Source organism: Fusibacter sp. JL298sf-3, from assembly GCF_053842995.1.
On the sequence record NZ_CM132608.1, the window covers coordinates 3,454,401 to 3,512,071 of the forward strand.

The 57,671-nt window shown below is 37.1% G+C and carries 51 protein-coding genes and 1 pseudogene (2 of these 52 cut by a window edge); 44 read left to right on the forward strand and 8 right to left on the reverse strand.

All coding sequences use genetic code 11. The features are described 5' to 3' along the window. The 16 genes from ACR6HW_RS16445 to ACR6HW_RS16520 form a co-directional block, all read left to right on the forward strand. Positions 1 to 663, forward strand: partial view of an ATPase, T2SS/T4P/T4SS family gene (locus tag ACR6HW_RS16445; RefSeq protein ID WP_455728774.1) — the final stretch only. Its footprint begins 681 nt before the window's first position; only the last 663 of its 1,344 coding nucleotides appear in the window; its start codon lies off the left edge, out of view; it ends in the stop codon at positions 661 to 663. After that, complete coding sequence (locus ACR6HW_RS16450; protein ID WP_455728775.1) at positions 656 to 1,585, forward strand: type II secretion system F family protein; 930 nt, start codon at positions 656 to 658, stop codon at positions 1,583 to 1,585. The genes ACR6HW_RS16445 and ACR6HW_RS16450 overlap by 8 nt, the downstream gene beginning before the upstream one ends. 14 nt (positions 1,586 to 1,599) lie before the next feature. Next, positions 1,600 to 2,472, forward strand: coding sequence for a type II secretion system F family protein (locus ACR6HW_RS16455; RefSeq protein ID WP_455728776.1), 873 nt, complete (start codon positions 1,600 to 1,602; stop codon positions 2,470 to 2,472). A 12-nt stretch (positions 2,473 to 2,484) separates the two neighbouring features. Beyond that, a complete protein-coding gene (locus ACR6HW_RS16460) occupies positions 2,485 to 2,877 on the forward strand; it encodes a DUF4320 family protein (RefSeq protein WP_455728777.1) in 393 nt (130 codons plus the stop codon). Between the two features lie 8 nt (positions 2,878 to 2,885). Continuing rightward, positions 2,886 to 3,395, forward strand: a complete 510-nt coding sequence (locus tag ACR6HW_RS16465) for a hypothetical protein (RefSeq protein WP_455728778.1) — start codon at positions 2,886 to 2,888, stop codon at positions 3,393 to 3,395. Positions 3,396 to 3,490: 95 nt separating this feature from the next. Further along, positions 3,491 to 3,829, forward strand: coding sequence for a PadR family transcriptional regulator (locus ACR6HW_RS16470; RefSeq protein ID WP_455728779.1), 339 nt, complete (start codon positions 3,491 to 3,493; stop codon positions 3,827 to 3,829). A 2-nt stretch (positions 3,830 to 3,831) separates the two neighbouring features. Beyond that, on the forward strand, positions 3,832 to 4,419 hold the full coding sequence (locus ACR6HW_RS16475; RefSeq protein ID WP_455728780.1) for a hypothetical protein: 588 nt from the start codon (positions 3,832 to 3,834) through the stop codon (positions 4,417 to 4,419). Between the two features lie 62 nt (positions 4,420 to 4,481). Continuing rightward, positions 4,482 to 6,488: a hypothetical protein gene (locus ACR6HW_RS16480; protein ID WP_455728781.1), complete on the forward strand. Its 2,007-nt coding sequence runs from the start codon at positions 4,482 to 4,484 to the stop codon at positions 6,486 to 6,488. 14 nt (positions 6,489 to 6,502) lie between these two features. Next, entirely contained in the window at positions 6,503 to 7,729 is a 1,227-nt protein-coding gene (locus ACR6HW_RS16485; protein WP_455728782.1) for a C40 family peptidase, read from the forward strand. 17 nt (positions 7,730 to 7,746) lie between these two features. Then, positions 7,747 to 8,388: a hypothetical protein gene (locus ACR6HW_RS16490; RefSeq protein WP_455728783.1), complete on the forward strand. Its 642-nt coding sequence runs from the start codon at positions 7,747 to 7,749 to the stop codon at positions 8,386 to 8,388. Positions 8,389 to 8,532: 144 nt separating this feature from the next. Continuing rightward, on the forward strand, positions 8,533 to 9,912 hold the full coding sequence (locus ACR6HW_RS16495) for an AAA family ATPase (RefSeq protein WP_455728784.1): 1,380 nt from the start codon (positions 8,533 to 8,535) through the stop codon (positions 9,910 to 9,912). Then, a complete protein-coding gene (locus tag ACR6HW_RS16500) occupies positions 9,912 to 10,589 on the forward strand; it encodes a hypothetical protein (protein ID WP_455728785.1) in 678 nt (225 codons plus the stop codon). The genes ACR6HW_RS16495 and ACR6HW_RS16500 overlap by 1 nt, the downstream gene beginning before the upstream one ends. A gap of 88 nt (positions 10,590 to 10,677) precedes the next feature. Beyond that, positions 10,678 to 12,501 (forward strand): VirB4 family type IV secretion system protein, encoded by a 1,824-nt coding sequence (locus ACR6HW_RS16505; RefSeq protein WP_455728786.1) that lies wholly within the window; start codon positions 10,678 to 10,680, stop codon positions 12,499 to 12,501. A gap of 9 nt (positions 12,502 to 12,510) precedes the next feature. Next, entirely contained in the window at positions 12,511 to 12,678 is a 168-nt protein-coding gene (locus ACR6HW_RS16510; protein WP_455728787.1) for a hypothetical protein, read from the forward strand. Then, the gene (locus tag ACR6HW_RS16515) at positions 12,653 to 13,684 is read left to right on the forward strand and encodes a hypothetical protein (RefSeq protein ID WP_455728788.1); all 1,032 of its coding nucleotides are present in this window, start codon (positions 12,653 to 12,655) and stop codon (positions 13,682 to 13,684) included. Before ACR6HW_RS16510 ends, ACR6HW_RS16515 begins: the two co-directional genes overlap by 26 nt. Next, positions 13,677 to 14,153: a helix-turn-helix domain-containing protein gene (locus ACR6HW_RS16520; RefSeq protein WP_455728789.1), complete on the forward strand. Its 477-nt coding sequence runs from the start codon at positions 13,677 to 13,679 to the stop codon at positions 14,151 to 14,153. Before ACR6HW_RS16515 ends, ACR6HW_RS16520 begins: the two co-directional genes overlap by 8 nt. 144 nt (positions 14,154 to 14,297) lie before the next feature. Here ACR6HW_RS16520 and ACR6HW_RS16525 read toward each other — a convergent pair whose 3' ends face one another. Beyond that, positions 14,298 to 15,713 carry an ISNCY family transposase gene (locus tag ACR6HW_RS16525; protein WP_455730852.1) on the reverse strand — a complete coding sequence of 472 codons (1,416 nt, stop codon included), beginning with the start codon at positions 15,711 to 15,713 and terminating at the stop codon, positions 14,298 to 14,300. A gap of 226 nt (positions 15,714 to 15,939) precedes the next feature. Here ACR6HW_RS16525 and ACR6HW_RS16530 point away from each other — a divergent pair, with 226 nt between their 5' ends. Further along, complete coding sequence (locus ACR6HW_RS16530; RefSeq protein ID WP_455728790.1) at positions 15,940 to 16,491, forward strand: YdaS family helix-turn-helix protein; 552 nt, start codon at positions 15,940 to 15,942, stop codon at positions 16,489 to 16,491. Positions 16,492 to 16,522: 31 nt separating this feature from the next. Here the strand turns inward: ACR6HW_RS16530 and ACR6HW_RS16535 are convergent, their stop codons facing one another. Continuing rightward, a complete protein-coding gene (locus tag ACR6HW_RS16535; protein ID WP_455730906.1) occupies positions 16,523 to 17,428 on the reverse strand; it encodes an IS3 family transposase in 906 nt (301 codons plus the stop codon). Further along, the gene (locus tag ACR6HW_RS16540) at positions 17,395 to 17,691 is read right to left on the reverse strand and encodes a transposase (RefSeq protein WP_455728791.1); all 297 of its coding nucleotides are present in this window, start codon (positions 17,689 to 17,691) and stop codon (positions 17,395 to 17,397) included. Before ACR6HW_RS16540 ends, ACR6HW_RS16535 begins: the two co-directional genes overlap by 34 nt. Before the next feature lie 180 nt (positions 17,692 to 17,871). Here ACR6HW_RS16540 and ACR6HW_RS16545 point away from each other — a divergent pair, with 180 nt between their 5' ends. The 5 genes and pseudogenes from ACR6HW_RS16545 (at position 17,872) to ACR6HW_RS16565 (ending at position 21,313) form a co-directional block, all read left to right on the forward strand. Then, positions 17,872 to 18,234, forward strand: a complete 363-nt coding sequence (locus ACR6HW_RS16545) for a hypothetical protein (protein ID WP_455728792.1) — start codon at positions 17,872 to 17,874, stop codon at positions 18,232 to 18,234. Positions 18,235 to 18,391: 157 nt separating this feature from the next. Further along, positions 18,392 to 19,711 (forward strand): IS1380 family transposase, encoded by a 1,320-nt coding sequence (locus ACR6HW_RS16550; protein ID WP_455728668.1) that lies wholly within the window; start codon positions 18,392 to 18,394, stop codon positions 19,709 to 19,711. A gap of 231 nt (positions 19,712 to 19,942) precedes the next feature. Then, a complete protein-coding gene (locus ACR6HW_RS16555) occupies positions 19,943 to 20,179 on the forward strand; it encodes a hypothetical protein (RefSeq protein WP_455728793.1) in 237 nt (78 codons plus the stop codon). A 27-nt stretch (positions 20,180 to 20,206) separates the two neighbouring features. Further along, a pseudogene (locus tag ACR6HW_RS16560) lies at positions 20,207 to 20,791 on the forward strand (type I restriction-modification system subunit M N-terminal domain-containing protein); the annotation flags it as partial. 111 nt (positions 20,792 to 20,902) lie between these two features. After that, positions 20,903 to 21,313 carry a hypothetical protein gene (locus tag ACR6HW_RS16565; protein ID WP_455728794.1) on the forward strand — a complete coding sequence of 137 codons (411 nt, stop codon included), beginning with the start codon at positions 20,903 to 20,905 and terminating at the stop codon, positions 21,311 to 21,313. Positions 21,314 to 21,458: 145 nt separating this feature from the next. Here the strand turns inward: ACR6HW_RS16565 and ACR6HW_RS16570 are convergent, their stop codons facing one another. Next, complete coding sequence (locus ACR6HW_RS16570; RefSeq protein ID WP_455727853.1) at positions 21,459 to 22,589, reverse strand: IS4 family transposase; 1,131 nt, start codon at positions 22,587 to 22,589, stop codon at positions 21,459 to 21,461. Positions 22,590 to 22,805: 216 nt separating this feature from the next. Between ACR6HW_RS16570 and ACR6HW_RS16575 the strand changes: the two genes are divergently transcribed. Both ACR6HW_RS16575 and ACR6HW_RS16580 read left to right on the forward strand, forming a co-directional pair. Continuing rightward, the gene (locus ACR6HW_RS16575) at positions 22,806 to 23,033 is read left to right on the forward strand and encodes a hypothetical protein (RefSeq protein ID WP_455728795.1); all 228 of its coding nucleotides are present in this window, start codon (positions 22,806 to 22,808) and stop codon (positions 23,031 to 23,033) included. A gap of 232 nt (positions 23,034 to 23,265) precedes the next feature. Continuing rightward, positions 23,266 to 25,392, forward strand: coding sequence for a heavy metal translocating P-type ATPase (locus tag ACR6HW_RS16580; RefSeq protein ID WP_455730907.1), 2,127 nt, complete (start codon positions 23,266 to 23,268; stop codon positions 25,390 to 25,392). Positions 25,393 to 25,748: 356 nt separating this feature from the next. Here the strand turns inward: ACR6HW_RS16580 and ACR6HW_RS16585 are convergent, their stop codons facing one another. Continuing rightward, complete coding sequence (locus tag ACR6HW_RS16585; protein WP_455728796.1) at positions 25,749 to 27,335, reverse strand: recombinase family protein; 1,587 nt, start codon at positions 27,333 to 27,335, stop codon at positions 25,749 to 25,751. Continuing rightward, positions 27,313 to 28,824 carry a recombinase family protein gene (locus ACR6HW_RS16590; protein ID WP_455730908.1) on the reverse strand — a complete coding sequence of 504 codons (1,512 nt, stop codon included), beginning with the start codon at positions 28,822 to 28,824 and terminating at the stop codon, positions 27,313 to 27,315. Before ACR6HW_RS16590 ends, ACR6HW_RS16585 begins: the two co-directional genes overlap by 23 nt. Between ACR6HW_RS16590 and ACR6HW_RS16595 the strand changes: the two genes are divergently transcribed. Next, on the forward strand, positions 28,793 to 30,940 hold the full coding sequence (locus tag ACR6HW_RS16595; RefSeq protein WP_455728797.1) for an AAA family ATPase: 2,148 nt from the start codon (positions 28,793 to 28,795) through the stop codon (positions 30,938 to 30,940). The two genes, ACR6HW_RS16590 and ACR6HW_RS16595, sit on opposite strands and share 32 nt — an antisense overlap. After that, entirely contained in the window at positions 30,927 to 32,213 is a 1,287-nt protein-coding gene (locus ACR6HW_RS16600) for an McrC family protein (protein WP_455728798.1), read from the forward strand. The genes ACR6HW_RS16595 and ACR6HW_RS16600 overlap by 14 nt, the downstream gene beginning before the upstream one ends. A 731-nt stretch (positions 32,214 to 32,944) precedes the next feature. On the opposite strand, the gene ACR6HW_RS16605 is transcribed toward ACR6HW_RS16600, so the two are convergent. Further along, the gene (locus tag ACR6HW_RS16605; RefSeq protein WP_455730909.1) at positions 32,945 to 34,360 is read right to left on the reverse strand and encodes an ISNCY family transposase; all 1,416 of its coding nucleotides are present in this window, start codon (positions 34,358 to 34,360) and stop codon (positions 32,945 to 32,947) included. 262 nt (positions 34,361 to 34,622) lie between these two features. Here ACR6HW_RS16605 and ACR6HW_RS16610 point away from each other — a divergent pair, with 262 nt between their 5' ends. The 13 genes from ACR6HW_RS16610 (at position 34,623) to ACR6HW_RS16670 (ending at position 49,980) form a co-directional block, all read left to right on the forward strand. Then, on the forward strand, positions 34,623 to 36,077 hold the full coding sequence (locus ACR6HW_RS16610) for an IS5 family transposase (RefSeq protein ID WP_455728799.1): 1,455 nt from the start codon (positions 34,623 to 34,625) through the stop codon (positions 36,075 to 36,077). A 173-nt stretch (positions 36,078 to 36,250) separates the two neighbouring features. After that, positions 36,251 to 36,385 carry a restriction endonuclease subunit S gene (locus tag ACR6HW_RS16615; protein WP_455728800.1) on the forward strand — a complete coding sequence of 45 codons (135 nt, stop codon included), beginning with the start codon at positions 36,251 to 36,253 and terminating at the stop codon, positions 36,383 to 36,385. 65 nt (positions 36,386 to 36,450) lie between these two features. Next, complete coding sequence (locus ACR6HW_RS16620; RefSeq protein ID WP_455728801.1) at positions 36,451 to 39,702, forward strand: type I restriction endonuclease subunit R; 3,252 nt, start codon at positions 36,451 to 36,453, stop codon at positions 39,700 to 39,702. A gap of 18 nt (positions 39,703 to 39,720) precedes the next feature. Then, a complete protein-coding gene (locus ACR6HW_RS16625) occupies positions 39,721 to 39,939 on the forward strand; it encodes a YdbC family protein (protein ID WP_455728802.1) in 219 nt (72 codons plus the stop codon). A 92-nt stretch (positions 39,940 to 40,031) separates the two neighbouring features. Continuing rightward, entirely contained in the window at positions 40,032 to 41,165 is a 1,134-nt protein-coding gene (locus ACR6HW_RS16630; protein ID WP_455728803.1) for an ATP-dependent nuclease, read from the forward strand. A 157-nt stretch (positions 41,166 to 41,322) separates the two neighbouring features. Beyond that, positions 41,323 to 42,642: an IS1380 family transposase gene (locus ACR6HW_RS16635; protein ID WP_455728668.1), complete on the forward strand. Its 1,320-nt coding sequence runs from the start codon at positions 41,323 to 41,325 to the stop codon at positions 42,640 to 42,642. A 180-nt stretch (positions 42,643 to 42,822) separates the two neighbouring features. Next, positions 42,823 to 43,344 (forward strand): ATP-dependent endonuclease, encoded by a 522-nt coding sequence (locus ACR6HW_RS16640; protein ID WP_455728804.1) that lies wholly within the window; start codon positions 42,823 to 42,825, stop codon positions 43,342 to 43,344. Continuing rightward, a complete protein-coding gene (locus tag ACR6HW_RS16645) occupies positions 43,341 to 44,465 on the forward strand; it encodes a UvrD-helicase domain-containing protein (protein ID WP_455728805.1) in 1,125 nt (374 codons plus the stop codon). The genes ACR6HW_RS16640 and ACR6HW_RS16645 overlap by 4 nt, the downstream gene beginning before the upstream one ends. A gap of 45 nt (positions 44,466 to 44,510) precedes the next feature. Then, positions 44,511 to 45,644: an AlbA family DNA-binding domain-containing protein gene (locus ACR6HW_RS16650; protein WP_455728806.1), complete on the forward strand. Its 1,134-nt coding sequence runs from the start codon at positions 44,511 to 44,513 to the stop codon at positions 45,642 to 45,644. A gap of 28 nt (positions 45,645 to 45,672) precedes the next feature. Continuing rightward, positions 45,673 to 47,079, forward strand: coding sequence for a hypothetical protein (locus tag ACR6HW_RS16655; protein WP_455728807.1), 1,407 nt, complete (start codon positions 45,673 to 45,675; stop codon positions 47,077 to 47,079). A gap of 591 nt (positions 47,080 to 47,670) precedes the next feature. Further along, positions 47,671 to 48,243: a hypothetical protein gene (locus ACR6HW_RS16660; RefSeq protein WP_455728808.1), complete on the forward strand. Its 573-nt coding sequence runs from the start codon at positions 47,671 to 47,673 to the stop codon at positions 48,241 to 48,243. A 15-nt stretch (positions 48,244 to 48,258) separates the two neighbouring features. After that, positions 48,259 to 49,464 (forward strand): PDDEXK-like family protein, encoded by a 1,206-nt coding sequence (locus ACR6HW_RS16665; protein WP_455728809.1) that lies wholly within the window; start codon positions 48,259 to 48,261, stop codon positions 49,462 to 49,464. Positions 49,465 to 49,497: 33 nt separating this feature from the next. Further along, positions 49,498 to 49,980: a hypothetical protein gene (locus tag ACR6HW_RS16670; RefSeq protein WP_455728810.1), complete on the forward strand. Its 483-nt coding sequence runs from the start codon at positions 49,498 to 49,500 to the stop codon at positions 49,978 to 49,980. A 12-nt stretch (positions 49,981 to 49,992) separates the two neighbouring features. On the opposite strand, the gene ACR6HW_RS16675 is transcribed toward ACR6HW_RS16670, so the two are convergent. Beyond that, positions 49,993 to 50,658 carry a Crp/Fnr family transcriptional regulator gene (locus ACR6HW_RS16675; RefSeq protein ID WP_455728811.1) on the reverse strand — a complete coding sequence of 222 codons (666 nt, stop codon included), beginning with the start codon at positions 50,656 to 50,658 and terminating at the stop codon, positions 49,993 to 49,995. Between the two features lie 176 nt (positions 50,659 to 50,834). Between ACR6HW_RS16675 and hcp the strand changes: the two genes are divergently transcribed. The 5 genes from hcp to ACR6HW_RS16700 form a co-directional block, all read left to right on the forward strand. Continuing rightward, positions 50,835 to 52,463, forward strand: coding sequence for a hydroxylamine reductase (hcp, locus tag ACR6HW_RS16680; RefSeq protein ID WP_455728812.1), 1,629 nt, complete (start codon positions 50,835 to 50,837; stop codon positions 52,461 to 52,463). Positions 52,464 to 52,750: 287 nt separating this feature from the next. Continuing rightward, positions 52,751 to 54,244, forward strand: coding sequence for a multicopper oxidase family protein (locus ACR6HW_RS16685; RefSeq protein ID WP_455728813.1), 1,494 nt, complete (start codon positions 52,751 to 52,753; stop codon positions 54,242 to 54,244). Between the two features lie 107 nt (positions 54,245 to 54,351). Then, the gene (locus ACR6HW_RS16690) at positions 54,352 to 54,816 is read left to right on the forward strand and encodes a helix-turn-helix domain-containing protein (protein ID WP_455728814.1); all 465 of its coding nucleotides are present in this window, start codon (positions 54,352 to 54,354) and stop codon (positions 54,814 to 54,816) included. 23 nt (positions 54,817 to 54,839) lie between these two features. Beyond that, on the forward strand, positions 54,840 to 57,299 hold the full coding sequence (locus tag ACR6HW_RS16695) for a heavy metal translocating P-type ATPase (RefSeq protein ID WP_455728815.1): 2,460 nt from the start codon (positions 54,840 to 54,842) through the stop codon (positions 57,297 to 57,299). Between the two features lie 24 nt (positions 57,300 to 57,323). Continuing rightward, a protein-coding gene (locus tag ACR6HW_RS16700) for a SoxR reducing system RseC family protein (protein WP_455728816.1) crosses the window boundary here: on the forward strand, positions 57,324 to 57,671 show its 5' portion. The gene runs 75 nt beyond the window's last position; 348 of the gene's 423 nt are visible here — the first part of the coding sequence; the start codon lies at positions 57,324 to 57,326; its stop codon lies beyond the right edge, outside the window.

Here is a 57,671-nt window from a genome sequence, read left to right on the forward strand (position 1 = left end):
ATTCTTTCAACCTTACCGGATAACAAGAGACTGTATACCATTGAAAATGGAACGAGAGAGTTTAATTTGGTCAAAAGAAATGAAAAAGGCGAAGTTATCAACAATGTTATCCACACCGTAACTAGGCACAGTGATGATCCAAAGCAAAACATCAACATGGTTAAACTTCTTGAAACAGGACTGACTGTTAATCCGGATTATATCTGTGTCGCAGAAATGAAATCGGAAGAAGCTTTTTTCGCCCAAGAATCAGCAAGGACGGGGCATGGCGTAACAACGACCATTCATGCCAGTTCATGTATAGCCACCTATTACCGTATGGTGACACTTTGTAAACAGCGTTATGATATGGACGAGAGAACTCTTTATAATCTGGTAACAGAAGCATTCCCTATTGTTGCTTTTTCAAAAAAACTTGAAGACAATACGAGGCACATTATGGAAATAACCGAATGCGAAATCAAAGAAGATGGCACAAGAGCGATCAGGACATTATATAAATTTAATGTGACCGACAATATTGTCTTAGATGGGAAGATTAAGATCATGGGTCATTATGAAAAGGTCAACGAGATATCACCATCACTTGAAAAGCGTCTGTTGGAAAACGGTATGCCAAGTAGCGTGCTGACTAAATTTAAGCGAGGTGGCATTCATGAATAGTATGTTATTTATCGCATTCTTAGCAATGGTATTTGGGTTGTTCCTTTCGCTTGAAATATCACCCCATGCATTATTAGATGATATTTTAAGGAAAAGACAGTTTAAAGAGCCGGCCCTTAACGACAGAATCAGAGCGTTAACATCCAAGAAACAGAAAAAGGGTTTGAAGAAACTCATTGATGAAACCAAGCACATCCTGAAAATGACTAATAAAGAAAATCTATTTATGCTGATTGTCATGCTCTCAATGGTATTAATGACGATTGGCTTTTTTATTGCCATCACGCTGGACAATCTATTTCTCATGCCGGTATTAGCAGTCGGGTTTTCATTACTCCCCTTCTGGTATGTGCAATTTACAGCAACGAAATGGAAGAAAGGTTTAAATGGTGAACTGGAAACGGCATTATCGGTAATTACGACATCTTATATGCGTAGTGAAAACATCATTAGAGCTATTGAGGAGAATGTGAACTATATTAATCCACCGGTTCAAGATGTGTTCTATGCATTTTTGACACAGACGAAACTCATTAATTCGAATATAAAAATGGCACTTGAAGGCTTGAAGCCTAAGATAGACAGCTCGGTTTTTCATGAGTGGATTGATGCTTTGATTGATTGTCAGGAAGATAAGAATCTGAAGAACACATTAACGCCAATCGTTGCCAAACTGTCGGATATGCGCATGGTATCAGCGGAACTGGATTATCTTTTATATGAACCGGTAAAAGAGTTTGTGACGATGGCATTGCTCTTAATCGGTAATATCCCCCTTATGTACATGTTGAATAAAGACTGGTATGAAACGTTGATGTTCACAGGCATTGGAAAATTTGTATTGGCTGTTTGCGGTGTTGTCATATTCGTTTCATTAGCAGCAGTTGTGAAGTTATCAAAACCTGTGGAATATACCAGGTAGAAAGGAGGCACAGAATGTTTCAGATATTATTTTTATTTTCAGTGACCTTTTCAGTGGGCATGTATCTCATCTTAAAAGATGCATTGCATCTGCCTTCTGGAAGGAGTATTAAGGCAGTACAGGTTATTGCTAAACGTGAACGGAAAAAGTCAAAGAATTTTGAAGTGCTCATTAATGACTGGGCGATCCGATTATCAAAGATTGTTCATCTAACGGAATACAGCAGACGGAAACTGAGGGCAACACTGAAATCAGGAAATATAAAACTTTCGCCAGAAACTTTTGTTGCAAAGGCTTGGCTTAAAGCAGGGATGATGCTCCTATTTATCATTCCTGCTTTACTTATATTTCCAATGATCTTTCCGGTAATCCTCTTTTTAGCTGTTGCTGTTTATTTTAGGGAAATTAGAAGTGCAGATGAAGCAGTTAGAAAAAGAAGAGAAGACATCGAATTTGAATTGCCACGGTTTGTATCAACCTTGTCGCAGGAACTAAAGGCCAATCGAAATGTGCTTAATATTTTAGAGACATATAAGCAAAATGCAGGAAGCAGTTTTAAAAATGAGCTGGAGATTACGGTTGCGGATATGAAGTCAGGCAGTTATGAATCAGCATTAACCAGAATGGAAACAAGGCTTAATAGCTCTTCTTTATCAGAAACAATAAGGGGACTTATTGGCGTACTGAGAGGTGATGATGGTGTCGTTTATTTTCAAATGTTATCCCATGATCTCAAACAATTGGAACTACAACGATTAAAGACCATAGCCATGAAAAGACCGGCGAAGATAAGAAAATATTCCTTTGCAATGCTCTTTTGTTTCTTGATGATGTATTTATCGGTTATGTTTGTTGAAATTATAGAAACCCTTGAAAAACTATTTTAAGGAGGTGGGCATGTGAGAGCGATTTTGATGTCAAAAAAAGGAGAAGGCTATATCGATGTGGTGGTCGTTGTACTGGTAGTAATGATGGTCATTGCATTAGGAGTGAAAGTATACCCTGTCTTTTTAATGAAGAGCGATCTGAATACTTTTGCCAATGAACTGGCCAGAGTTGCAGAGATAGAAGGTCGAGTTGGTGCAGAAACCAATAGTAAGAAGAATGAACTTAGATCGAGCCTTGGGATTGATCCTGATATTGAATGGTCAACAACCGGCAACATTGATTTAAATGAAGAATTCAGTCTTGTCTTGACGTTACCAGTAGATATTGGATTTTTTGAATTCGGGTCTTTTCCCATTACGCTGACTTCCAAAGCAACCGGAAGATCGGAGGTATATCATAAGTGAATAGAATAATGAAAGACAGAAGTGGTAATGCGGCTCTCTTTGCTATTATCATAATTCTTTGTTTAATGCTGTTGTTTACAGTAATCAGTGAGTATTTAAGGTTGCAGATTATTGCAAATGGCGTTAGAGATGCATTACAATCTTCCGTTATTGCAGTGGCTACAGAGAATTATGATGAAGTCTACAATGGTTTGCGGGAAGGTTACTCTGGTGGTTATCGGCTGAGTGAGACAGATCAGTGGGAAGAACGAGTCGATTCAGGTGCGGTGATAACGAAGCTAAGTGATAAGCTGGGACTGATTGATGGGATAAAATATGCGGGTGAGTACATGGAATATCAGTTATCAGATTTGGACATTCAGATCAATAATGCGCCATTTGCAATCAATGACAATGATAGCAGGTTTGAGGCTGAAGCGTGGGTGACATTAACGGTTCCACTTTCTTTTGGTTGGGATCATTTGCCACCGATGGAAATCAGGCTTAAAGTTGATGCTGGATACAGTCCAAAGTTCTAAAAATAAGGGAAGTATAGACAAATAAAAATCCTAATGATAATATGTATATATGGAACATGTATAAATTATACATATTGTTATTGGAGCTGACGCATATGAAAAATAAACCAACAATAAATCTGAATGAACCAAGCTTTTACATCCTGTTAGCCTTATCTAAGGAACCAATGAGTGGTTATGAACTGACCAGAACGATCTATGACCTTACAAAAGGACGACTTGAAGTAAAAACAGGCACCATGTATCCTACGCTGAAAAGGTTGTCAGAGCATCAGCTCATTGAACTGATTGAGGATCAAAGTCAGGAAAGAAACAAAAAGATCTATCAATTGACAGATGAAGGAAAACAGTTACTTCAGACGGAAGTTGATTTGTTAAATGAAAAGATAGAAGAGGTTAAGTCGATTATGAATAAAACCGAAGGAGGTCGTTGATTATGAAAAAGATGATCATGAAAAATAAAACAGCCATCACTGGAGTTTCATTAGTTGCTATTGCGATGATAATTGGCGTGATGATTTTCACTAAATTGAACAGTGGCGATGTGGTAGCAGATGATGTGATAAAGGATGAAGATGCTACTAATCCTGTTGTTGATGAACTTGTAGAGAATGAAAATGAAGAAGTCACTGTTGAAGTACCTGAAATCGTGGAAACCGAAACGATTGTTATAGATCAAAAGGATCAGGTTACTACAATAGAAGAACCATTACCGGAAGAACCCGAAAAACCTGAACTTGAAGCACCAGAGGAAACCCCAGTATCAGTTGATGATCTGAATAATAGGGATACCGAACCACAATATGATGAAAAGGATGTGGTTATCGAGTCAGAAGAAGTTATTGTTGTAGTGGATGAGGATGAAAATGTTACACCAGAGCCGGAAGTGAGTGAAGAAGAGCAAAGTGACTTAGTGCCAGCTTCTGAAAACCCATTTGCTAATCCTGAAAATGCTGGTAATCCAACTGAAATCGATGGATCAGATATTAGCGATTATGTTCCTGGAACAGGTGATAAATTCTAACAAATAACACGTTTGAGATAGTTCTATTAAGAGCTATCTTTTTTTATGGAAGGAGAAGTAAGATGAGATCTATTAAAAATGTTTTTCTGCTTGTGCTTATAGGTGTGTTATTTTTGAATTGCACAGCAGTATATGCAGAAGATAATGCAGACTCAGGTACAGGCGACACAGGTAGTGCTCTTGCAGATAAAGGGTATTACAGGGGAAGTGAGTATATGTACAAAGTATCTGTGTATGTTGGTTTGTCGGATCAAGCAGATCAGAATACGAATTTAGCCTCTGAATGGAAGATGATTGGGACAAAACCGGTTTATGTGAAACCTTCAAATTTCACAATGCCTTCAGGGGTATTTTATGGCTCCGATAATAAGGTGAATTATCAATTGGGGAGTGCATTAACACCTAACGGTGGCCCTATGATAACTACAGATAATCCACCGCCAATTCCTATAACAAATGGGGGTAATATAAACTCTGTAAAATCATATTTTGGTGATACAGCCACGCTCAACTACTTTATTGATGCTTTTGCAACACAAAAACGAACTACAAGAGAAGGCTTAGTCGAAAGCATAGTTTTCAACATTAACGGTGAATTAAAGAATTATCCAGCAGAAGAAATACTACCAATCAAAGTTGATGGAGAGTATCAGAATAAAGTACCATGGTTGATTGTTTATGAGCCTGTAATAATTTCATATTTGAAAGACGGAACCACGGTTTTAGCGTTTACTGCTACAGAATATGCCCTAGCTCAAAAGCTGGGGTATTTTAATTTTAGAGGTGGTTCAGATGGACAGTATATATCAGGCATGACGCATTCGGATTTGCCGAATTCAGTATTTCTTGAGGAGAGCTGGTTCGGCTTTCCAGTGACATCAGCTTTACCTGACAATGTCTATTGGGAGTTGGATCGAATTATTGCAGGTGGTGGTTGGGGCATGAGGCTATTGAAAGCCAATGCTGATAATGTTGTAGAAAACGATACAGAATATGATTATGAGTATCGTGTGGATACGGACGTGATTACTTCTGTGCGAATTTATGCAGATGAAGATATAACCCCTGATAATCGACATGAAAGTGAAGCTACTTATAATAACCCGGTAGATAATACGGCGACCATTACGATGACTGCCAATGGATATACCAGTAGTACAGAAGTCGTTATTCCAGCAGGTGGATCAGAGTTGGTTTGGTTGAAATGGCATACGCCGAGTGTTCCAGGTGATGTTACGATTCGAGTGAATGTCAGTGGAAATAACGCTGCTAAGATTGATGGAACAAGTCGAAGTGCAACATTAACAGGTAAAGTAGTGGATATGAGTTTAAGAGAGCCTCCTAATCCGACGGCTAATGACAGAAATGATGATTTTATACTACCGGACATTCCTAATAAAGCCGAGAAGACAACAGCGAACTGGGGCATATATGATTGTAACTGGATTCCGGTTTGGGTATGGCATCCAAAATGGGAATGGGAAGCAGATTGGCATCGTGTATCTGAACATGGTTGGATTGGTTCCGGGGAGGACAGACATTGGGGCGTAACAGGACATCATTGGGTAGACAGAGGTCAATGGGTGGATAATGGCAATTTTGTAGATGAAGGGTATTGGGAATATGGCTATACAAATTATTATGCAAGTTTAACTGGCGCCATGACATTGGAACCGGATGAACATTCACCAACAGCGGATGAAAAAATAATGAAATCAGGCTATGGTATTGATGTTAATGTTTCGACCTACCCAACAAGCAATGCTCCAGCTTCTCATGTGACCAATGCGCAAAATGTCATTACGTACTTTCCAGAGTTCAGCTATGAAACTTATTGGAGACTGCTTGACGAGATTGGTTCAGGAGAGTTTGTTTTCAAGGAAAATAAGTATTCAACCTTTAATAGCAGGGTACATTTTACACCGCTTTGGTTTCCGGATGAAAGATATAGTGTCTATGCAGAAATTATTGATCTATGGACTCCGGACGGTATGTTAAGAATAAATGCAACAGATGACGTGACCATTGAAGGAGATTTATATATGGATTGGCACATTGGACCCAAATAGAGGAGGTATGCAAAATGGCAATTGATCCTGCAACGCTAAAGGTAGCTGCCAAGATTGCAACAACCGCATTATCAGATGAAAAGGGCAGGCAAATCATTTTGATTGCCTGCCTTTTACCTTTGATTATCATTCTACTGGTGTTATCGTCACCGTTTGCAATCTACTTTTCAATTATTGGTGGGCAAGAAGATGTGTCAATCGTCAGTGTAATCGATGAAATGCAAGAAGAGTTCAGATATAAAATAGAGCAAGAAAAGTCAGATTCGACAGCTGATGTTATAAAAACAATTATTATGGGCAGTGAAGATGGAACGCTTATCAATAATTCAGAAGATGTTTTGATTGCCTATGCCGTAAAATACAACGTTACGAAGGAAGGTGCTGAACAGATGGCGGTATTATCAGAGGATCAGGTGGAGAAACTGAGACAGGTTTATCGGGATATGAATATAATATCAACATCTTATAGCAGTACATCAAAAGAAGTCCAAGTAACCACAAAAAACGAAGACGGTGAGTCTATCTCTGAAACAAAAATAGTGATAACAACCACAAAAGTAATTACCATTGACAGTTTAACAGCCGAAGAGATTGGTCAAATCTATGGATTCGATGATGTCCAAAAGCAAGTCATTTCAGAAATGCGTCAAAGCAGCTATGGCGTTTTATTGGCAGCAAGTAGTGTAAAAATGTTTTTAACTGACGAAGAAATTGAGGCGATAAAAAGTTATATCCCAGAGAGAGTAACAATAGAAAGTATTTCCGTAGTTGATGCAGCAGAAAGTTTGGTCGGCAAGGTGCGTTATTTTTGGGGTGGGAAAAGTCTTGCCATTGGATGGGATGACCGTTTCGGAATCAATACGGAAGTGACATCACCAGGTAGTTCATCGACGGGTACAATACGTCCTTTTGGATTGGATTGCTCCGGATTTGTGACGTGGGTATTTGTCAACGCAGGTATACCTGCTGACTCTATTGAATCAACTATAGGACATGGGACAACAGCACAGTGGAACACATCAACAAGTGTACCAGCTAGTTCAGTCATGGCAGGTGACCTAGCTTTTCTTGCAACACCGGGAACCAGAAAAGTCAATCACATTGGGATTGTTATAGGTAGAAATGATGAAGGACAGATTATGGTCATAAATTGTTCTTCAGGAGCAAATAACGTGACAATATCAACGGCAGAGAGTGTCGGTTTTCAATATTATAGAAGACCGGCTGTATTAATCAATTAAAGGGCAGGAGGCTAAGCATGAATCCAATATTACCGATTATTATGATTTTATTATGTGCTATTGCAGGAGCAGTAGCCTTTTTCTTTTTGAAAAGACTGAAGCAGAGCAAAAGTGAACAAGTGAATGAACAGCAGAAAACAGCTCAGGAATTTGTTAACGTCAAAGACATCCATGATAGATTTTTATATACGAGGGATGGTCAGATTATCGCATATATCAAAATTCATCCAATCAGCATAGATTTATTTTCAGACAGTGAAAAGGAACAGATATCAAAGGTGCTAACGGCTGAATTATCCAGTGTGCAGAAACCATTTAAGTTTCTGGCGGTATCTAGACCGGTGGATATCACCCCACTGGTCAATGAGTATCAAAGTTTATTGTCAGAGACCACAAACCAGAAGCAAAAAGAGCTTCTTCGTCATGAGATCATGGAGATCAGCAATTTTGCTACCAGTGGTGAAGTTATTGAGAGAAACTTCTTTATTATGCTGTGGAGTCGATATAGAGACGGTGTTGAAGCTGATCTGATGAAAGAGTGTCAGGAGATGGTTCATAAGTTTGAAAGCGTAAATATCAGCACGGATATAATCAAAGAGCAAGAAATCGTCAGGTTGTGTAATCTAATAAATAATCCAGCATATATTAATTATGAATAGAGAAGCTTGAGTATAATATCACGTAAAATGGTTATAATGAATATAAAATAATTAGAAATAGATACATAATGTATCGAATATAAAATATAATTTTACAAATCAAGAACTTTGTGATAATATTTATTGTAACCGGAGGTGTATGTAATGAAAGATTCTATGATTCGTATAAAAGAAGCTGAACTCTATAATATAAAAAACGTTGAATACGGGAAACTGGATTTCCTAAGTGATAATACAGCATCAAATAAATCAACTCGTTCTGAAATCCTTGGCATATATGGTCAAAATGGCTCAGGCAAAACAGCCTTTGTAGATGCTATGTGGATTGTGAAACATCTCATAAGTGGGCAAGAGCTGCCTAAAAATGCAGGTGATTATATTTTTGAGAAAGAAGAAACAGCAACCATTAAACTAGGTTTTGATTTGAACCAAGAAGATCACATATATCAGATTTTTTACGAAGCGGAGATTGAAAGAACGGATGAAAACAAAGCCAGAGTCATTCGGGAATATTTAGCTTACAAAGAATTCATTAAAGGAGACTGGACGAGCAAGGCTGGCATAATAGATTATCAACTTGAAAATAAAGAATATACGTTTAAACCGGTTAAAAACCACCGTTTACTCACCTCAAAAAATGCAGATGTTCAAATTGATTTGGGTGTGGCGAAGAAGATGTCAGAGAAAAATTGCACTTCCTTTGTTTTTGGCACGGAGTTCGAAGACATCATTAAAAAAAGCGAAGCTTTTAAAAGCTATACAGATATTATTTTGGCGTTAAAGCATTATGCCAAAGTCAATCTCTTCATCATCAAGAACCATCATTCAGGGATGATTAACATGAACTTACTGATTCCCTTTAGTTTTAGGCTGTTGGATGAGAAAAAGGTGACGCAAGGAGACTTGGCGATTGGCCTGTTAAAGCCATCAGTCGTTCCGGAAGAAGTGTACAATGTTGTCTTCAAAATTATTGAGCAAATGAACATTGTACTGGAAACGATTGTTCCGGGGCTGAACATTGGACTCAAAAACCATGGTAAACAACTGACGGATGATGGCAGTGAAGGCATTCGGATAGAACTTATATCTATAAGAGAAGATATAAAAGTTCCGTTAAAATATGAGTCAGACGGTATTAAAAAGATTATCTCAATATTGAGCACGTTGATTACAATGTTCAATAATCCGACCGTATGCATGGTTGTTGATGAACTGGACGCAGGTATCTTTGAATATTTACTTGGTGAGATTCTTCAGATCATCAGTGAAAACGGAAAAGGACAGTTGATCTTCACGTCTCATAACTTAAGACCACTTGAGATGCTTAGTACAAGTTCGATTATCTTTACAACAACGAATCCCAAAAACCGATATATGCGTTTTACAAATGTGAAAAGTAATAATAACCTTAGAAACCTCTATTATCGAAGCATCAACCTCGGTGGACAAAAAGAGGAAATCTATAAGGAGACCAATAGCTTTGATATCAGTCGTGCTTTCAGGATTGCTGGGAGGGTTGATTGATGAAAACAAAAAAAGTCATATTATTCATCGTAGAAGGTGTTACGGATAAAACATCGCTAGGTGGGATTATCGATAAATTAGTTTCATCCAATCTTGTAAGGTTTTATATCACAGGTGGCGACATTACCAGTGACCGATTCTCCAACAGCGCCAATGCCGTGAGTAAAGTTAATGATCATGTGAAAAACTTTCTTGGTAGAGAGATAGGTCTTAAAAAAGGTGATATCATTCAGATTGTTCATCTCATTGATATGGATGGGGCATATATTGGTAGTGATCAGATTCAAGTAGAAGATATCGAGGGATTCGCTTATTCTGAGACTGCAATTACTGCAAGTTCAATAGAACGAGTAAATGAAAGGAACAACAGAAAGCAGCAAGTGATCAATCGATTATCATTATGTCCTAAGATATCAGGGATACCATATAGTATGTATTACTTCTCCTGTAATCTTGAACACGTATTACATAATGAAGTGAATTTATCGGATGAACTTAAGATGGAATATGCCGAGCGATTTTCAGATTCTTATTACAAAATAGAATCGGCATTTATTGATTTCATACGTGATGAACAGTTTGCAGTCACAGGAGATTACAAAGAGACTTGGGAGTTTATAAAACTTAATGGCAATTCTCTTAAGCGATACAGCAATTTCCATTTGTTCTTTGAATGAAAAACAATTAAATAGATTAAAACAATCATATGAAGACATAGCACATCGTTGCTGTGTTTTTTTTGTACCCAAAATGGAGGTTAAACAAATGAAAAAGATACAGACCAATCAAACAACAGTTAACAACAGCCTATTAAACATCATCACCCCAATAGGCTTAGAACTAAAACGAAACAGCCTGATTATAGGAGAGAACACAGGAAGAATATACGGTATCGTCAAATACCCACAAAAAGTCGATTACGGTTGGCTTGCAAAGATTACCAACATTCCGGGAACGGTAGTTGGGATTACATTTATTCCTATCGATAATGGTGAATTCATAGCAGGGTTATCAAAGAGTGTAATCCAAAATAGAAGTGCTGCTGAATCAGCAAAAGATCCATTGATTAGACAAAGAGCAGAACAAGCAGCACTTGACGGTGAAAAAATCATGTTGCAAATTGATAGAGAAGGTGAAACCGTTGGAACTATGATCATTTCTATCATGGCCATAGCAAGGGAAGACAATAACTTTCAAAAGATTTGCAGAAAGACGGAAAGCATCATAGCTACAAGCAAAGCAAAATTAAGAATTATGGCAAACCTGCAAGAGCAAGCATTCAAAAGTATAGCCCCATATTATACCCTCGACGAAGCCATTGGAGAAGTTCTGAAAAGAGTCATTCCAATGAGTAGTTTTGTCGGGGGTTTTCCTTTTTCATCATCCGGTTACAATGACGGTACCGGTTATTATTTTGGAAGAGATAATACAGGCGGTCTTGTTGTACTTGATCCGTGGAAAAGAGGGAATGACAGAACCAATACTAATTTTACGATTATGGGTGTGGCTGGCGTGGGCAAGAGCACTGTCGTCAAGCATATCGCTTTAGCGGAGTATATGAAAGGCACGAAAATCATCTTCATTGATCCCGAAAGAGAAATGAAAGATTTGTGTATGGCACTGAATGGCGATTGGATAAATGCAGGTGGTGGAACAAACGGTAAGATTAATCCCCTTCAGATCAGACCGACTCCCATTGATGACGATGATCAATATTATAAGGATGAAGGCAATGGCATGGGCGATATGGCTATATACATGAAAAACCTTGAAATCTTTTTTAGCCTGTATTTACCCTCAATATCGGATAAGCAAAAAGCTATTCTCAAGAATACACTGATTGAGCTTTATAATAATTTTGACATCTATTGGGATACGGATATCAATAAACTTACCAGTGAAGACTTTCCTATATTCCTTGATCTGCATAAGCGATTAAAGGAAAAAATAAAAGACAAATCGGTATCACCAAATGAACAAACTGAATATGAAGAACTGGCGTTACTGCTTCAAGATATTGCTCTTGGTAGTGACGCTTTTTTATGGAATGGAAAAAGTTCGATTGAGACCAATACAAGATGTATCTGTTTGGATACCCACGACCTGCAAAATACTAGTGATAATATCAAACGGACTCAGTATTTCAATATTCTTACATGGTGCTGGCAGCAGATGAGTTTAGATCGAACGGAACCGGTACTCTTAATCTGTGATGAAAGCTATCTGATGATTGATCCCAATGTGCCGCAGTCATTGGTATTCCTTAGAAATGTAGAAAAGAGAGCAAGAAAGTATGAAGCTGGGATAGCGATTATTTCCCATTCGGTTGTCGATTTTCTTGATCCGAAAGTCAAAATGTATGGACAAGCATTATTGGATATTCCAGCATATAAGATTCTGATGGGTTGTGATGGTATGAACTTAATTGAAACAAAGCAATTATTTAATTTGACAGATGCTGAAGAACAATTATTATCACAAAAGAAAAGAGGGAATGCACTGGTGATGATTGGGTCAAAAAGACTCCATGTCAATTTCCAGATCCCTGAGTATAAATTCAAATTCATGGGAAAATCCGGAGGAAGGTAGGTGTTTTTGTTGAAAAAGAAAATGGTCATAGAACTTTTAGTTTATATAGTCGCTGTTGTTATTGGGATTATTATGCTGTTTACGTATGAACCGAAGGAAGTAGAAATCGTAATACCGTCAGACTTCCAAGTAGAGCAGTCAGGAGGGGCAAATGATGCTTTTGTACCTATCGAGTAATGAACACATTAATATGCTGGACTTTCTTAATGATGAGCATGGCATCATCATTAAGAAGCTATCCGGCACTTTTTCACTGAAACAATTTATCGTTGGAGACCTTAGAAGCCTGAATCACTTCCAATATATCGTAGTTGATCTCAATGCAATAAAGGATTCAGGAAGTGAAATAATGGATGCTGTCAGTGCCTACAAGAAGATGTTCACATCTAGGATGATATTTTATATTGAAGATATTGATACACACCGTGATTTGGTTTTTGAACTCATTGAGAACGGTATATTTAATATTGTCACGGCAAATGATGTCGTAGCTCTAAAACTAGAATTTCTTAAATCCATTAGTGATTTAGGCATCAGCAAAAGAGAAATCTTGTCAAAGCTTGCACCTGATAATACAAAGTCGAATAAAGCATTAGAGTCAAATGATTTTATTAAAAAGGAAATCAAGATAGCTTTTACAGGATTACAACATCGGGTTGGTACAACAACCATGGTCTTAAATTTGGCAAATTATCTTGCAGGCATAGGCGCAAAAGTATGTTATGTAGAAGCAAATGAGCATGATCATTTAAGTACGCTACCAGCATTTTATGAGGGGATGACAGCAAAGGAAGACATTATCCTATACAACGGCGTGAAGTACCTGACGCTTCATTCGGAATGTCATGATGAATTTGATTTTATTATTTATGACATGGGGGTGATTGATAATCGAATAATCAGTGCTGCCAGAAATAACTGTGATGCAGTTATCCTATGTGCAACAGGTAAACCCTATGAACTTTCAGATACCGCAGAATATAGAGAATTATTAGATTCAATACCAACAAGTACAGTATTTTCATTTGTGTCAGAGACAGATCAGCATAAGCATTTAAAGAGGTATGATAACATTCATTTTTCAAACTATACACCGAATTATTTTGATGGTGAGATAAATGAGTCTATATGGTCATCGGTAATAAAACCATTTATTAAGAATCGGGAGGTCAAGCATGAGTAATAAAAGTTTTTTAATAGAATGTGTTTATTCCTTGGAATTAACCCAAAGAGCAACGCTGGTTGCTTTTTACCTAATCAATCGTGCCGACAGTGAAGGAACTTGCTTTCCAGGAGTCAAAACAATCGCTAGAGAATGTAATATCAGTAGCAGAACGGTACAAAGAGCTCTGAATGATCTTGAAGAAGTAGGATTTCTTGCTCGTGAAAGTCGTTTTCACGAGCAAGGAGGTCAACGTTCGAATCTATATTATCTGCAAGTAATCGAAGTAGAACAAGACGAAGAAGCGTTAGAAGTAGAGAAAAAATTTGAGAATTCAGCCGATGACAATGAATCGATTGATAAAGAAGAAATGAAAGGTGATATTGTAAGAGAGCAAGTTTCACCTGAGATGGATATTGAAGCAATCAACTTTAATGACCTATACAACAGTTGTGTGTCACGGTCCCCCTGTCAGGAAGGCATACCTTAAACTGTTCACTCTAATTATTAGTGTTACTGATAAAAAAAGATTTTAAGATTTAATTTCAAGAAATTGGAGATTCTTATGTCAATCACTTTTGAAAATGTCCCAAAATAAATGAAACATGAGCACCAGTAAAAAGCTGGTGCTTTGTTAATTAGCGGAGAAAAAGTTTTCTTGAGTGTTAATGATGTCCTCAAAAGTATAATTGTGTTGAGCATAGTGTGTTTTGATAAATTTCTTGATGGCGCTCTTCCGCCATGGATGTATCATAGAAGGGATATTGCGTTTTTTAGGCAGAGCCTCGAACTCGTCCTGAAAATCAAAGTTCTTAGATTTCCTTAGATGAGAAGGGATAAGTTCGAGTTCATAAACGTTCTCGTTTACAGAGGCCATCAAACAGCCGTTAAAAGCCTTAATAATGACAGCCGGAGTGCCTTTGTGGTAATAAATAGGGAGGCCTCTGTCGTCCATGAGTTTAAAATATTGATTTTCAAATTTAATGCAATGGCCTGTATCAATTTTGCGCTCAGCAATTACCGCAAGCGTTAGATTGATTTTTTCATCAGACGGTTGCGTTTCAAACACAGATTTGTTATTATCAAAAGGCAGAGCAAACTTGTCATTGAATTTCTTTATGTAGGAGTTCAGAAATTCGTTGGCATGCTCTACGCTTGATACGCCTGCGTTTCTTAAGTCGATCGGCAGTCGTGATTGTAGTGTTTGGAATAAGCGTTCTACGCGTCCTTTGGCCTGTGGAACGCTTGTTACTTTTATATCTACCCCTAGTTGATGGCAAGCGTAAGAAAACTGAGTGAAGGTATCCTTTTCAAGTGAAGGGGCCTTTTTTTGTTTGTATTCAAAAACAGTCCTTCTGTCTGTGTAAAACATGTGTGGGATACCATAGGTTGTTAAAATTTGATGAAAGACATTGTAATAGCCTTTAAGTGTTTCTTGGTGGTCGAAGTAAGCCCCCACGATTCGCCCTGTGGCATCGTCTATAGCAGCGTGTAAGTGGGTTTTGACGCCACCAAACCAGATGTGAACCGAAGCGTCCATCTGAAGCATTTCTCCAAAGTAGGCGGATCTAGGTCTTCTAGGGTGGCTTTCATCGAGTTCAACGATCTTGTGCTGAATAATCGCCATGTCCCTTTTAGAAGTAGCCTTTTTCTTTTGGGCTTCTAATTTTTTACGAAGGGCTCTCTTTGTTGACCTGTGAGCCTTGGGAGATAAAACATCTTGTTCCATAAGGATATTTTTTACAGTAGTTGGAGAAAGAAAAAGGTGTTCTTGCTCTGCTAGGATTTCAGTAAAATGAGCGAAATTCGCATCGGGATACTTGGTCCTGTAAAGTCCTAAAATCAACGTTTTAGTTTCGCTAGACAGGGCGTGAACGGGTTTCTTTCCACGGTTTCCATGGACAAAGAAGTCTTTCCCTTCTGACCGATAGCCCTGGATTAATCGATTAACCGTTCTAATACTACAGCCTAGCTTAAGTGAAGCTGTTTTTTTATTGCCATTCGTATCGACGAGCTTTTTAATGATTTCATATTTTAGATTTTCATTCATACGTAATTCTACCTTTGTCATTTAATTTACCTCGATGCTTTCATTCATTGAGGTATTATTATAGCATTATATCTTTTGGGACAAAATCACGTTTGATTACTTAAGACATTATCACATGTGAATCATATTAATTTCAAGAAATTGGAGATTCTTATTGACTAAGACAATAAAAAGTATTACAATTAATATTGACTAAGTCAATAAAACTAAAACGGGAGGTGAATACTTGATAGGATTAGAATTCATTCTTGGTTTATATAATATGCAACATGTAGAGTTGGCGGAACATTTAGGAATCAAGAAGCAGAATATTAATATGTGGGTCAAGCGTAGACAAAATATACCTAAAAAGTATCTCCCGGTATTGGAAGAACTATTTGGAATAGATCGAGAGGTTTTTTCAAAAGAGCTTGATGAAATTGAGAAGCTTGAAATACAGAAGGAAAAGCTTAAGAACGATCTAAAACCAGTTATTACTAAGCACGAGAAAAGATATAAATCTGGTGAAATCAATGACGTTGTTGACATTCCAATCTATGATAAAGAGGAAATCAACACCATTGAAAGAGATATAGAAAAAGCAAAATTGGTGACAAGATTTAAAGAAGCGATGGATATTGTGGATAACAATCCATATATGGATACATTCAAGCTAATGGTTGAACTTATGGAAAAATCGCAGCATGAATCCATTCTTCATAAGTCGATAGAAACATTATCTCATTATCTTGAAGTGTTACCTGGAAGTGGTCTTCTGTCAAGAAAAAGGACAACTTAAACGTAGAATCTTCAACCAATTTTTTTGATTATTAACTGACGAATTCAAGTTCATAGTCGTGAGGCGATATCATACCACAATGCGAATGTATTCTGGTGGTATTATAAAATGTTTCAATATAATGGAATATCAGTTTGTGTGCATGATGAAGATCTTTAATGACATATCGGTTAAGCCATTCGCGCTTTATGAGTGCGTGGAAAGACTCAATTGGTGCATTGTCCCAAGGCGTACCTTTTTGTGAATAACTTCGGATATATTCTTTAGTCGGTGTTGCTTTCTTATAATCTTTGGATACAAATTGGCACCCTCTGTCACTATGAATAATCGTTGGTCTCTTTGATTTTCTAGAGGCTTTAGCGTTTTCAATTGCAGATATGACACCCTCTGTTGTTAGTCTATCGGAAACATGCCACCCGATGATTTTTCGAGAATAAAGGTCCATTACAGACGTTAAATAAACAAAGCCATTCAAAGTATAAACATAGGTGATATCGGTTGTCCAGACGGCATTCGGTACTGCAGGACTAAATCGTCTATCCAGTATATTTTTAAGCTTGTCGTCAAAATCAGGATCAATGGTGGTTTGGGTGTATGGACGAACCCATATGGCCTTAATACCTTCATTGCGCATGTAATTCCCAACTGTTTTTTCAGCGATTTTTATGCCTTGCTCATTGAGTAATTTTGTAATCTTAGGCGCACCGTATATCTGATAAGAAGCATTATATATTTCTTTGATCTTTGTGGATACAGTTCTTTTGCGTAGTTTCGCGCGAGAGGCTTTTCGACTTTTAAAACTATAGTATCCAGATGTTGAAACGCCAAGATATTTGAGCACATTGTTAACAGAAAAAGTGCGTTTCTTAGATTTTTCTTTGATGATTGGGTAAAGCGTTTCTGTTAATCGTTCAATATGCTCATTGCTTTTTTTAATATTTCGATTGCATCCTTTGCATCTCGAAGTTCTTTGCGCAGGCGTGCATTTTCTTTTTCAGCATCTGACGAAAAATTGCCCGAACCTCTATGTTCAACAACACCTTCGTGATTTTTGGCATTCCTTATCCATGAACTGAGGGTTGATTTTCCGATTTTGAGTTCTTTTGCTACTTCTTCGCCTGTTTTTCCAGATGAATAGTAATAATTGACAGCATCTTGTTTAAATTCTTTCGAAAATTGCTTTTGATTTTTTGTTCCCATGAGTCTTCTCCTTTTGAATTGGGTTTATTATATCTTGTACTCTAATAAGACTCAACTTTACTTGTCCTAATTTTATACTAGCATCAAAGTATCAACAGTGATGAATCACAAGAAGAATTTGAATCAGAAATATTTGAAGTTTTTGATGATCATAATTATTAAATTGAAAGGGATGATGTTATGGATGTAATACAAGAAGTCGAGCAACTGTTTCTTTCATACCCATTTACAAAAGAAAGTTTGCTTGTATTACTGAGTGTTATTTTGGGAGCAATCTTTACTGCAATAATTAATAATGGTGCTATGAAAAAACAATCGAAGTTTAATCTTCAATATGAAATCTTGAAAAATGAATTGGAGAAAGTAATAGAATTAAGCAAATCAATTGAAAAATTAGAAATTAATTTGTCATTTTCACAGCAAGATTTTGTGGTTTACAAAGCAGATATTCAAAGAGTGAGTCATATGTTATTTAGAGTGAATGAAAGCTTAAGAGATAACCGCAAATTTGTTCGCAAATATATTAACCTGAATTATTCATGACGGTTCACGAAATACTCCCCAAAACCGCATAGTTACTGTATTTTAGATTACTTTTGCTTTTCACTTATCAAGTGAAACCTAAATAAATAGAAGAAGAGCTCCAACTTTGTTAAAATGTAGTTACCACACAAACACCAAAACAAAGGAGAAACTCTTCATGTCTAGTGTAAGTTCACTTCAGCTCGAAAGCAATAGTAAAATCAAAATAAATTTCAATGGAGGCGATTTATCCTCCGATTCGGGGCTGCTTCTCATAAAAGAATTCGCCCATAAGTTTGGCTTCAATAAACACATCAGCCAGTTTGTAACGGACAAAAATGATAGCTTCCGTAAACACAAAGACCATCAAAATCTATCCCAGCTAATTTATCAAATCCTTGCTGGATACTTTAATGACAATGATGCAGACGAACTGACCAATGAACCTGTCTTTAAAAGTATTCTGGGTAAACAGGCTCTTGCCTCACAACCCACACTGTCGAGGTTCTGGAACCGTATGGATGGGGATACAGTCAAACAGTTTGAAGATATCATCCGTCATATGAGGTCATCGGCCTACAGGACTAAAATGCCAGAACAAGTTCTGCTTGATCTTGATTCAACCCTACTTAACACGTACGGCAAGCAGGAAGGCGAAGGCTTTAATTACCACTATCAAGCTCATGGATATCACCCCTTACTCTGCTATGACGGACTCACTGGAGATCTTCTCAAAGCAGAGCTTAGAGATGGTACCGCCTATAGTTCTACAGGCGTCTGCGAGTTCATGCAGCCCTTACTTGATGAATACTTTACAAAGTATCCTGATGTCCATCTGTTCCTCCGTGGAGACAGTGGTTTTGCAACACCAGACTTGTACAAACAGTGTGAAAGCAATGGTGTATCCTATGCCATACGCTTGAAAGCAAACAAAATACTGTATGCTCACGCAAAACATTTGGATGATGAAATAACCGAAGCTACAAAGGATAACATGATTGATTATGTGGTCCGTTATGATGAGTTCTTGTACCAAGCCGGTAAATGGGACTATCCTAGACGGGTTATCGTCAAGGTCGAGAAACCGTACAATCAGCTAACCAATCAGTATGCCTTTATTGTGACCAACATGGATCTCAGTCCTGAAGAACTCATTAAGTTCTATCGAAATCGAGGCACCATGGAAAACTTTATCAAAGAAGGTAAAAGTGGCTTCAACTTTGCATCAACACCAAGTAAGGACAAAGTCGTTAATGCAAATCATCTACTGCTCCATGTCCTAGCATACAACCTATTTAATTACTTTAAACGATTGGTATTACCTGAAAACATGAAGAAAATGTTGATAGATACTATTCGATTGAAGCTGCTCAAAATCGCATCAAAGGTTGTTAAAGCAGCAAGATATATTCATTTCAAACTGTGTAGCAGTTGTCCATACAAGAATGAGTTCTATGAAATTCTTGAGAACATCCGTCGACTTCCACAGTTGGAATAAACGTAACTGATGAACTTTGAAATCTGAAAATCGAGAAAAGTATTGTCCACAGGATAAGTCTGCCCATTTTTAGGTGATAAACAGGAAGACGTCTTCTATGATAAGCATTATGAAGCGCAAAAACTTAAATCCGCTCGATTTTTGGTGATATCATGGGTTCATGAATAATTCAGGCTTAATGCAAAAAGTGTTGAGTTATCAGCTAAACTTGCCAGTGATTATTTAAAACTGATGTATGATCAAAGTAATGGATTCAGGAATATGGAAGTAATCCAATCAATAGATGGATTTGAAATAGAAGGTTTAAGAAAGCTATTCTCAGATGCAAAGAAATTGGAAAATCAATTATCTGAATCGCTTGAAAAACTAATTTCACCAGGACTGTATTTCAAAATTAAGAGAAAACTTAGAAAGCCATTAATGTTTTTTGAAGAGTTTATGGCGATCAGAGCAATAAACAAGAAATAATATTAAATTAATAGGGAGGCAATTAAAATGGCTACAACAGGAAACATCGGATTTGAAGAAACTCTATGGAAAGCGGCAGATAAACTGAGAGGTAGTATGGATGCAAGTGAATATAAGCATGTTGTACTTGGACTTATATTCTTAAAATACATTTCAGACAAATTTGAAACAAAATATGAATCATTGCTATCTGAAGGAGAAGGTTTTGAAGAGGACAGAGATGAATATGAAGCAGAAAATATTTTCTGGGTTCCAAAAGAAGCAAGATGGAACTTTATCATGGATAATGCAAAAGATGTGAAAATAGGTCAGTATATTGATGATGCGATGATTTTGATAGAAAAGGAAAACCCTACATTAAGAGGCGTTCTTGATAAGCGTTATGCTCGGCCTGAAATTGATAAAAGAAGATTAGGCGAATTGATTGACCTTATTTCAACAATTAAGCTTCATCAAAATGGTGAAAAAGATTTACTCGGAAGAGTGTACGAATACTTCCTTGGTCAATTTGCTGATGCCGAAGGTAAAGGTGGTGGAGAATTCTATACGCCAACCAGTGTTGTTAAAACATTAGTAGAAATGATTGAACCTTATAAAGGTAGAATTTATGAGAGAATCATACAGAGATTGATACAATTTAATGAACCTCATTGTTGCTATGCATAGGGGTATGCAAACTCAAAAAGGGTACGCAGTAGTTTAGTTAAGGTGGGGGAGGAATATATGGATAATGAATTTACTATAAAGATCTCAATACCGACTGATGACTATGGATACATTCTTTTGAAATGTTCCCATTGCGGAACTTTTTTTAAATCAACTCCCGACGATATTGAAGACGATAGAGTGTTAGAAATATATTGTCCAAGTTGTGGATTGATTAGTGATAACTACTTAACAGAAGAAGTAGTCGAATTAGCCATGGCAATGGGATATTCATCTTCAAGAAGTTTTCAAGATAAAGTCAAGGGTTTTAATGACCGGGTGGTAATGGTCTTAATACGCCATATAGAAAGATACTTAACTAAAATAGGGATCGAGATGGGAATTGATGAAAAAGTTACATATTCTATAGCAATTGAAAATGGGCAGGTTAATATAGCAAATGACAATTCTACCACTAGCGTTGCATAAACTCAACTACAAATCTAGAGCAAATCCATATTACGCTTTATAAGGATAAAAATGTAACCCTGTCGATTCTACTAATGAAAAAAAGCTGACTCTAAGCAGACAGTCTCGTTGCACAGTGATGGGAGCCACATATGGATAGATTAATCTAAAAAGGATTGAGCCTCATAATCTTTCGTTTGAAACTTTCAAAAGTACTGTAAAGACTTGCTCTTATAGCAACCCTGATCTTGTTTAGTGGTGCGTCTGTTCTCAGGTTTTGCTTAAACAGAGCGAGTAGACAGTAGAGAATGAGCGAAAGGTAAATTTGGTTTACCGCGCCGACTTCATCAGTCGCAAAGAAATGCTTGACTTTAGAATGCTGTTTAAGCCATTTGAAAAAGAGTTCAATTTTCCACCTGAGTTTATAGAGATTACAGACGTCTTCAAAACAGAGCCCTGTGTCGGTTTCAAGGTCAGGGACGTTTGTCAAAAAGTGATAAATAGTTCCGTCATCATCTGCTTGCTGAATATAGTGGTATTCATGCCTAGTCTTTTTGCTGCCTGAACCCACAGGGCCTTTTGAGGCGTAAAGAACGCCCTTTGGATTATCATAGCGCGTATTCGCCCATGTCACAGAGTTGCTCTTCATGCGAACGACAAAACAACCACCAGCTTCGTGGATTTGATCTAGGCGATCGTAATCCACATAGCCTCTGTCATAAACATTGATGACGCCTGGTGTAAAATCCGTCACGCTGAGCATTTCACTCACATCATGTTCTTTTGCGCCAGTGACAGTGGCTTTACTTGGATAAAGTGCGTTTTCACCATAATAGCGAAGGCCGAGATGTAATTTGACACCCGCTTTTGTTTTTTGGTACTTCGCCCACGCCATGCCCGTTAATGCTTTTGTGATAACGCTGGCATCAACAATATTCAGTGCCAATGTATCTTCATTCAACTGGGCGCTCTCAAACTGCCCGTGAAGCTGTGACACCAGATGCGTGAAGATGTTCTGGAGCACAGATGTATCGAGAGCTGACAGTCGTCTATAGAGCTGGGAAGGGCTTATAGAATCTAGTTTAAGATACCTCTGATAATTGTCATCAAACAGCAGATCCGTTGAGATGGCTCTGAGGCCATCATGTTCTTTCAGGTTTGCGGTGACAAAGAGTTTGATTAGGTTTTGAGTCGTTAACTTCTTGGCATAAGCATCACAGTTATTCGTTTTGATGATATTTTTAACTTTTTTTGAATTTAGGGGTTCAAGTACTTTACCAATGGTCTTAAATTTCATATAATATAGATGTTGTGTTCCTTGTATTAGATTTGTGCGAGACCATCTATGTGTGCTCCATGAATCTAGTATAAGGACTTTTTTATTGATTTTAAACCCCTTAATAGACATTATTGTTATTTATTGTTCTTTTGCTATTGATTAAGTTTTATGCAACGCTAGTGCAATTCTACTATTAATGCAACAAATACTGTCAATACAATTGATGTTGAAAAATTGAATGGGCTTATAGAAGATATTAAAGAAAATGCAAAAGGACTTTCGATAGAAGATGAGGAAACTCTCGTTAGTAGTTTAGAAGTAATTAAAGAAGAATCGAAGTCAGCAAATCCAAGAAAGGGCTTTATCAAAACAGCAATTAAAGGACTTCAGACTATAAAAGGCACTGTAGAATTTGCTGCTGCAACAGCTACACTGATTCAATTTATACAACCTATATTATAATTAATATAAAGGAGCTGAAAAATGTTAAAATGCATAAGTAACTACTTGAATTCCTCGTAAGACATATGGAATAGCGAATTTAGATGCACTTTGAAAAACGACGTGGAATTTAGGTTATAATTATCTCATTGAAGTATAGAGGCGCTCAACAGTCTTTCAAGTTCACGGAATGTATGATTTTACAAGGAGGCCAATAATGAATAAAAAAGATAACAATCTTAAAGATGGAAATATGGACCACAGTAAGATGGATCACAGTAAGATGGATCACAGCAATATGGATCACAGCAAGATGGACCACAGTAAGATGGATCACAGCAATATGGATCACGGCAAGATGAATCACAGCAATATGGATCAAGGAAAGATGGATCATAGTGCGATGGATCACAGTGAAATGGATCATGGCGCAATGGGAGGGCATGCCCACCACCATCACGGTAGCTTTAAGGAGATTTTCTTGAAGTCACTCCCATTAGGAATTGCAATCTTGCTCATTACTCCTTTGATGGATATTCAATGGCCTTTCCAAATCATCTTTCCTTATGCAGACGTTGTAGCAGCTGTATTGGCAACAATTCTATACATTTATGGCGGAAAACCATTCTACATGGGTGCGAAAGATGAGTTTAATTCAAAAGCTCCAGGCATGATGTCCTTGATTACTTTGGGAATAACGGTTTCTTATGCCTATAGTGTTTACGCAGTGGCCGCTCGATATGTGACCGGAGAACATGTCATGGACTTCTTCTTTGAGTTTGCAACGTTACTTTTAATCATGTTATTAGGACACTGGATTGAAATGAAGGCATTGGGTGAAGCAGGGGATGCGCAAAAAGCTCTAGCAGAATTATTGCCAAAAGACGCTCATGTTGTTTTAGAAGATGATTCGATTGAAACTCGTCCTGTGTCTGAACTTCAGGTTGGAGATGTTATCCGTGTTCAAGCAGGAGAAAATGTTCCAGCTGATGGTATCATTATTCGCGGAGAATCCCGTGTAAACGAGGCCCTCTTAACAGGTGAATCTAAGCCAATCGAAAAGAATGTTAAAGATCAAGTCATTGGTGGATCAACAAATGGTAGTGGTGTCCTATATGTAGAAGTAACAGAAACAGGGGATAAGTCCTTTATCTCACAAGTACAAACATTAATTAGCCAAGCACAAAGCCAACCATCTCGAGCAGAGAATGTGGCTCACAAAGTAGCTAGCTGGTTGTTCTACATTGCCGTTGTAGTAGCTTTAATCGCTCTAGTAGCCTGGATGATCATTGCAGATTTACCTACAGCCGTTATCTTTACTGTGACTACGTTAGTTATTGCCTGCCCACATGCTTTGGGTCTTGCTATTCCCTTGGTAGTATCACGTAGTACTAGTTTGGGTGCAAGCCGAGGATTACTGGTTAAAAATAGAGAAGCTTTGGAATTAACTACCAAAGCGGATGTTATGGTATTGGATAAAACAGGTACTTTAACAACTGGTGAATTTAAAGTGTTGGACGTCACTGTTTTGAGTGATAAATATTCTGAAGAAGAAATTACAGGCTTGTTGGCGGGTATAGAGGCGGGCTCCAGTCACCCGATTGCCCAATCGATTGTGAACCACGCTGAAGCGAAAGGCATTAAGTCAGTTTCCTTTGACTCCATTGAAATCGTTTCGGGAGCAGGAATAGAAGGGGAGGCGAACGGCCACCACTATCAATTAATCAGCCAAAAGGCATACGGAAAAGCATTGCGTATGGATATTCCGAAAGGCGCTACTTTAAGTATCCTTGTAGAAAATAATGAAGCAATCGGCGCTGTCGCATTGGGAGATGAACTGAAAGAAACCAGCAGAAACTTGATCGAGGTGCTGAAAAAATACGGAATTGAACCACTCATGGCTACTGGTGATAACGAGGAAGCTGCACAAGGAGTTGCAGAAGTTCTAGGTATTCAATACCAAGCCAATCAATCTCCGGAAGATAAGTACAAGCTGGTCGAGTCCATGAAAAACCAAAACAAGACGGTTATCATGGTGGGAGACGGGGTCAATGACGCACCTTCCCTTGCCTTGGCAGACGTAGGTATTGCAATCGGAGCTGGAACGCAAGTAGCTTTGGATTCTGCGGATATTATCCTTACTCAGTCTGATCCAGGGGATATTGAATCCTTTATCGAGTTAGCAAACAAGACGACACGTAAAATGAAACAAAACTTGGTATGGGGAGCAGGCTACAATTTTATCGCGATTCCAATTGCTGCTGGCCTCCTTGCTCCTATCGGCATTACCTTGGGTCCGGCCTTCGGCGCCGTCCTCATGTCCTTATCAACCGTTATTGTTGCGATCAATGCAATGCTTTTGAGATTAGACCCGAAATAAAACGAAGCAGGAAAAAAAAATACTGGCTGGTGTGCTGTACAAGGATATACGTACACCCACGGATTTCCGAGAAAAAACAGGACTCCATCATTTTAATCTGGACCTGATTTCAAGGACAATATCGGATAGTAATTCTTAACACAATTTTACCCGCAGCTCTTTTTATTGAGTTGCGGGTTTTCAATTTGTAAACATTCAATTGTTATTTGAAACCAAATGGTTTACAATATTTCTATTGAGGCATGGAGGGACTATTATGAAAACCTCGGACATGATACGACGGCTATGTGAACAAATGAATATCAGTGTCTCCGAACTGGCTAGACGCTTAGATCAGTCGCCACAGAACTTCGGTATTAAATAGTGATTCCGTTTTTAAAGGTAATTTGAACATTTTCTTTATCTAGGACTGTCACACAATCCACTAAACTGTGCCAGAGGAGTGGATCAAAATCTGTGAGCAATTCATCTTGTTTCTTAAGTTCATTGAGAAAAGCAGCTAAAGTTTGGCGTCTAGTCACTTTTTCCTTAATCTGTCCGGATACTTTTTCTAAATCTTCTTTGGTGGTGTCAAACCTCTGTACCAAGCCATCATATCTTCGTTGGTACTCTCCTTGATCTAAGGCAACGTTGGCGTTTTCAGTAATGCATTGTTGTATCAGCTCAGTGACAATCTCCATTTCATTTTGAAGCTCGGTCTGTTTGGTTTCTAAGAGACCAGTGTCATAAAGAACATCCTTCATGGATTCGAAGTTTGCTATGATTTCATCCTTATCTTCCAGGAGCTTATTAGCAGCCTTCACGAAGAGTTCTTTTATAGTATCTTCATCGAGGTGGGGAGTGGCGCATTTTTCCTGTCCTTTGAACTTGTGGTTGCATTGCCAGACTGTACGTCGGTATTTGCTATTTGAATGCCATACCTTTGAACCGTACCAGCTTCCACACGAGCCGCATTTTATCTTACCAGAGAATATATGAACACCGCTATGACGATTGTTTGCAGGGGTTCTCTTTTCTAACTCGTTCTGGACCAGGTCGAAGACCGCTGGCTCAATAATCGCTTCATGGTTATTCTCAACATAGTATTGAGGAATTTCACCCTCGTTGGCTTTCTTCTTTTTTGTAAGGAAATCCACGGTGTAACTTTTCTGCAAAAGTGCATCTCCTTTATATTTTTCATTTGTGAGGATGCGTTTGATGGTGCCTGCGTTCCATTTATCTTTCTTCGCGGGTGATAAAATGCCGTCTGCTGTAAGCTGCTTGGCAATACCGTAAGGCGTCATGCCCTGTAGGAACATGCTGAAGATCCTCTGGATTATAACTGCTTCCTTAGGGTTCAAGACAAGGTTACCATCTTCACCTCGATCGTAACCGAGGAAGTGCCCAAAGGGAACCGTAACCTTCCCGTCTGCAAATCTCTTGCGCTGTCCCCATGTGACGTTCTCTGAAATGCTGCGGCTTTCTTCCTGTGCAAGGGATGACATGATGGTGATTAGAAGTTCGCCTTTGGAATCTAAGGTCCAGATATTTTCCTTCTCAAAATAGATCTCGATTCCTTTCTCTTTCAATTGTCGAACGGTGGTGAGGCTGTCTACTGTGTTTCTTGCAAATCGGCTGACTGACTTGGTAACGATAAGGTCAATCTTTCCGCTTAAGGCGTCCTGGATCATGCGCCTAAAGCCTTCACGCTTTTTAGTGTTGGTACCGGATATCCCTTCATCGGTATAAACCTTCACGAACTCCCAATCTTCTCGACTTTTAATAAAATTGGTGTAATAATCGACCTGCGCCTCATAGCTTGTGAACTGTTCTTCGCTGTCGGTGGATACGCGAGCGTAGCCAGCTGTGCGGCGTTTTCTTTGCTCATTAATTGGCGTGGAAGAAAACTGCCTGAGTGTAGCAGGTATGGTTTTAACGTTTTTAGTTGTCTTTGTTCTGCTCATGCTTTTTCCTCCATGCCGCTTTCATTTTCTCAGCTTGCCTTTTCTTTCTTTCCTCTGACCAGGCAGGTTGTCTGCGTTTAAACTGCCATTGTTTTGTGATCTTACTGCCATCCTTCAGCTGAAAGAGAAGTTCTGTGTTGGAAACAACAGTGATGCTATCAACTTTTTCTTTAAAGATACCTTCATCAAACTCTTTAATGGAAAGGACATCGCTAGATATAGTTTTTAGCAGATTCTCTTCCAATCCGCTGTGGCCGCAATCTGTGTGAGGGGGACAGCGCCAATGGTGGGCTTTCTGACCACTTACTCGGGGGCTTGTGTTTCTGCGTAGGTTTTGCCCGCACTTACTGCAGTTGATTTTTCCGGTGAAGCAAGTGATGTTTCCAGAGCTTCTTGGGTTCTTCTTGCTGTAGGCTGATTTTGCAGCGCGAGCTTCCGGTGTCCACCAATCCTTCCTGGCCGTGGATTTCCAATGTTGATGAATAATGCTACCACTCTGAAAATGAAAGATGAGTTCATCTTTTCCATTCACCACAACTTTTTCAACTTGATCCAGGAACACGTCCTCATCAAATTCTTCTAAGCCGAGCACCTGGGCACAGACACCTTGGAGTATCTTCTCTGGGATGTTTTTGGCGCTGCACTCTGACACGCCTTTGCGGTCTTTAGTCTGGCAAGTCCAAATGTAATAAGCATCACTTGAATGCTTGCTTTGTCTTTTGCCGCTGCGCCTATAGCTGACACCGCAGTTTCCACACTTTATCTTGCTTGTAAAGCAGGTGGTGTTGATTGATGGATTTGCGAAAACACCCAACTTTCTTCGCCTTGCGATTTCAGCTTGTACCTTTTCATAAGTTTCTAAGTCAATGATGGCTTCGTGAGAATCTTCTACCCAGTACTGAGGGAGTTCTCCGTTGTTGGGCTTTAACTTGTGTGTGATATGGTCCTCAATAAAACCCTTTTGTAAAAGCATGTTACCGGTATACTTTTCATTCTTAAGGATCGCCCGAATTGAGGTGTTTGAAAAACGTCCACCGGTATATGATTTGACACCCATTTCTTCAAGCTGCACCTCTGTTTGTTCGGCGGACATTCCTTTGATGAAATTATCATAAATCAGCTTTACAATCTTGGCTTCCTCTGGCTCAACAACAAACTGCTCTCCGTTCCAGCGGTAGCCATAAATACTAAATGAATTAGGCTTTCCTTTCTGGAAATTCCTTCGAATGCCCCATTTTACATTTTCACTTGTAGAGCGGCTTTCTTCCTGGGCAAAGGAAGCGAGGATGGAGAGCATGAGCTCGCCGTCACCACTCATTGAATTGATGTTTTCTTTCTCGAACCTTACCTCAACTCCGATGTCTCGAAGGTGGCGTACTGTTTCCAGTAGGTCTACCGTATTTCTAGCAAATAGACTACTTGAATATAACGATAAGCGAGGAGAGCTTTTCGATTTAATGAAGAAGGTTGCATCAGAACAGCCGTTGATGAAATATCTTCATTTTGAGAGAGAAGATTGGTGGGAACCTAGACAGTATCAAATTGATCCTTTTTCTGTGATGGGAGTGATGAATCGAGGTACGACTGATGTTAACCGAACGGTATTAGCTAAGGTTCTTGCAAAAACATTTGACGTTATGGTTCCAGCACCAACTGAGTTTAAGGGAATACCTATTCTTGATAATAGGAAGTCCTTCTTTGCCGGTGTTGATGAAATATGGGATTTATTTAATCATGCGATGAAATCTGCTGAAACTAATCAGTTTTCACCAGAATTTAAAGCCGCTTTTGAAAAAGCCATTGCAGTTAGTGGCAATGGTCTAGCTTATATCACAACAGGTCTATTTTGGATTAGACCCAATCTTTTTATGCCTCTTGATAAAAATTCGAAGTCTTATGTAGCATCACAATATGGTATCACTGTGCCCGGATTCGTTTGTAGCGGAGATGAATATGTAAAGTTCCTATCTGATTTGAGAAGAGAAATTGACTTGCAATCTCCTGGAGTTTCTTTTCAAGAAGTATCGCATACTGCTTGGGATGAACGAAGCACTAATCCTCAACCTGATCCTGGTCCGGAACCGCCTGATAAACAAAGTACAGACCATGGAAAAACGATCCATAACAACGCAGCTAAAAATTTAATTCTATATGGAACGCCTGGAACTGGGAAAACGTATAGTTCCATTCAACATGCTGTTGCCATCGTAGAAGAGAAATTAATATCTGAGATTAGAAATGAGGACTATGCTGCGGTGTTTAGCCGCTACTTAAAATACAAAGATGACGGATTAATTGCCTTTACCACATTTCATCAATCTTTTAGCTACGAAGAATTTATTGAAGGGATACGTCCAGTAGTTTTTTCAGAGGAAAACACTGAATCGACTCCGGAGATCGAATATGAAGTACATGATGGAGTTTTTAAATCTTTTTGTGATAAGGCAGGTACACCCATTGGAAGCGGGAAAAATGTAGATTTAGGAATTGGTAAGAGTCCAACTGTATGGAAGGTTTCATTAGAGGGCACTGGTGATAATCCTACTCGAACGGAGTGCTTAGCGAACGGTCACATTCGTATTGGTTGGGATAACTATGGTGAATCTATTACAGATGCGACTGATTATAGTAAAGATGGTGGCAGTACTGTTCTAAACGCCTTTTATAATAGAATGCAAATTGGTGATATTATAATGTCTTGTTATTCGAGTAAGACAATAGATGCTATTGGTGTGGTTACGGGTGAACCGGAATGGCACGATGAATATCAACATTACAAAAGGCTACGAAAGGTTAAGTGGCTTGTTAAAGATATCAATGAAGATATTGTTGATCTTAATGCAGGGAAGACCATGACACTTTCAACAGTTTACAAGTTATCAGTAACAGTTTCTGATGCATTGCAAATACTAAGAAGGTTAAAACCAACATTGTTCAACCAGAATGTAAAGATCCCGAATCGCGTTTTTATAATCGATGAGATTAACCGAGGAAATATTTCGAAGATATTCGGAGAGTTGATAACTCTTATTGAGCCATCAAAACGGATAAATGCAAAAGAGCAGCTTCGGGCCATCTTGCCCTATTCTGGTCAAAGCTTTGGAGTACCAGATAATGTCTACATAATAGGGACAATGAACAGTGCAGATCGTTCTATCGCGATGATTGACACTGCGTTGCGAAGACGCTTCAGTTTCAGAGAGATGCAGCCAGACTCTACTATACTAAATGATGTTCTTGTTGATGGAATAGATATTGCGTCAATGCTCGATACCTTAAACAAACGAATTACAGTACTACTTGATAGGGAGCACACAATTGGACATTCTTATCTGCTTCCTTTAAAAAATGAACCGACGATAGAAATTCTTGCGGAAATTTTTGAAAACAAAATAGTGCCCCTATTACAAGAATACTTCTATGATGATTACGAAAAAATTCAGCTTGTGCTAGGCGATAATCAAAAACCAGATGACAGTACCCGATTCATCATAAAGAAGACTGATGCTTTGAAGTTGTTCGGAGATGCAGATGTTAATTTCCCTGATTACTATGAAATTAATAGTGAGGCTTTTATGAGGATAGATGCTTATGCGTTCTTGTAATAAGATCTTTACAATAACTGAGTACAGTGGTTTTACACGTGAGATAAAAGTCCAGGGTTATCAGACGCTACCAGAAAAAACATTTGATGCACTTGAAGCGTTTATTCTTGCAAATACTAATGATACGGCAACAGAGGCTGTAGAACTGTTATCATTATCTGTTCGCAGAAATATAGGTAAGGTCATAACCGCACGCAATTATGTTGGACTAATAACAATGTCTGACGGAACGGTCATCGAAATACTTCCTAAAATAGCTGATGGAGAGATTACAGTAAGCGAGACAAAACAAATCTTTCTTGAGATGCTAAAGACCTTAAATGATGTGAATTTTAAAGATTTCAATGTTTCAAGTCTGCACACGGAACGCTTGAGTCTACTAGAAATTTTTATAAAGATGTTTCTTGATGAGGTTACGATACTCACCAAGCAAGGGCTGAAAGCAGCATATACTCCGATTGAGTCAAATGAGAAGTTTTATAAAGGGAAACTGCTAGCTTCTCAGAATTTAAAACACAATCTCGTAAATAAAGAACGTTTTTTTGTCCGCTATGATGACTTCAATATTAATAGGCCAGAGAACCGATTAATAAAATCTACAATAAGCTTTCTACTAAAAGCAACTAGTGATGTCCGAAACCGACAACTAGCTTCTCGATTATTAACATATTTTGATAAAGTAGGATTCTCTACAAACTATGAAGGGGATTTATCAAGGTGCTTTGCAGACCGCAGTGTTAGCCATTATCAGAAAGTCTTGTCATGGTGTAGAGTTTTCTTGCGAGGAAACAGCTTTACAGCTTTTGCAGGGAGTGAAGTTGCCCTAGCACTTTTATTTCCTATGGAGAAGGTATTTGAAAGTTTTATTGCTGCAAGGTTTCGTAAGCATTTGAGCACTGGAATTAATATACGTACTCAAGATAATCGATATAGTCTATTTGATAGTCCTAGTCGAGCATTCGCACTCCGGCCTGACATTGTGCTTGAATTTGATGGGAGGACAATTGTTTTAGATACCAAATGGAAACTCTTAACAGACAGCGCGCGTAATAAGGGCATTTCTCAATCAGATATGTATCAAATGTATGCTTATAGCAAGAAATATGAGGCTGAAGGGATTGTATTAGTGTATCCGAATTCTAATTTAATCAATAGAACGAATATAAGCTTTGCTTCGGATGATAATGTTAAGGTTAGTGTATCGTTTATTGATCTTAGAAATGTAGAAGGCAGTATTTCTAAGTTGGTTGACGATATTGTTAATGTATCGTAATACCTGAAAGGTTGACACGTTTCCTCAAACAGCAAGAATAACTATATTTGAATGGACATGTTTCCGCAAGCGGGCAAAGTGAAAAAAACAAGATAGAAAAGTTTCCACGTACGGATAAATGTGAAAAATTACTCAAGACATCAAGATGAGCCTATCGGGCCACGTTGAGAGTATAATTCTGATGACTTATTGTGGTTCAGGGGGCGAAAAGTAGAAGTTGACCACAACATATAGTGGTTCAAGAGTGATTTTGAAGCAAAAAATGAGCGAAAAAACACCGTTTTTTGACCCCTATTTTTGGGGTGCTTTATAGATGACATAGGGTAAAAAGAGTGATGACATTATAAAGGTGGAAAAATTGATGGCTCAGAAAGAGGGAGAAATAATCCTCTGGGATGATAAGAATTTTATATAATCTAATGTAGTGGTAGTTGTTTTGAAACAGCTACCACTATAGTTTTTTAATAGTTTGAAATTTTATTTCAAACTATTATAGAACCTACAATATTTGTGTTTTTAAAATAGGTTTGTATAGAAATCACCCTTTTATGGTATTAATGTCGTAATAGATGGTTTTGAGATATTTCAAATAGTATAAAAAACACTTGAATAAATGCTCATATAACTAGTGTCTGCTTATTAACTCCCAATACCTTTATTTTATGTCAATCACTTTTGAAAATGTCCCAAAATAAATGAAACATGAGCACCAGTAAAAAGCTGGTGCTTTGTTAATTAGCGGAGAAAAAGTTTTCTTGAGTGTTAATGATGTCCTCAAAAGTATAATTGTGTTGAGCATAGTGTGTTTTGATAAATTTCTTGATGGCGCTCTTCCGCCATGGATGTATCATGGAAGGGATATTGCGTTTTTTAGGAAGAGCCTCGAACTCGTCCTCAAAATCAAAGTTCTTAGATTTTCTTAGATGAGAAGGGATAAGTTCGAGTTCATAAACGCTCTCGTTTACAGAGGCCATCAAGCAGCCGTTAAAAGCTTTAATAATGACAGCCGGAGTGCCTTTGTGGTAATAAACAGGGAGGCCTCTGTCGTCAATGAGTTTAAAATATTGATTTTCAAATTTAATGCAATGGCCTGTATCAATTTTGCGCTCAGCAATTACCGCAAGCGTTAGATTGATTTTTTCATCAGACGGTTGCGTTTCAAACACAGATTTGTTATTATCAAAAGGCAGAGCAAACTTGTCATTGAATTTCTTTATGTAGGAGTTCAGAAATTCGTTGGCATGCTCTACGCTTGATACGCCTGCGTTTCTTAAGTCGATCGGCAGTCGTGATTGTAGTGTTTGGAATAAGCGTTCTACGCGTCCTTTGGCCTGTGGAACGCTTGTTACTTTTATATCTACCCCTAGTTGATGGCAAGCGTAAGAAAACTGAGTGAAGGTATCCTTTTCAAGTGAAGGGGCCTTTTTTTGTTTGTATTCAAAAACAGTCCTTCTGTCTGTGTAAAACATGTGTGGGATACCATAGGTTGTTAAAATTTGATGAAAGACATTGTAATAGCCTTTAAGTGTTTCTTGGTGGTCGAAGTAAGCCCCCACGATTCGCCCTGTGGCATCGTCTATAGCAGCGTGTAAGTGGGTTTTGACGCCACCAAACCAGATGTGAACCGAAGCGTCCATCTGAAGCATTTCTCCAAAGTAGGCGGATCTAGGTCTTCTAGGGTGGCTTTCATCGAGTTCAACGATCTTGTGCTGAATAATCGCCATGTCACTTTTAGAAGTAGCCTTTTTCTTTTGGGCTTCTAATTTTTTACGAAGGGATTTCTTTGTTGACCTGTGAGCCTTGGGAGATAAAACATCTTGTTCCATAAGGATTTTTTTTACAGTAGTTGGAGAAAGAAAAAGGTGTTCTTGCTCTGCTAGGATTTCAGTAAAATGAGCGAAATTTGCATCGGGATACTTGGTCCTGTAAAGTGCTAAAATCAACGTTTTAGTTTCGTTAGACAAAGCGTGAGCGGGTTTCTTTCCACGATTTCCATGGACAAAGAAGTCTTTCCCTTCTGACCGATAGCCCTGGATTAATCGATTAACCGTTCTAATACTACAGCCTAACTTAAGTGAAGCTGTTTTTTTATTGCCATTCGTATCGACGAGCTTTTTAATGATTTCATATTTTAGATTTTCATTCATACGTAATTCTACCTTTGTCATTTAATTTACCTCGATGCTTTCATTCATTGAGGTATTATTATAGCATTATATCTTTTGGGACAAAATCACGTTTCATTACTTAAGACATTATCACATGTGAATCATACTTATTAACTCCCAATACCTTTATTTTACTGCATTAGAAGCGATTTTTTGGTATAATAAATGCAAGGGTATTTTCTGAATTTTACAATTATCCTTGCACTTTATGTCAAAAAAATTGTTAAGGAGCCTTAAAACCATGTATATTCCATCCGATAATTCTCAACCAATCTTTCTCGATTTTAACCAACCACTCGGACTCAAAATGAATCCCAAAAACAGATGGATCACTTTAGCAGATCATATCCCATGGAAAGAATTCGAAGAAAAATATGCAAAGCTGTTTCAAAGCGATACAGGTAATGTTGCCATAACACTTCGTACGGCATTAGGTTCTCTAATCATTCAAATAAAATATGGTTATGCGGATCGTGAACTTGTAGACCAACTGACTGAAAATCCCTATTACCAATATTTCATAGGACTTCCAGGATATCAAGATACTGCCCCATTTAATCCGAGTTCACTGGTGAATTTTAGAAAACGGATCAGTGCGGAAATGTTGATAGAGGCTAATGCATACATGCTGGAAGTCGAAACTTCAAAAGATAATGACAGTGATGATAATGATAACAGTGGTTCAGACTCCGACCAAAATGAAAATTCTAATGAACAGGAAGCTGACAAGCCAATTAATCATGGCACATTGATTATCGATGCGACCTGTGCACCCTCAAACATTCGTTATCCTCAAGACTTTTCGCTGCTGAATGAAGCAAGAGAAAAGCTTGAAACAATCGTTGATCGTCTCTGTAATGACCACACATTGAAGAAACCAAGAATGTATCGGAAAGAAGCACGGAAAAATTATCTTTCACTTGCAAAAACAAAGAAAAAAAGCAAAGCAAAAATCAGAAGTACCATCCGCAAGCAACTCGGGTATGTAAAGCGCGACCTTGGATATATTGATGGATTCCTCACATCAAGTTGTAAACTAACTGACAAAGAAGAGAAGCTTCTTGAAACAATACGGTTGTTGTATGAGCAACAGAATTATATGTATACGAATGATACGCATTCCGTTGAAAATCGTATTGTCAGCATTAGCCAGCCTTATCTTCGCCCGATAGTAAGAGGAAAGGTATCCACACCTGTTGAATTCGGAGCCAAGTTCGATCTCAGTGTAGATGAAAAGGGTTATGGACGTATTGAAAATTTATCCTTCGATCCCTATAACGAAAGTACATGCTTGCAAAAAGCGGTTGAAAACTATAAAGAACGAACAGGCCATTATCCAGAGCGAGTGTTGGTGGATCAAATATATCGTACGAGGAGTAATCGCAAATACTGTAAACTCAAAGGTATTCGTATATCAGGGCCAAAGCTAAGAAGACCTTCGAAAGACAATGAATACGATAAAGCTATTGAATACAAAGATAATGTCGATCGAATCGAAGTCGAAAGAAGTTTCAGCTTAAGCAAACGATGTTATGGGATGGACCTGATCAAAACAAAACTTGAAGAAACAACGATGACAACGATAGCGTTGTCTGTATTTGTGACGAATTTATTCAAGATTCAGTCACGACTATTTTTTGAGTTACTTTGCCAATGGTTCAATAACTGGCGTTTCAAAATACTAATGGCTTATTAAGTTAATTTTTCGACTTAATAAGCAGACACTACTTATATTCTTTCTTTTTAGGAAATTGGCACAATGATTACTATACAAAAAGAATACAACAAGCAGTACAAGCTAATCTTAGTTTAACAACAATTAAATCATTACCAATAATGATACTTCCTAAAGATTTATATGAAGAGTATATGAATATAATTAACCCCTTAATTGCTAAGAATAAAGAAATCGAACAAGAAAATTTAAAACTAGAAGAAATAAGAGATAATCTATTGCCTAAGTTGATGTCTGGTGATTTAGATGTTTCAGATCTAGATATCTAGTACGATAAATTTTAATTTTGTGTACCAATAGATAACAACTAATTTAATTGAAGGGGGAGTATACATTGAGCCTTTTAGAAAATTTTACTGAAGATTTACTTGAAGAAGCGGCCATAGAGATATTACAAGAATTAGGTTATGAATATGCTTTTGGCCCTGATATATCGTTAGGTGGAGAATATGAAGAACGTAAAGATTACCGTGAAGTTATATTAGCTAGCCGTGTGAAAGACTCTCTTTATCGAATCAACAGGGATTTACCGGAAGAAGCATTAGAAGAAGCTTACAGACAAATCATTACTTTCAATAGCCCAATGCTGGAAGAAAATAATAGAAACTTCCACAAGCTGTTGACGGAGGGAATAGAAGTTTCCTTTATGGAAAACGGACACCCTCGTACAAAGAATGCACGTATTGTCGAATTTGAAAAAGAACTTTTTGATAGAAATGAGTTTCTGGTGGTCAATCAGTTTACCATCGTAGAAAATGAAGAACGCCGTCCGGATCTTATTATCTTTATTAATGGGATTCCTTTGATTTTAGTTGAGTTAAAGTCTGCCAGTGATGAAAATGTTGGTATAGAAAGTGCCTATAATCAAGTTCAAACGTATAAAAAGGATATACCAAGCCTATTTAATTATAATGCTTTTTGTATTTTATCTGACGGTATTAATGCAAAGGCGGGAACCATAACATCTAATGAAGAGCGATTCATGAATTGGAGAAGTATTGATGGAGAAGTAGTTGAACCCCTTTCAAAGCCTCAATATGAAGTTATGTTTAATGGTATGCTTCAAAAAGAAAGACTATTGGATATTATTCAGAATTTTATTTTATTCCAAGAGTCAAGTGAAGATGAAAAAGACGTTGACGGGAAAAAGCTAGGTGATAAAAAGACAATCGTTAAAATTTTATCAGCTTATCATCAATATTTTGCTGTGAAAAAAGCCGTTGAAAAAACTAAGGAAGCAACCAGTGTAGATGGTGACCGCAAGATTGGTGTTATTTGGCATACACAAGGTTCTGGTAAGAGCTTTTCAATGGTATTCTATACAGCTGGTCTTGTAAGAGAGCTCAATAATCCTACGATTGTTGTCATTACAGATAGAAATGATTTGGATGATCAATTATTTACCACCTTTACGAAATCAAAGGATATTTTAAGACAGACACCAAAACAAGCTGATGTCAGAAAATTGACAGATAACCAGAAAGCTTCAGGGAACGGGAATAATTCTGTAGAGGTTAATGGACTTTTTGATCTGTTAAATGAGAGAGAATCTGGTGGCATTATCTTTACTACGATTCAGAAGTTTAAGCCTGAAGAAGGAGAAATGCCTGTTCTAACAGACCGAAGAAATATCATTATAATTGCTGATGAGGCTCATAGAAGTCAATATGGATTGGAAGCGAAGGCTGATTCTAAAACAGGTGAAGTCAAATATGGTTACGCAAAATATTTGAGAGATGCTCTGCCAAATGCTTCATTTATTGGATTTACCGGTACACCAATTGATCTTGAAGACCGTTCAACAACAGCTGTTTTCGGTCATACAATTGATACTTATGATATGACAAGGGCTGTGGAAGATGAGGCCACAGTTAAGATATATTATGAAAATAGGATCATTAAGTTAGAAGCAGATGAAGAAGAGCTGAAGGCTATTGATGAAGAATTTGATGAATTAACAGAAGGCCAAGAAGATATTGAAAAAGAAAAGAATAAAGGCAAATGGTCTCGCTTAGAAGCCATTGTAGGTTCACCCAATCGTGTGAAGAAATTAGCTGAAGATATCGTGACACATTATGAAGAAAAGACGAAAGCCATAGATGGTAAGGCAATGGTAGTTTGTATGAGTCGTAAAATTTGTGCGGACTTGTATGATGAAATAATTGCACTTAGACCAGATTGGCATAGTAACGATGTTGATAAAGGTAAAATTAAAGTTGTTATGACTGGAAGTGCTGCCGATAGTGAAAGACTACAGCAACATGTGGGTGGCAAACAACGTAGAGATACATTAGCAAAACGCATGAAAGACAATAGTGATGAACTGAAAATTGTTATTGTTAGAGATATGTGGCTGACCGGTTTTGACGTCCCATCGATGCATACGATGTACATCGACAAGCCGATGAAAGGCCATAACTTAATGCAAGCCATTGCAAGAGTGAATCATGTCTTTAAAGAAAAATCAGGCGGTGTTGTAGTTGACTATATTGGCATTCTAGAAAGTTTAAAAAGCGCATTAAAACAGTATACTGATAGTGATCGTGGCAACACAGGGATCAATACAGATGTGGCTATTGGTGTGATGCTTGAAAAACTTGAAATTTTACAGGATATGTTCCATGGTTATGATTATTCCGACTATATGGGAGATTCTCAGGTAAAGAGAATTCGTGCTATTACAGGCGGTATGGATTTTGTGCTTGGAATGACCGAGGAAGACCAAAAAGAATTCAAGAAAATAGCAGTAGAATTATCAAAATCGCATTCATTATGTGCAGCATCTGAAATAGGAAGATCAAAAGCCCTAGAAGTTAGTTATTTCAAAGCTGTTAAAGCGAGCTTGGTGAAATTAAGTGCCAAGGGTGATCGTACACTGAGCAAAAGTGAAATTGATGCCAGAGTTCATCAAATGCTCGAGCGTTCAATTATTTCAGAGGATGTCATTGATGTTTTTGATGCTATGGGAATTCAAAGACCTGAAGTATCAATATTATCAGAAGAATTCTTGGAAGAAGTCAGAGAGCTTAAGCAAAAGAATTTGGCAGTTGAAATGTTGAGAAAGCTCTTAGAAGGCAACATTAAATCCATTGAAAGAACGAACCTTGTTAAGTCGGAAATGTTCTCTGAAAAGCTTAAGAAAGCCCTGAATAAATACAGGAATCAAGCAATTACCAATGCAGAAGTTATTGAGGAACTTATCCGTATGGCACATGAGCTTAAGAAAATGAAAGAGGAACAGGCAAGCTCAGGATTAAGTGAAGATGAAATTGCTTTTTACGATGCTCTTACAGCGGATGACATTGTCAAAGAGTTCTTAGAAGATGAAACACTTAAAAAGATTGCGAGGGAACTTACAGTAGCAATACGAAATAATATTACCATTGACTGGAGTGTCAGAAAAAGCGCTCAAGCCGGTATGAGGCGTATAATCAAGAGACTACTCAAGAAATATGATTATCCACCTGAGCAAGCAAAAAAAGCAATGGAAACGGTTATGAGGCAAGCAGAAAAAATGTGTGGAAATCAAGTTAATATGGTGTTTTATGATCGAGTTGCTGAGTCGAAACCATCATATAAGGCTTAGAGAGAAAAGGTGAATAAAATGGCTGAAATCAAATATGAAATAGTTGAAACGCTTGGCGTTCTTTCAGAGAATGCCAAGGGATGGCGAAAGGAACTAAACCTTGTCTCTTGGAATGGTAGAGAACCTAAATATGATTTAAGAGATTGGGCACCGGAACATGAAAAGATGGGTAAGGGTGTAACGTTGACAGAGCAAGAGTTGATGGCATTGAAAGCTATTTTGGCTGATAAAAATTAACTATGTAATTTGGCGTGAATAAATGACACTCAGTTATATTATTGGGTGTCATAAATTATGGCTACTTGACAATGTTGGAATCGGAGGTAGGTATGGCGATTAAGAAGGTAATAATTTCGAACTTTAAACAATTTAAAGATATTTTTGAAATAGAGCTCAATGAAGATATTAATATTCTTGTAGGGAATAATGAAGCTGGTAAATCTACAATAATAGAAGCGATAAACTTAGCTTTTACAGGAATGATAGATGGGAAATATATCAAAAATGAAATTACACAACATTTGTTCAACAATGAAGCAGTTAAGAATTATGTTGACCATATAAATCAAGACAAAGCAATTTTGTTACCTTCTATTTTAATTGAAGTACATTTTGATGAAGACGATGACCCAAATTTTATTGGAACTGATAATATCCGATTGGAATCTTCTTGCGGGTTTTCTTTTAAAATTCAATTTAATGAAGATTTTAAGGAAGAATATGAGACTTTTATCCAGGAGAATGATATTACCAGTTTACCGATTGAATATTATGATGTGGAATGGTCAATGTTTTCTAGGAAACCAATTACTACCCGAAAGATTCCATTAAAATCAGCATTAATTGATTCATCTAATAGTAAATACAAAAATGGTTCAGATATGTACATATCTAGAATTATTAAAAATAGCTTAGAGCTTAAAGAGATAATTGATATCTCTCAGGCGCATCGCAGAATTAGAGATAATTTTAAGAGCGATAAATCAGTTAAGCAAATTAATAAAAAAATAGAATCGAATTACACAATATCAGATAAAAAGGTTGAATTATCGGTAGAATTACTGTCGAAAAATGCTTGGGAGAACAGCTTAACAACATATATTGATGCCGTACCATTTATGCATATAGGAAAAGGGGAGCAAAGTATGGTGAAAACTGAACTTGCTCTAAATAATAAGAAGTCTAAAAAAGCGGATGTAATTCTAATTGAAGAGCCAGAGAATCACTTATCATATTCGAAGTTAAATCAGCTTCTTTATAGAATCAAGGAATTAAATGCAGGAAAACAATTGATAATATCTACACACAGTAGTTTTGTGGCAAATAAATTAGGGCTTAAGAACCTTGTTTTATTAAATAAGCAACAAATAACAAAGCTAAATAAGCTAGAAGATTCAACAAAGACTTTTTTTGAAAAAATATCAGGTTATGATACTTTAAGACTTATCCTGAATTATTCATGACGGTTCACGAAATACTCCCCAAAACCGCATAGTTACTGTATTTTAGATTACTTTTGCTTTTCACTTATCAAGTGAAACCTAAATAAATAGAAGAAGAGCTCCAACTTTGTTAAAATGTAGTTACCACACAAACACCAAAACAAAGGAGAAACTCTTCATGTCTAGTGTAAGTTCACTTCAGCTCGAAAGCAATAGTAAAATCAAAATAAATTTCAATGGAGGCGATTTATCCTCCGATTCGGGGCTGCTTCTCATAAAAGAATTCGCCCATAAGTTTGGCTTCAATAAACACATCAGCCAGTTTGTAACGGACAAAAATGATAGCTTCCGTAAACACAAAGACCATCAAAATCTATCCCAGCTAATTTATCAAATCCTTGCTGGATACTTTAATGACAATGATGCAGACGAACTGACCAATGAACCTGTCTTTAAAAGTATTCTGGGTAAACAGGCTCTTGCCTCACAACCCACACTGTCGAGGTTCTGGAACCGTATGGATGGGGATACAGTCAAACAGTTTGAAGATATCATCCGTCATATGAGGTCATCGGCCTACAGGACTAAAATGCCAGAACAAGTTCTGCTTGATCTTGATTCAACCCTACTTAACACGTACGGCAAGCAGGAAGGCGAAGGCTTTAATTACCACTATCAAGCTCATGGATATCACCCCTTACTCTGCTATGACGGACTCACTGGAGATCTTCTCAAAGCAGAGCTTAGAGATGGTACCGCCTATAGTTCTACAGGCGTCTGCGAGTTCATGCAGCCCTTACTTGATGAATACTTTACAAAGTATCCTGATGTCCATCTGTTCCTCCGTGGAGACAGTGGTTTTGCAACACCAGACTTGTACAAACAGTGTGAAAGCAATGGTGTATCCTATGCCATACGCTTGAAAGCAAACAAAATACTGTATGCTCACGCAAAACATTTGGATGATGAAATAACCGAAGCTACAAAGGATAACATGATTGATTATGTGGTCCGTTATGATGAGTTCTTGTACCAAGCCGGTAAATGGGACTATCCTAGACGGGTTATCGTCAAGGTCGAGAAACCGTACAATCAGCTAACCAATCAGTATGCCTTTATTGTGACCAACATGGATCTCAGTCCTGAAGAACTCATTAAGTTCTATCGAAATCGAGGCACCATGGAAAACTTTATCAAAGAAGGTAAAAGTGGCTTCAACTTTGCATCAACACCAAGTAAGGACAAAGTCGTTAATGCAAATCATCTACTGCTCCATGTCCTAGCATACAACCTATTTAATTACTTTAAACGATTGGTATTACCTGAAAACATGAAGAAAATGTTGATAGATACTATTCGATTGAAGCTGCTCAAAATCGCATCAAAGGTTGTTAAAGCAGCAAGATATATTCATTTCAAACTGTGTAGCAGTTGTCCATACAAGAATGAGTTCTATGAAATTCTTGAGAACATCCGTCGACTTCCACAGTTGGAATAAACGTAACTGATGAACTTTGAAATCTGAAAATCGAGAAAAGTATTGTCCACAGGATAAGTCTGCCCATTTTTAGGTGATAAACAGGAAGACGTCTTCTATGATAAGCATTATGAAGCGCAAAAACTTAAATCCGCTCGATTTTTGGTGATATCATGGGTTCATGAATAATTCAGGCTTATCTTGTGTAAAAAAGCAATATTGGTAGAAGGCGATTCGGACGAATTAGTTATTCAAAAAGCATATATGGAAGCGAATAATAATAAGTTGCCAATTAATGATGGCATTGATGTTATTTCTGTTGGAACATCATTTTTGAGGTTTTTGGAAGTTACAGAAAAAATTAATGCAAATGTTGTTGTGGTAACAGATTCAGATGGAAATATTGAGGCGCTGAAAAAGAAATATGCTAACTACATTGGCAATAACAAAAGTGAAAATATTAAGATTTGTTATGATGAGACTATCGATGAAACAGAGATTACCTTAGACAATGGTAAAAAACTAAATATGAATACGCTTGAACCAATTATCGTTAGAGAAAATGGGCTTGAAAAAATGAACAGTATATTAGAAACGGATTATTCGGATATTACAGAACTGCATAAATATATGAAGTTTAATAAGACAGAGTGTGCTCTTAAAATATTTATGTCGGATGATAAGGTGAAGTTTCCAGAGTATATCTTGGAGGCGATTAAATGAGCGAAGATAAGTTAATAATTGCTGCGGCTGGTTCGGGGAAAACTACTTACATTGTAAATAAAGCGGTAGAGCTTAAAGGTAAAAAAGTTTTAATAACAACATATACGACTGCAAATGAAAAAGAAATTCGCGATAAATTTATAGATGTTAATGGCTGCATTCCAAGTAATGTAGTAATACAGACATGGTTTTCTTTGTTACTAGAGCACGGAGTGAAGCCTTTTCAAAACTATATTACAAATAAAAGAATAAATGGATTATTATTGGTAAATCAAAGATCGGGATTGAAATTTAAAGGTAAATTCCCAAGCTACTATCCTGAAACAGAGGTAGATAAACATTATTTTTCACCGGACTATAATATTTATTCAGATAAAATTTCTAAATTTATAATTAAGTGCAATGAAAAATGTTCAAATCAAATATTTAGACGATTGGAAAAGATATTCGATGACATTTTTATTGATGAAATACAGGATTTAGCTGGTTATGATTTAGAATTGATAAAATTATTACTTCAAAGTAAAATTCGTACAACACTCGTGGGTGATCCTAGGCAAGTAACATATTTAACTCACAATGAGAAAAAGTATGAGAAATATAGAAATGGTAAAATAAGAGAATTTTTATTAAACGAATGCAAGAATTGTAAACCTCATGTTGATGAATTGATCCTTGGCAATTCATATAGATGTAATGCAGATATATGTTCTTATTCTTCAAAACTATTCCCTGAATATAATACATGTGGTTCAAATCAAAGCAAGCAAACAGAACATGATGGGGTCTATTTTGTTAAAGAAAAGGACGTTGAAGAGTACATAATGAAATATAATCCAGTACTATTAAGACATAACAGGAAAAAACAAGTTCCACAAGGTAGCAAGGTATATAATTTTGGTGAGTCAAAAGGATTAACATTCGACAGAGTATTAATATTTCCAACCAAACCACAGTTGGATTGGATTTTAGGGAAGAGCAAAAAAGACAACTTCAAGTTTGATGCAAGATGTAAGCTTTATGTTGCTTTAACAAGGGCGAGATATAGTGTTGGAATAGTCTATAATTATTCTAAAATTACAAATATTGAATATATTGAAAATTATAGGATTCTGGATTGATCTAGATCAATTAAGATATATTCAGTAAAATGTGGGGTGAGGAAGATGCATTCAGAAATACAGAGGTTGATTGAATTAAAGCAAGAAGGTTCATATTGGGATTTTAAAAGAGAGTGGTACTTAAAGGAAAAGAAGGCAGATTTACTTCACGATATCATGTGCTTAGCCAATAATCTTGAAAATAGAGATGCATATATTATTATTGGAATTGATGAGGAAAATAATCATAATCCACTGGATGTCAATAACGATGAGAATCGTAAAAATACTCAAATGCTTGTTGATTTTTTAAAGGATAAAAAGTTTGTAAGCGGCATACGACCTACAGTTTATGTAGAGTCAATGATTTTATCTGCTGAATGTATTGATGTAATAGTGATAAAAAATAGTAGCAATACGCCCTTTTATTTAACTGAAAGATATCAGAATGTTCAAGCAAATAATATTTATACGCGTGTAATGGACACAAACACACCTAAAGAAAAATCTGCTGATATTCACCATGTGGAATATTTATGGAAAAAGAGATTTGGTATAATTTTGACACCATTAGAGAAAATTACTAATTTCTTGCATAAACCAGATGAATGGCTACAAGCGCCAACAAACTGGGAAACAGTGAAAAGATACCATAAGTTTTTTCCAGAGTTTACAATAGAGTATACGTTGGATGGTGAGGAAACGGCATATCAATACTATTTGTTTAATCAAACGGATATTGAGCCCCGGTGGAGAGAGATAAGAATATTCTACCATCAGACGTTACTGTCAACTTTTGAGGGAGTTAGTCTGGATGGTGGCAGATATTTTACGCCTACACCAATGACTGATGGAATTTCTTTTAATGCTTATCATAAATGGGATGTAACTTATAAATATTATATTAAGGATACATTGCCGTATATTATTCACGAATTTTACTATGAACCTGATGGTGATGAAGAAACGACATCTCATAACAGGTTCGAAGAATGCATTTTGATTTTTGAGTCCGAAATGGAGAAAGAGTCATTTGAAAATTATGTGCAAAATATATGGCATAAGAAGGATAAATTCACAGCAGACATTTGGCTTCCGCACTTTCCGGAAATTGAAGGTTATATTATGGAAGAATTCAAGAAACAGTATCATAATGTGCAGGTTCTTAAAAGAATGTTAGCAGAATATCGAAAGATGTAATCAATGTAGAAGGGGGCATATCATCTTAATGGAACGTATAATATCAAACTTGAAAAAGTCAATTAAAACAGTTTCTGTTAATATCAGCGGTCAAAATTATCAGGTTCCCATTGGATACAGTATGAGCTCATATGAGGTATATGGACTCTGCTTAAAAAATAACCAAGATAAAGATGAAGCATTCTATAATATGCTGTTCGAAATGATGAAAACGAATTGGAAAGTCATTAATAGTGAAATCCCTTTTACGCTTGAGTTAAAAGATATGAATACAATATCTCCAAGTGATGGTGAGCATATTATTGAGGTTATATATCAACAAAGTGGATATCTTTCTCAACTTGAAAATGTATTAAGGAAGAAAGATATTGATTTTATTGAGAAATATGCATTATTACATGAGATGGAAAAAGAAGAGCTACAGAAGCTAAACCGAAAAATTAAAACGATGACAGATGCAACATTTAAGGGCAATCTGTCATCCATTTCCCAGGTTATTAATATCTCTAAGAATTATTCTAAATTTGGAGGGATATACAATCATATTGAGGCGATTACTAAAATGAATGAGCTATTTAGTAATAATCTCTGGGTGATGGAACAAGTACAATTACAGAATGCTCTAAATACAAACAGAGCAATTATTGAAGCAGCAAATATGTTTTCACAACCAGCCCTTAAGGCTATTGAAAATATGAAAGAGGTTACACGCATCTTTGAACCAAAGATTTTTAATGACCTTAAACTTGATTTGATAAATAATTCTAAGATTACAAGCATAATTGAGAAGCAAAGGGTATTGTTTAGTGAGACTATGATGGGTTATCAAATTGCCTTTGAAGCTCAGGATAAGCTCAAAGAATTTATTAGATTTACAGATGAAGTATCAAGAAGAATAACCCCATTCCTTCTTGATATAAATACAATAAAAATTGCTCAAAATCATTTACATGCGTATCTGAAGAAAAAAACAAAAAAAATATACGGTCTAGGATGGTGTATTGGGAACATTGAACAAGGAGAATCAATTGATCTATTATACAGCGGGGGCGATAATCTAAGTGACGATGAGGTTAGTGTGATCATCGTAGAACATTTTGAAAATAATAATTTTGAAGAATTGGATAAATTGGTGGCCAACTGGGAGAATTTTAATTATTATCAACCATTTAAAAAAATGGCAGATGATGCTGTAGAATTGTATAAAATGGGAAAATATTGGCCAGGTGTAGATGCCTTTACAACAATGCTAGAAGGAGCAATCCGCAATTTTGCAAACGATAGATACAAAGTTTTTGAAACAAGTATATGGAAATATATAGCACCACTAAAAAAAGAATCAAGTGAGTTAATGGATTATCTTACGGAGTATTTCTTTGTTCAATTCAAGGCGTATTATTCTAGTGTACAGACACGTTCATTTTTAAACTATTAATTTAGAATTTAGGATAGAGTAATCCAGTTCTATACATGAACCTTTGACTTAAAATATTATATAAGACAGTGTATATTAGTTCGTTTGTCAACGTGTCTATACACTAGCTTTAGCCCTGATAATACTGATGCAGTACCAGATTTTAATCGAAATAAGATAAAGCATGGCATTAGTTCAGATTATGATAAAAAAGAATATGCACTGAAATTGATTTTAATGGTTAATGATATATTGATTATCATCTCATCAATATCAGAGATAGAAGCTACATAGCTGGTTCATGAAAGCGGATAATAATTTCAAAATGTTTTATATTTGAGATAAGTCGAATTAACCTACTGGAGGTAGAATAAGTGAAATTCGGAATGCGAACACCAAGCTTAAAGAAAAGAATACCGGCAAGAACAAGTATAAAAAGACAGGTAGTTCATAGAGCTGGTCTCAAAATGCCACGAGGATATGGATGGATCAGAAATCCTAAGAAATATGCTTATAACAAGGTGTATAATCGCACATCATTTGATATTTTTAAGCTGTTGAAAAAGTTACTTAAATAGGAGTTGAAGATTCAGTGGAACGGGGGTATTTCTTTTGCCAATCAACTATAAAAAATGCACAGAATGTGGTTCAACAAATGTGCTTAAAATACTTTATGGTATGCCAACGCATGAAGTATTGTTAAAGGCAGAAGCGGGTGAAGTAAAGCTAGGAGGGTGCTGTGTAACAGGTAGTGATCCCGAATATTACTGTAAAGATTGCCACAATGAATGGAATAAAAATCAGGTGATTGATGCTACGTATGGTCAAATAAACACACTGATAGCATCAGTTGGTGGATTCTTTGGCGGATATTATGAAGTAGAGATTAACTTGATAAGCAAAGAATTGAAATGGAAGCATTTTGGTGCTGGTGAGGAAACAACTTATCAAAAAGTCATTCGCAATGCAACAGCGACTAAAGTCCTTGAGGAGTTGAAGGATATTGATGTATTGAATTGGAAAGCCAAATATGTAGAACCAGATGTTCTTGATGGTACCCAGTGGAGTTTAGAAATTATTAGAAATGGACGTAATATCAAGAAGTACGGCAGTAATATGTATCCTGATGGCTGGAAAAGATTCTGTGAAATGATTCGACATACATCTGGAAGAAAATTTAAATAATAAGGGGATTACATAGTGAATGTAGAATTGTTGTTACAGGAATTAACGTCAATATCGAAAAAATATGAAATGATCAGTCAAAAGACGGGTGGTTACTTCAACATATTTGAAATAACAAACATTTGGTCGGATGAAGTTGTTATCTGTAGAGTGATTTACGAGATTCTTTCACCAGAAGGCACACATTTTCAGGGGCATAAATATTTAAAAACATTTATAGACGATGTTTTGAAAATGGATATGACAGAGGAAGAAATCAAAACGGCAAAGGTATTTCGAGAATATAGAATCGATAATAATAGACGTATAGATTTGGTTATACAAACAGTAAATCATTTTATACCAATAGAAGTTAAAATATATGCAGGAGAACAAGAAAATCAATGTTTCGACTATGCAAAAGTAGCTAAAAATTCCGATGTATATTATCTAACCAGATTTGGTGAATATCCAAGTGATTATAGCGCTAATGGTTTAACGAAAACTGAAGGTGGATACTTAGAAATATCATGTATTTCTTTTTCGGAAAATATTTTGAACTGGCTTGAAAGCTGCATATCTCAAACGGAAACGATTAAGATAGCACCGATCCGTGAAGTGTTATTGCAATTTATGATGACAATTCGGAAATTTACCAATCAGATGGAGGATGAAAAAGAAATGGAAATTTTAGATGTACTAATGAAAACTCCTGAGAATATGAAAAGTGCCATAGCTATTCAAAATTGTGTTGATCAGGCGAAAATTAATCTAATGAAGAAAATATTTGCACTGGTTGAGAACAAAATTGGTAGAGCTAAGCTGGAAAATGAATACGATTATACCTTTGACGAATATAAAAAGTGCAATGATTTTTATAAATTCAAGTATTCAACCTATCCGGGGATTAGCTATGAATATAAATCAAATGTGAAAGCGAATGTTGACATTTGGGTTCGTATTGAAATAGATAATCATATATTTATAGGTTATTGCTGCCCGGTAGATGGAAATTCCGGAAAGCAAGTATTAACAGAAGCTGAAATTATAGAATTCATTGGTGTTGATCCATATATCGATAATTGGTGGGCTTATTGGGAATACGTACCTGAAGATAACGATCTACTTTGCCCTGATTTTAAAGCCGCAAATGATCCGTATTTACAACTTTTTGATGAGTTGTATTTGGAACAGTTTGTTACTAAGTGTGCCGATAAAGTAATTGAATTATTGGATAGATAATAAAGCTAGAAGAAACTTATGGAGGACAGATACATGGCAACATTCACAGCACAAATTTTAATAGGACACGATCATGAGTACCATGGTGGAATAATACCAAGTCACGGATTATATTTGTCAGAGAATAGTAGACCGGTTTGGATACTAAAAAATCTTGATTTGTATGAAGAAGGAAATGACAAGCAAATTATCAGATGGGTACCGACATTGGATAATATGCTTGATGATGCAATGCTATTGATTGGCATTCATGTAATTAAAGATGAAACAGTCATTAAGGTTGCAAGAGAGTTTTGTAATGCGGATAATCTAAACGAACTGGAGCTTTATGAAGCATTTACACCGGAAGATTTGAAAACATTATATGAACTGGTTAGAACGACAAGGATTGAGTATAGCATTGCTTTAACGGTATTCAATGAGTCTCATATTATTAATCAGTATAAAGTGCTCGATTATTATGAATGCAGAGCGAATGTGTTCACTTTGGCGCATAGCAATTACAATAGAAGATAGTGTACATGAAGGTTATAGATTAAAAACAGAAGTATTCAACAATTCTATTTTCCGACCGGAAATTTTAATCAGCTGATCTTCTGCCATATTTTTAAGCTCTCTCGATACAGATGGGCGAGCAACGCCGATGACATTTGAGATTGCGACTTTCGTGTGTCTTAATTCAAAGGTTGTTGACCCTAATTCTTTCGATTCATTTGACAAATATTTGATGAGTCTGGAGCGAACATCATAATATTGAAGGAGTTGTATCTTGTTCGAAAAGGCATAGATACGTTCTGATAGAAAATGGATAAAATTGTTGCTAAAGATGGTACTTTTGTTCAGGAATCTTTTAATATCTGAAAAAGATATGTAAACGACATGACTATCCGTCTGAGCATATATGTTAAAAGGATATATTGAATCTGGTAAACTATAAAGAGCTGCACCAAATGATTCGTTAGTGCCAAAGGAATTGATGGTTAATATTTTACCATCTTGAGCTAATTGCTGAGCTGTAAGAAGCCCATCTAGAATAAAACCAATGGAAGCACATTTCTCATTTTCCTGTACAATGATAGTGCCTTTTGGGTAATGAAATATTTTTAATTTTTCTACAGTGAAATTTTGGGTAAAAGAATCATAGTCAATGCCATTAAAAAGTGGATTTTCCAATAATTGATGAATCTGTTTCAAAGTTATTCCTCCAATAAGTGTAACAGCTGTTACAGATTTTCTCTGACTTATATAATATACTATAACATATAGCGTTAAATTAGGATTGACTTTTTGTGACCATGTACCGATTTTTGACGGGGTATTCATACGGAAAAACCGATCAAAATTCAATATAGAATTCAAGGAGGAAAATCATGAGCATGTTTTGTTATCAGTGTCAAGAGACAGCAAAGAACACAGGATGTACAGTAAAGGGTGTTTGCGGTAAGAATGAAGAAGTTGCAAAACTTCAGGATTTATTGATCTATACCTGTAAGGGTATTGCAGAAATTGTTACGAAGGCAAATGTAGACGTCACCACGATTCCAGAAATTAATCATGAAGTGCTGAAAAGCTTATTCATTACCATTACCAATGCAAATTTCGATGATGGTGCTATTGATGAACAGATCAAGAAAATGATGGCATTGCGTGATGAGTTGAAAGGTCAAAATTCTGCTTCTGATCTTAATGAAGCAGCGACCTTTGATGTATCTGGAAGAGAGCAAATGCTGGAAAAGGCATCAGCAGTTGGTGTTTTATCGACTGAAAATGAAGATGTCAGATCACTTCGGGAATTGATCATATACGGACTTAAAGGGATGGCAGCCTACACCCATCATGCGCTGAATATTGGAAAAGAAAACAAGGATATTTATGCTTTTGTTTATGAAGGTTTAGCATCTACACTTAATGATGGTTTAAGTGCTGATGAACTTGTTGCTTTAGTGCTTAAAACAGGAGAATACGGCGTTGCTGCAATGGCACTTCTTGATGAAGCCAATACATCCAAATACGGCAATCCTGAAATAACCCAAGTGGATATCGGAGTTAGAAACAATCCGGCAATTCTTATTTCAGGACATGATCTTACTGATCTTGAGCAGTTATTGGATCAAACACAGGGAACAGGTGTCGATGTATATACTCACAGTGAAATGCTGCCGGCACATTATTATCCATTCTTCAAAAAATATGATAACTTCGCAGGAAACTATGGTGGATCATGGTGGCGACAAGTCGATGAATTCGGACCGTTCAACGGACCAATCCTTTTTACAACCAATTGTATCGTGCCACCTAGAAAAGATGAGATAAGAGATCGAATATTCACAACTGGTGCAGCAGGATTTCCGGCTTGTGGTCATATTGAAGCAGATGAAAACGGCAAGAAAGATTTTAAAGCAATCATCGATATGGCAAAGCAATTACCTTCACCAACGGAAATAGAGACAGGAAGCATTGTTGGTGGTTTTGCGCATAATCAAGTTTTTGCATTAGCGGATAAAGTTGTCGATGCAGTTAAGTCAGGTGCCATCAAGAAATTCTTTGTCATGGCTGGTTGTGACGGCAGAATGAAGTCCAGAGAATATTATACGGAGTTTGCTGAGAAACTACCTAAGGATACAGTAATCTTAACTGCGGGTTGTGCGAAATATAGATATAATAAATTGCCACTAGGAGATATCGGTGGCATCCCACGTGTCCTTGATGCTGGCCAGTGTAACGATTCTTATTCATTGGCAGTCATTGCACTTAAACTTAAAGAAATCTTTGAACTTGAAGATGTCAATGAGCTTCCTATTGCTTATAACATTGCATGGTATGAGCAAAAGGCTGTTATTGTACTGCTTGCTTTACTATATCTTGGTGTGAAAAATATTCACTTAGGCCCAACATTACCTGGATTCCTGTCTCCAAATGTAGCTAAGGTTCTTGTAGAAACCTTTGGTATTGCAGGTGTCGGAACTGCTGAAGATGACATTGAATTATTTATGGCATAAGAATAGTCTCGGAAAATTACTTAGAACTATACTGAATCAGATAATAAAAATATAAGATATATTCAGTGCCACATCGAAATTTTGAGATGTGGCACTGAATAGCTTATGGGGTGACTGACAATAAATTAGAAAATCTGTGAATTTGTATGATTGATAAAAAGAAAAGTTTTCTGCTATTAATGGCGTATTGATAAAAGTTTCATGGTCATAATTATGTCATAATTTTATTATAGTCTGTATACAGTGGAAAGCACATTGGATTATCACATTAAATTGGAGTGATTTAAATGTTGAGAAAAGGATATTTTACTATTTTGGTAGGCTTAATACTCGTATTGACGCTTGCGAGCTGTAATATAATACCGTCACAGTCTGAAAATATTGTTACAAATGAGCAAGGAAAAGTGGATAATAATGTGACTGAAGATGTAAATAATACGGAAGATAAATCTGCAAACTCAGCAATGTCTTTACCTATTCCACCAATATTAGAAGACACGAATCCAGATCCCACAGTTGCTGAATATACTTTGAAAGCAGATTATGGAACTACAGAAATAATTAAGGGTATCAGTACGAATACTATAGGCTATAACGGCAATATATTAGGACCGACGATTCGTTCGAAAAATGGTGAAAAAGTCATTATTCATGTCAATAATAATCTTGAAGACAGCACGACTGTTCACTGGCATGGACTGATTGTGCCGGGAGAAATGGATGGTGGACCCCATCAGATTATTAAAGAAGGTGAATCATGGTCACCTGAGTTTGTTTTGGATCAGCCTGCGCTGACTGCATGGTATCATCCGCACTTAATGGGCGAAACAGCAACTCAGGTTTATCAAGGACTTGCCGGTCTATGGATTCATGATGATGAAATATCTACTTCTCTCGGATTACCGGAACAGTATGGCGTGGATGATATACCGGTGATTGTTCAAGATAGAGCTTTCTATAAAGACGGCTCATTATATTATAATTCCAATATGATGGAAGGTGCGGTAGGTAATATCATCATGATTAATGGTGCTGTTGCTCCATATACAGAAGTGCCTTCGTCATGGGTGCGCTTACGTCTTTTGAATGGGAGCAATGCAGCACAGCATGAAATGAGTTTCTCTGATGAAAGAAAATTCTATCAAATAGCATCCGATGGTGGTTTAATGGAGTATCCTGTTGAAATGTCATCAATAAAGCTAGCGCCTGGAGAAAGGGCGGAAATTCTTGTGGATTTACAATCTATGGCTAAGGGGGATTCGGTATCCTTGATGGTGTCAAACATAAAAAGTTTGGACTTGATCAGTGATGGTACGAGCACTAATGAATATGTTTTAACAGATCATTTGGTTGATATTGAAAAATGGCGTACGGACGATATAGTCAATGAGCGGAGTTTTGATCTAGAGGGAATGGCTCATATGGTATCTATCAATGGAGAACGTTTTGATATGGATAGCCTTTCCTTTACTCTAAGCACGGATACTCTTGAAAAGTGGACTGTTTCTAATGTGAGTGGTTCATCTGGCGGTATGGGTATGATGGGCGGTGGAACAGAACATTCCTTTCATGTACATGGTCTCCAATTCCAAGTTATTTCAAGAGATGGAACTTTGCCGCCTGAAGGTGAACGTGGATGGAAAGATACCGTGTTTTTGAAACCGGGAGAAACAGTTGAGATATTGGTTAAATTTACTTTAGAAGGCATATTTATGTATCATTGCCATAATCTCGAACACGAAGATGCCGGTATGATGGGACAATTTCAAGTGGTTGAATAATTTGAGGATGGTCAAAAATGTACAAATACGGACAAGAAAGGACAACGAAGTCTTTACTTGTCCATTTTTATGTGCTATAATGGATTTAGAAACAGAGGAGGTGCCTTATGGAACAAGAATTCTTAACAATAGATGAAGCAGCAAATATTTTGGATGTCCATCCGAAAACAATACGAAGATACATTAACAGCGGAAAGATATCAGCCCAGAAAGTTGCTGGATCATGGCGAATATATCAGGATTCAATCAATGAATACCTTGGATCGTGTGGCGTGCACCATCACCAGGATGATGTTAGTAAAGATGATTTCTGTATTTTCATGGACAGCGATTATTTCAACTCAGAAGATACGATTCAAATATGTACAATTGTGGACTATTTTGTCCAAGATGATCAAGTGAAACAACTTTTAAAGGATGTCATGGATATTGTGGTAGAGTATAGTATGGATAAGAAAAAGAGTCGTTTTAATTATGTCTATGATGATACAGATAATAAAATGCGACTAGTATTCTGGGGGACCCCAACATACATGGAAAAAATAGTGAGTGCATTGAAGCCTTACGAATAGAAGCTACAAAAGGAGGCAATACTATGAATAACAATAATGTAAGTTTAACAATAACAGGAATGACCTGTGCTTCCTGCGCAAATGCAGTGGAAAGAGGCGTGTCAAAGGTACAGGGGGTTTCATCAGCCAATGTAAATTTCGCTACTGAAAAATTGACGTTGAATTATGATTCTGAACTTGTAACACTAGATTTGATTAAAGATACAGTTAAAGAAGTTGGATATGGTGTTCTTGAAGAAGAAACAGAAAAAGAAGTGACGATTCCTATTAGTGGAATGACTTGTGCATCCTGTGTGGCACATATTGAAAAAGCTATATCCAAACTTGAAGGAACGAAAACAGTCAGTGTCAATCTTTCAACGGAAAAGGCGCATGTTGTATATGATTCTGGACAAACAAGAATTTCTGAGATCAAGCAGGCGGTTATTGACGCAGGTTATGAACCACTTGAAATAGAAAGCGAAGAAGTGTCTGATGACAACAAGGACCGTCATGAGAAGGAAATGAAGAAATTGTGGAAGAAATTTGTTACTTCTGCCATTTTTGCAACGCCACTTCTTTTCATAGCGATGGGGCACATGCTTGGACTTGATTTACCTGACATCATTAACCCAGAGACGAATCCCTTGAATTTTGCTTTAATACAAATGATCTTGGTAGCTCCATCTATAGCGGTCGGATATCAATTTTATACCATTGGATTTAAGACCCTCTTAAAAGGTTCTCCAAACATGGATTCACTGATTGGAATCGGTACAGGAGCGGCAGTTCTCTATGGTATATACGCCACCATTATGATTGCTGCCGGTCATAACAATTATACAATGGACCTATACTTTGAATCTGCAGGTGTTATTATTACATTGATTCTTCTAGGCAAATATCTGGAATCAATGTCAAAAGGGAAGACTTCGGATGCCATTAAAAAACTCATGGGACTTGCGCCCAAAAACGCTTTAGTATTACAGGATGGTAAAGAAATCATTCTTCCAATCGAGGAAGTTGAAATTGGTGATATTATCATCGTGAAACCAGGAGAAAAGATCCCGGTAGACGGAACAGTTATAAAAGGGAATACATCAGTGGATGAATCTATGCTTACCGGTGAGAGCATACCCGTTGAAAAGAATATCGGTGATAAGGTTGTTGGTGCAAGTATTAATAAACATGGACTTATTCAGTTCGAAGCAACTCGGGTAGGTAAGGATACAGCCCTTGCTCAGATTATTAAATTAGTAGAAGATGCCCAAGGTTCTAAAGCACCAATAGCTAGATTAGCTGACATTATTGCAGGCTATTTTGTACCTGTGGTCATTGTCATCGCTATTCTTGCAGGACTTGCTTGGTTTATATCCGGTCAATCCGTCGTATTTTCACTCACTATTTTCATAGCTGTTCTTGTAATAGCTTGTCCATGTGCATTAGGTCTTGCGACACCGACTGCCATAATGGTTGGTACTGGTCAAGGTGCTGAATATGGTGTTTTGATTAAAGGTGGACAACCTCTTGAGACTGCTCACAAAATTGAAACAATCGTTTTTGATAAGACAGGAACAATTACAGAAGGGAAACCGGTTGTAACAGATATTATCGAGACCAACGAATGGAACAGTGAAGATATACTCAGATTGGCAGCCTCAGCAGAAAAAGGATCAGAGCATCCACTGGGAGAGGCCATTGTAAGTAAAGCTAAAGAATTAAAATTGAAGTTAGAAGAGATAGATGATTTTTCGGCAATACCCGGTCATGGTATTAAAGCTGCTATTAGCGGCAAGCAAGTGTGGCTTGGAAACCTTCAACTCATCAATAATGAAGGCATAGACAATACTTTATTGTCTGAATCCGACCGACTGGCAGATGAAGGTAAAACTCCTATGTATGTGGTAGTTGACGGAATCTTATCAGGGATCATTGCAGTTGCGGATACAACCAAACCTAACAGCAAAAAAGCTATTGATAAGCTTCATGAGTTAGGCGTCAAAGTTGCAATGATAACCGGAGATAATGAAAGAACGGCACGTGCTATTGCCAAAGAAGTAGGTATTGATCTGGTCCTGGCAGATGTACTGCCAAAGGATAAAGCCAATGAAGTGAAGAAATTACAAGAACAAGGAAAAATCGTTGCAATGGTTGGTGACGGTGTAAACGATGCACCGGCGCTTGCACAGGCAGATGTTGGTATTGCTATTGGATCGGGTACAGATGTTGCCATTGAATCAGCAGATATTGTACTGATGAAAAGTGATCTGTTGGATGTAGTGACAGCACTTCAATTAAGTAAAAAGACGATTCGTAATATCAAACAGAACTTATTCTGGGCTTTTGCATATAATACAGCAGGCATTCCAATAGCGGCAGGACTGCTATATATATTTGGAGGACCTAAACTTAATCCGATGATTGCCGGTGCGGCTATGGCATTTAGTTCTGTGTCTGTAGTAACCAATGCTCTAAGGCTTAGAAAATTCAAGCCTGAACGCTAGAATTTAAAGAAAGAAGTGAGAATAATGACAAAATACGGAACAATTGTGGCGTTGAAGAATGGAAAAGCAACACTGCAGGTACCTAGAAGTACTGCTTGTGGAGATAAGTGCGGCAGTTGTAGCAGTCATTGCAATCAAGGAAGAATTGAAATTGATGTGAAAAATAGTTTAAATGCTCATATAGGTGATCGTATAGAAGTGGAATCAGCAACTCAAATGGTTCTTGGAGCAGCTTTTTTGGTTTATATAGTGCCACTTATGATGTTGTTTTTAGGGATATTTTTGACAAATTTAATTATGAATAAACTGTCGATCAATTCAAATGACTTAGTATCTGTACTTGTAGGACTTTTCTTCTTGTCACTAACTTTT

Bases quoted from the DNA above. Each gene is read 5' to 3' on its own strand.
- ACR6HW_RS16450 (WP_455728775.1), top strand. From the start codon at position 656: ATGAATAGTATGTTATTTATCGCATTCTTAGCAATGGTATTTGGGTTG.
- ACR6HW_RS16455 (WP_455728776.1), top strand. From the start codon at position 1,600: ATGTTTCAGATATTATTTTTATTTTCAGTGACCTTTTCAGTGGGCATG.
- ACR6HW_RS16465 (WP_455728778.1), top strand. From the start codon at position 2,886: ATGAAAGACAGAAGTGGTAATGCGGCTCTCTTTGCTATTATCATAATT.
- ACR6HW_RS16470 (WP_455728779.1), top strand. From the start codon at position 3,491: ATGAAAAATAAACCAACAATAAATCTGAATGAACCAAGCTTTTACATC.
- ACR6HW_RS16475 (WP_455728780.1), top strand. From the start codon at position 3,832: ATGAAAAAGATGATCATGAAAAATAAAACAGCCATCACTGGAGTTTCA.
- ACR6HW_RS16480 (WP_455728781.1), top strand. From the start codon at position 4,482: ATGAGATCTATTAAAAATGTTTTTCTGCTTGTGCTTATAGGTGTGTTA.
- ACR6HW_RS16485 (WP_455728782.1), top strand. From the start codon at position 6,503: ATGGCAATTGATCCTGCAACGCTAAAGGTAGCTGCCAAGATTGCAACA.
- ACR6HW_RS16490 (WP_455728783.1), top strand. From the start codon at position 7,747: ATGAATCCAATATTACCGATTATTATGATTTTATTATGTGCTATTGCA.
- ACR6HW_RS16495 (WP_455728784.1), top strand. From the start codon at position 8,533: ATGAAAGATTCTATGATTCGTATAAAAGAAGCTGAACTCTATAATATA.
- ACR6HW_RS16500 (WP_455728785.1), top strand. From the start codon at position 9,912: ATGAAAACAAAAAAAGTCATATTATTCATCGTAGAAGGTGTTACGGAT.
- ACR6HW_RS16505 (WP_455728786.1), top strand. From the start codon at position 10,678: ATGAAAAAGATACAGACCAATCAAACAACAGTTAACAACAGCCTATTA.
- ACR6HW_RS16515 (WP_455728788.1), top strand. From the start codon at position 12,653: ATGATGCTTTTGTACCTATCGAGTAATGAACACATTAATATGCTGGAC.
- ACR6HW_RS16520 (WP_455728789.1), top strand. From the start codon at position 13,677: ATGAGTAATAAAAGTTTTTTAATAGAATGTGTTTATTCCTTGGAATTA.
- ACR6HW_RS16525 (WP_455730852.1), bottom strand. From the start codon at position 15,713: ATGAATGAAAATCTAAAATATGAAATCATTAAAAAGCTCGTCGATACG.
- ACR6HW_RS16540 (WP_455728791.1), bottom strand. From the start codon at position 17,691: ATGGGAACAAAAAATCAAAAGCAATTTTCGAAAGAATTTAAACAAGAT.
- ACR6HW_RS16545 (WP_455728792.1), top strand. From the start codon at position 17,872: ATGGATGTAATACAAGAAGTCGAGCAACTGTTTCTTTCATACCCATTT.
- ACR6HW_RS16550 (WP_455728668.1), top strand. From the start codon at position 18,392: ATGTCTAGTGTAAGTTCACTTCAGCTCGAAAGCAATAGTAAAATCAAA.
- ACR6HW_RS16555 (WP_455728793.1), top strand. From the start codon at position 19,943: ATGTATGATCAAAGTAATGGATTCAGGAATATGGAAGTAATCCAATCA.
- ACR6HW_RS16565 (WP_455728794.1), top strand. From the start codon at position 20,903: ATGGATAATGAATTTACTATAAAGATCTCAATACCGACTGATGACTAT.
- ACR6HW_RS16570 (WP_455727853.1), bottom strand. From the start codon at position 22,589: ATGAAATTTAAGACCATTGGTAAAGTACTTGAACCCCTAAATTCAAAA.
- ACR6HW_RS16580 (WP_455730907.1), top strand. From the start codon at position 23,266: ATGGACCACAGTAAGATGGATCACAGTAAGATGGATCACAGCAATATG.
- ACR6HW_RS16585 (WP_455728796.1), bottom strand. From the start codon at position 27,335: ATGAGCAGAACAAAGACAACTAAAAACGTTAAAACCATACCTGCTACA.
- ACR6HW_RS16595 (WP_455728797.1), top strand. From the start codon at position 28,793: ATGAAGAAGGTTGCATCAGAACAGCCGTTGATGAAATATCTTCATTTT.
- ACR6HW_RS16600 (WP_455728798.1), top strand. From the start codon at position 30,927: ATGCGTTCTTGTAATAAGATCTTTACAATAACTGAGTACAGTGGTTTT.
- ACR6HW_RS16605 (WP_455730909.1), bottom strand. From the start codon at position 34,360: ATGAATGAAAATCTAAAATATGAAATCATTAAAAAGCTCGTCGATACG.
- ACR6HW_RS16610 (WP_455728799.1), top strand. From the start codon at position 34,623: ATGTATATTCCATCCGATAATTCTCAACCAATCTTTCTCGATTTTAAC.
- ACR6HW_RS16615 (WP_455728800.1), top strand. From the start codon at position 36,251: ATGAATATAATTAACCCCTTAATTGCTAAGAATAAAGAAATCGAACAA.
- ACR6HW_RS16625 (WP_455728802.1), top strand. From the start codon at position 39,721: ATGGCTGAAATCAAATATGAAATAGTTGAAACGCTTGGCGTTCTTTCA.
- ACR6HW_RS16630 (WP_455728803.1), top strand. From the start codon at position 40,032: ATGGCGATTAAGAAGGTAATAATTTCGAACTTTAAACAATTTAAAGAT.
- ACR6HW_RS16635 (WP_455728668.1), top strand. From the start codon at position 41,323: ATGTCTAGTGTAAGTTCACTTCAGCTCGAAAGCAATAGTAAAATCAAA.
- ACR6HW_RS16645 (WP_455728805.1), top strand. From the start codon at position 43,341: ATGAGCGAAGATAAGTTAATAATTGCTGCGGCTGGTTCGGGGAAAACT.
- ACR6HW_RS16650 (WP_455728806.1), top strand. From the start codon at position 44,511: ATGCATTCAGAAATACAGAGGTTGATTGAATTAAAGCAAGAAGGTTCA.
- ACR6HW_RS16655 (WP_455728807.1), top strand. From the start codon at position 45,673: ATGGAACGTATAATATCAAACTTGAAAAAGTCAATTAAAACAGTTTCT.
- ACR6HW_RS16670 (WP_455728810.1), top strand. From the start codon at position 49,498: ATGGCAACATTCACAGCACAAATTTTAATAGGACACGATCATGAGTAC.
- hcp (WP_455728812.1), top strand. From the start codon at position 50,835: ATGAGCATGTTTTGTTATCAGTGTCAAGAGACAGCAAAGAACACAGGA.
- ACR6HW_RS16685 (WP_455728813.1), top strand. From the start codon at position 52,751: ATGTTGAGAAAAGGATATTTTACTATTTTGGTAGGCTTAATACTCGTA.
- ACR6HW_RS16690 (WP_455728814.1), top strand. From the start codon at position 54,352: ATGGAACAAGAATTCTTAACAATAGATGAAGCAGCAAATATTTTGGAT.
- ACR6HW_RS16695 (WP_455728815.1), top strand. From the start codon at position 54,840: ATGAATAACAATAATGTAAGTTTAACAATAACAGGAATGACCTGTGCT.